Here is a 56920-nt window from a genome sequence, read left to right as displayed (position 1 = left end):
TCGCGCACCAGGACCGCCGCGGCGGCCGGCGTGGGATGGTCGAACACCAGCGTCGCCGGCAGATCGAGACCGGTCGCCGTGCCCAGCCGGTCGCGCAACAGCACACCGCCGAGGGAAGTGAGTCCCAGTGCCGTGAAGGGCAGTTCGGAATCGAGGGACTGCGCGGGGACGTCGAGCGTGCGGGCGGTCTCGTCGAGTACCAGGTCCAGTACGGCGTCGGACGCGGCCGTCAGCCGCTCGCGCAGCGCCGTGGACGCGGCCGCACGTTCGGCGGCGAGCCGCTGCGTCAACTGCTCGGCGAGCGCGGACCGGACGATCTTGCCGGAGGGGGTACGGGGGATCGCGGGGGTCGGGTAGATCTCGTCCGGCACCTTGAACCCGGACAGCCGCTCCCGGCAGTCGGCGAACGCCCGTGCCGCGTCGAACCCGTCAGGTCCCGGGACGACGAAGGCGACCGGCACCTCGCCCAGCACGTCGTGCCGTCGGCCGACGACAGCGGCGTCGGCGACGTCGGGACGGGCCAGCAGTACCTGCTCGACCTCGGACGGGTTGATGTTCTCCCCGCCTCGGATGATGAGTTCCTTGACCCGGCCGGTGACACGGAGGTGTCCGTTCGGGCCGAGCCGGCCCAGGTCCCCGGTGCGGTACCAACCGTCGGAGAACGCCTTTGCGGTGGCGTCCGGGCGGTTGTGATAGCCCGTCATCAGTCCGGGGCCGCGGACCCAGATCTCCCCGTCGGCCCCGTCCGTGACCTCGGCACCGGTGGACGGATCGGTGAGCCGCACCGCGAGCCCCGGCAGCACAGGCCCGCTGGAGGCGTCGTCACGGGGTCCGTCGAGCCGCTGGACCGCGATCTTCCCGCAGGTCTCCGTGGAGCCGTAGCCGTCGAGCAGGGGAGCGGCCAGGACACGGCCGACCTCCGCCTTCAGCTCAGGGGAGCAGGGCGCGCCCCCGGTGACGCACAAACGCAGTGACGAAGACACCGGGGACGCCGTCTCGCGCAGCGACTCCAGCAGGAGGCGATAGGTGGCGGGCACCCCGGCCAGAATGGTGAACGGCTCCGCGGCCAGCGCCCGGGCGACGCTCGCACCCGGGGCGAGGAGGCGTGCGCTCGCACCGACCGCGATCACTCCCATCAGACACAGCGAGTGCGCGAAGGCGTGGAACATGGGCAGGGGCCACAGCAGCCGGTCCTCCTCCCGCAGTCCGTGCGCCGGCACGTAGGCCGCCGCCACCGACCACAGGGCGGCACGCTGGGTGGAGACCACGCCCTTGCTCTCCCCGGTCGTGCCCGAGGTGTAGAGAATCCACGCCGGATCGTCGAGACCGAGGTCGTCCCGGGGCGCCGCGCCAGGATCCGTCCCGGCCAGGACCTCGAAGGCGAGCACATCGGCGGGCAGGTCCTCGGAGGCGAACGTGTCGGCGGGCAGATCGCCGGGACCGACGACGGCCACCCGTAACTCGGGTCGCCCAGCCGCCAGTCGGGCGACCTGGGAGGCCGGCGACTCCTCGGTGATCACCAGGACCGCGCCGCTGTCGTCGAGGAAATACCCCAGCTCTTCGTCCGACGCACCGGGGTTCAGCAGCACGCCGACCGCCCCGGCCCGCAGCACCCCGAGACAGCTCTCCACGAGCTCCACCCGATTGCCCAGATGGATCGCGACCCGCTCCCCGCGCCGCACCCCGAGCCGCGCCAGATGCCCCGCCAGCCGACCGGTGCGCTCCTCCAACTCCCGGTAGGTGACGGCGCGGCGGCTGTCCACGTAGGCGGTCCTGCCTCCCAGCCGAGCCGAGTGCTCCCTCAGAGTGCTGGGCAACGCACGCACCAACTCGCCCTGGAATTCGGCCATTCCCCACCCCTACGACCTCGACCGCAGACCACTCGCCGTAACCGTACGTCAGCCGAACTCCCGTTCAGCGGCGCCACAACCTCGCGGCGCGTCGGCCGCCGCTCCACACAACCCCGCCTCCGATGTTCCGGAGCCGGGACTCTCTTGCTCAGTCCGAGCCCGGACCGGCGATGCGTTCGACACGCGGCTCGGCGAGCCTGGCGTAGTCCGCCCCGGACATGGCGAGCGACCGATCAAGGCGAGCGGCGTTGAAGTAGAGGCACGGTCGCGCGACGACGTCCGGATCCGCGACGAGTTCGAGTGCGGGGTCGAAGCTGAAGGGCAGAACGGTGCCGGGGACGGCATGGGCCAGTCGCCCCGCGGTGGCCGCGTCGCAGAATCCGACGTAGCGAGCCGCGAACAGCGTGCGGATGGCGTTGAGGTCCACACGCCGGTCCCCCGGGACGACCGCGAGCACGTGGCGGGTGACCCGCCGGTCGATCTTGACCATCAGAACGAGGCACTTCGCGGCTTCGGAGACCGGGTGCCCGCGTAGTGCGCTGACCGTCTCGGTGGTGCCTTCCGGTTCGTGGTCGATGAGTTCGTACGCGGTCGCGGTGCTGTCGAGCAGGCTGATCAGACGCTCGTAGGTGCCGTTGTCCGGCATGGCGACTCCTTGATGTGGGTGGTGCGGTGGGTGCGTTCGATGTGCTGCCCCCAGTACGTTCCGGTGACCATGAGCGCGGCCCCGAGGCCGGTGAGGACGGTGAACCCTTCGCCGCCGAGGCAGACACCGACCACGACCGCCCAGACCGGTTCGGTGCCCAGCAGCAGACTGGCCCGGCTGGCAGAGCTGTTCTGCACCGCCCAGGTCTGGGCGAGGAAGGCGAACACGCTGCAGAACAGGGCGAGATACACGAGCTGGCCCCAGACCGCGGCATCGACCCGAGTCAGCGTCGGCAGGGCGCTGGCGGCGGGCACCACGAACAGCGCCGAGCCGACAGCCGTCTGGACGGCCGTGAGCTGCAACGGCTGCACGACGCGGCCCTGCGTGAGCCGCCCCACGAGCGCGACATGCGCCGCGCGCACCACCGCGGCGGCGAGCATCAGCAGGTCGCCGATCCCGGGAGTGTGGAAGCCGCTACCGGACATGAGCAGTGCGACGGCCACCAGACACACACCCGTGGCGGCGAAGAAGCGCGGAGGCAGCCGTCCGTTGTCCGTCGTGCGGTCCAGCAGTGGGGTGAGCACGATGGTGAGGCTGATGATCAGGCCGGCGTTGGCCGCGCTGGTGTGCGCGACACCGTACGTCTCCAGAACCAGGACGGCGGCCTGAGTGACCCCCAGCACAGCCCCGACACGTATTTCGTCCCGCGTACAGCGCTCCTTCCGGCGGCGGGCGGCGACGAGGGCGAGGCAGGCGATCGCGGAGATCGCGTACCGCGCGAACAGCACCACCAGGACCGGCAGGGCATGGGTGGCCGTCTTCGCGGCCAGGTAGCTGGAGCCCCAGACGATGGCGACAAGCAGAAGCACTGCGTCAGTGCGGCGAGTGTGGAACACGCCCCTACGCTGCACTGTTCCCACCTTGAAGCCAAGAACGAAGTTCTTCAGCAATCCTGAAGCATCACTACACTGAGCAGGTGAACGAACGGCAGTTGCAGATCTTGCGGGAGCTCGGCGAGTCGGGAAGCGTGACCGCCACCGCCGAGGCGTTGCTGATGACACCCTCGGCGATCTCCCAACAGCTGCGGCTGCTGCAACGCTCGATCCCCGTTCCTCTCACCGAACGCGACGGCCGGCGGCTGGTACTCACCGATGCCGGGCAAGCCCTGGCCCGTGCCGCGATCGAGGTGGAGACCGCGATGGCCACGGCACGCCATGCGATCGACGAGTTCGTCGACCAGCCGGACGCGGGCGTATCGGTGGCGGCCTTCCACAGCGCGGCCTCCGCGTTCTTCCCGCTCCTGCTGCTCGGCCAGGCAGGACCTGGACGCCCACGGCTCTCGCTCGCCGACGAGGACGTCGCGCAGGACCACTTCCCCGGACTGACCCGGGACTACGACCTCGTACTGGCCCACCGTCTCGACCAGGCGCCGCCGTGGCCGGCCACGGTCACCGCCGACACGCTGCTGCGTGAACCGCTGGACATCGCCCTGCCGGCCGGCCACCCCCTGACCGCCAAACGACGTCTGACCCCGCGCGACGTCGCGGACCAACCCTGGATCACCGTGCACGACGGGTTCCCGCTCATGGCCACCATCGACGCCATCGCGAGCGCCGCGAACCGCCGGCTCGACATCGTCCATCGCATCAACGAATTCTCGGTGGTCGCCGAAGCCGTCGCCGCCGGAGGGGGCCTGGCCCTCATGCCCCGCTGGACCACGCGCCCACACCCCGCACTCGTCCTCAGGCCTCTCAGCGGCGTGCACACCCGACGCCACATCGACGTGCTCCACCGCCCCGAACGGGCCGCACGAAGAGCCGTACGCACGGTGCTCACCGAACTCCACCGGGCAGCGGCGACGATCCAGCGGCGGGACGGCGGCGCGGTTCCGGCATGAACGCCGTCGTGCGCGTCGAAGCAGGTGACCAGACCGGTCAGGATTCGAGAAGCGCCCGTCAGTGAGCCGCGGCTACCGTGACGGCCATGGACATCGCGATCCACGCCCCGACACGGGAAGACCTGACGTTACCCTCGGGGCTGGTCGGATCCAGCCAGGCGACGCCGACGGAGTCCGCGAAGGCGGCCCACTCGACAGATGGAGACACGATGAGCATGGCCCCGAGGACGGACACGCAGTCGCCTGCGCCGCACGTTGCCGACAGCCACGACCTGATCCGCGTGCACGGCGCGCGCGAGAACAATCTCAAGGACGTCAGCATCGAGATCCCGAAGCGCCGCCTGACGGTGTTCACCGGCGTGTCCGGCTCGGGCAAGAGCTCGCTGGTGTTCAACACGATCGCGGCGGAGTCGCAGCGGCTGATCAACGAGACGTACAGCGCCTTCGTGCAGGGGTTCATGCCGACACTGGCGCGGCCCGAGGTCGACGTCCTCGACGGGCTGACCACCGTGATCACCGTCGACCAGCAGCGGCTGGGTGCCGACCCCCGCTCCACCGTCGGCACCGCCACCGACGCCAACGCGATGCTGCGCATCCTCTTCAGCCGGCTCGGCAAGCCGCACATCGGCTCGCCCAAGGCGTTCTCCTTCAACGTCGCCTCGATCAGCGGAGCCGGCGCGGTCACCATGGAGCGCGGCGGACAGACCGTGAAGGAGCGCCGCAGCTTCAGCATCACCGGCGGCATGTGCCCGCGCTGCGAGGGCCGTGGCTCGGTCTCCGACCTCGACCTCACCCAGCTCTACGACGACTCCAAGTCGCTCTCCGAGGGCGCGATCACCGTCCCCGGCTACACGGGGAGCGGCTGGAACTCACGGCTCTACAGCGAGTCGGGCTTCTTCGACCCGGACAAGCCGATCCGCAAGTTCACCAAGAAGGAACTGCAGGACTTCCTCCACCGCGAGCCGACCCGGATGAAGATCGCGGGCATCAACATGACCTACGAGGGGCTGGTCCCGCGGATCCAGAAGTCGATGCTCGCCAAGGACCGGGAGGGCATGCAGCCGCACATCCGGGAGTTCGTGGACCGGGCGGTCACCTTCACCACCTGCCCCGAGTGCGACGGCACCCGGCTCAACGAAGGGGCCCGGTCGTCGAAGATCAAGCGGATCAGCATCGCCGACGCCTGCACGATGCAGATCAGCGACCTGGCCGAGTGGGTCCGCGGTCTCGACGAGCCGTCGGTGGCGCCGCTGCTCACCGCGCTGCAGCAGACCCTCGACTCGTTCGTGGAGATCGGGCTCGGCTACCTCTCGCTCGACCGGCCGGCGGGCACGCTGTCCGGCGGCGAGGCACAGCGCGTCAAGATGATCCGCCACCTCGGCTCCTCGCTCACCGACGTCACCTACGTCTTCGACGAGCCCACCATCGGCCTGCACCCGCATGACATCCAGCGGATGAACGACCTGCTGCTGCGGCTGCGGGACAAGGGCAACACGGTGCTCGTCGTGGAGCACAAGCCGGAGACGATCGCGATCGCCGACCATGTCGTCGACCTCGGCCCCGGCGCCGGTACGGCGGGCGGCACCGTCTGCTTCGAGGGCACCGTCGAGGGGCTGCGGAGCGGTGGCACCATCACCGGCCGGCATTTCGACGACCGGGCCGTCGTCAAGGAGACGGTGCGCAAGCCCACCGGCACGCTGGAGATCCGCGGCGCGAGGACGCACAACCTGCAGGGCGTCGACGTCGACATCCCGCTCGGGGTACTTGCCGTCGTCACCGGCGTCGCCGGCTCCGGCAAGAGCTCGCTCGTGCACGGGTCGATCCCGGCCGGCGAGGGCGTGGTGTCGGTCGACCAGGGCGCGATCCGCGGCTCGCGACGCAGCAACCCGGCGACGTACACCGGACTGCTCGACCCGATCCGCAAGGCGTTCGCCAAGGCCAACGGCGTGAAACCGGCCCTGTTCAGCGCCAACTCCGAGGGCGCCTGCCCCACCTGCAACGGCGCAGGTGTCATCTACACCGACCTGGCGATGATGGCCGGTGTCGCCACCACCTGCGAGGAGTGCGAGGGGAAGCGGTTCCAGGCATCGGTGCTCGACTACCACCTCGGCGGCCGCGACATCAGCGAGGTGCTCGCGATGTCGGTGACCGAGGCCGAGGAGTTCTTCGGCGCCGGCGAGGCGCACACGCCGGCCGCTCACCGCGTCCTCACCCGACTCTCCGATGTCGGCCTCGGCTACCTCAGCCTCGGCCAGCCGCTCACCACGCTGTCCGGCGGCGAGCGACAGCGGCTCAAGCTGGCCACCCACATGGCGGACAAGGGCGGCGTCTACGTCCTCGACGAGCCGACCGCCGGTCTTCACCTCGCCGACGTCGAGCAGCTGCTCGGTCTGCTCGACCGGCTCGTCGACGCCGGCAAGTCGGTCATCGTCGTCGAGCACCACCAGGCGGTCATGGCGCACGCCGACTGGATCATCGACCTCGGCCCCGGCGCCGGCCACGACGGCGGCCGACTTGTCTTCGAGGGCACCCCCGCCGACCTCGTCGCAGCCCGCTCCACCCTCACCGGCGAGCACCTCGCGACCTACGTCGGCCCCTGACACAGGCCCTCGCTCGACGGTGCTCTTGACGTCAGCCCTTGATCAGGCAGAAGGGATGCCCGGCCGGATCAGCGAAAACCCGCCATCTGTCGCCACCCGGTTGGTACTCCGGTTTGGTCGCGCCCAGCCGCAACAGCAGGGCCTCCGCCTCGTCGAGGTCATCGACCGCGAAGTCGAGGTGGCTCTGCTGGGGCGCGGCCTGGCCCGGCCAACGCGGAGCCTGATAGTCGTCGACGCGTTGAAAACCGATCGCAAGCCCGTCCTCGCGGGTGACGCCGGCGAAGTCACCGTTGGATCTGGGGTGAAGCTCAAGCCCGGTGGCTTGCTGATAGAACGCGGCCAGTGTCTCTGGATCGGCGCAGTCGAGTGTGATCGCCGTGAGCTTCATCTGCGGGGGCATGGCAACTCCCTAACACGCGTCATGCTGTGAGTCCGAACTGGTCCGGCGTCACACCGTAGGGATCAACTCCACGCTCCGCGACCTGATTTACGTCAACGCGGCGCCGCGGTGAGAGTGGCGGCCTGCGATGGGCAGCGGTCCATGCCGCGACGCCACAGGCCGTCCATGACGGCCCGCCTCGATCACCTCTCCAGCCACCTCTCCAGCCACCTCTCCAGTCATCTCTTCAGCAGAACGGATTTCGGCGCCGCCGGTCCCGCTCGACCCCGCATGGGCGGGTGGCCTCTATGAGTCCGATCGGCGGCGGCACTACCGTGGTCGGCGTAAGGGTGTGATCACATGACGGCCGACCCCTTGGTGACGCGATGTGTTGGAGTGCGACGGCCGACCTGGCCGCCGGTGTCGGGATCGCCGCGGTCGGGGTGGCCTGTGTGGCGCGGGTGCGGCGGGCCCGTGACCTGCCGCTGGCCGCGCTGCCGTTGATCCTCGGGGCACATCAGATCGTGGAGTCCGTGGTCTGGGACTCCGGCGGGGGTACGGGCCCCGCCACCGTCGCCTGGGCCGTCATCGCGCTGCCTCTGCTCGCGGTGTGGGTCCCGGCCGGAGTGATGTGCGCGGCGCCCCCGCACGCCCGGGGCAGGCTGACGGTCCCCCTGGCGATCGGCCTCGCGACCGCCGCCGCACTCGCGTACGCCCTCGTGACCCGTCCCGTGCGAGCGGAGGTCCGTGGCCACACCCTCGGCTACTTCGTGCATCTGGACCATCCTGAACTGCTCGTCGCCGGCTACCTCCTGGCCACCGTCGGCTCGCTCCTGCTCTCCGGTGACCGTGGGCTTGTGCTGCTCGGGGTGCTGATGGGCGCGGGCGCGCTGATCTGCTGGGTGCTGTGGGAGCTGGAGTTCGTGTCGACCTGGTGCGCGTTCGCGGCGGTGGGTTCGGTGGCGCTGTTCGGCTGGGTGCGTCGGCGCCAGGCCGGGCCGGACACGGGGCGCTGACAGCCACGTCGTGCGCGGCCCGCACGGCCGTCGACGTCGTTCAACCGATCGGTTGAACGCGGGTTCCACCGCCCGCGCGTCCTGCGCTCCGTACGGACGACGCGCGGGGTCACGCCACGGCGCCAGAATCGCCACTGACCATAGGGCGCCGCGTTCCTTCCCGCCGAGGTCCTCACCCCCCGTCAGAGAGGCCCACAAAGTGTCCAGTTTCCTCAGCAGACGACACGTACTTGCCACCGGAGCAGGCGCCGGTGCCGCGGCCCTCGGCCTCGGAGCGTTCGGCGCCGCGGCAGGCCCCGCCGCCGCTGCCTCGCCCACCGGGTCCCGGCGGGCCGGCGGAGCCGAGGAGACCAGGACGCTCGACGAGCTGTACCGGGCCGCCCTGGCGGACGGCGGCAAGCTCGTCATCTACGCCGGCGGAGACACCCCGACACAACAGGACGGCACCAAGGCCGCCTTCCTCAAGCGCTTCCCGGACATCGACCTGAAGCTCATCGTGGACTACAGCAAGTACCACGACGTCCGCGTCGACAACCAGTTCGCCACCGACACCCTGGTCCCCGACGTCGTACAACTTCAGACGCTCCAGGACTTCACCCGCTGGAAGGAGCAGGGCCGCCTGCTGCCGTACAAGCCGGCCGGATTCTCCATGGTGTACGACGGCTTCAAGGACCCGCACGGCGCCTGGGTCGCCATCGGCGCGATCGGCTTCAGCTTCCTGTACGACGTCGCCGCGGTCGGCGCGGACGCCCCGAAGACCCCGCTCGACCTGATCGAACCGAAGTGGCAGGGGAAGATCGCCTCGTCGTACCCGCACGACGACGACGCGGTCCTCTACCTCTACAGCCTGTACGCGCAGAAGTACGGCTGGGACTGGGTGGCCGCGCTCGCCCGGCAGGACGTGCGGTTCGCCCGCGGCAGCAACTCCCCGGGGGACGCCGTCTTCGGCAAACAGAAGGCGATCGGCATCGGCACGGCGGGCACGCTGACCTCCCCGGCCACCTCTCCCGCGAAGTGGGTCGTCGCCGACGGACACCCCTTCATGGCCTGGGGCCAGCGCGCCGCCGTCCTCAAGCAGGCCAGGAACACGACGGCCGCGAAGCTGTACCTCAACTGGCAGCTGTCCACCACCCAGCAGCAGACGTCCTTCAACGGCTGGTCGGTACGGACCGACGTCACGCCCGCGGCCGGTCTGAAGCCGATCTGGGAGTATCCCGACGCCCACATCGACGGCTTCCCCCGATTCATGGCCGACCGCGCGGCCGTCGAGCGCTGGAAGCAGACCTTCGCCCTCTACTTCGGCGAGGTGAAGGGCGACCCCACGCCAGGCCGGCCCGGCCTGCACCCGGGAGCGTAACCGCTGGTGGGGTCGCTGGTCTCCGTACGCCGGTCGGTACGGAGACCGGCAGTCCCGCTCTTCACATCGGCCCTACAGGTGACGGATAGACTCGGACGCCCTGTCCGACTGGAACAGTCCGCCCAAGGGGATCTGCCGTGCCCGACCGCGCTCCACTGACCCCTCGCGGCAACCGGCCCACCCTGGAACACGCTTCGCACCTCGCCCTCCTCCTCGTCGTCGGCGCCGGACTCGTGCGCCTCGCCCAGCTCGAGACACCCCTGTGCTGGTACATCGTGACCGTCAGCGGGCTGCTGGCCGTGGCGTACGCGGGCGGGCTCGCCTACTGGGACCGGCTCGGCCCGGTCGGCCGGCACCTCTGGATCCCGCTGCTGATCCTGCTGTGGACCGCCCTCGTCTTCCTCGCGCCGTCACCACTGACGACGGCGTACGTCTGGTGTGCCGTCCCGCTGGCCTGCGCGGCCCTGCGCGTGCTCGGCCGCCGCTCCGCGATGGTCACGGTCGCCGTGATCACCTTCGTGCTCGTCGACGCGCTCGTCCAGTCCACGGGCCGGTTCGACCCGGAGGTCGTCCTCGTTCCGGTGGCGGCCGTCTGGGGAACCGTCGCCCTCTACCGGGGCCAGCAGCGGGACGCCGCGATCCGCGAGCGCCTCGTCGAGGAACTGCGGGACACCCGCGACACGCTCGCGCGGCAGCAACGCCAGGCGGGCGTACTGGCCGAACGCACCCGCATCGCCCGCGATCTGCACGACACCCTGGCCCAGGAACTCGCCGGCAGCCTGATGCTGCTCCAGGCTGCCGAGCGCGACTGGGACGCGCGGCCGGAGGTGACACGGACCCGTGTCCGTGCCGTGGCCGACGGCCTGGGCAGCAACCTCGCCGAGACCCGCCGGATGATTCGGGACCTGACCCCGACCACCGTCGCCGAGGCCGGCCTCGAAGGCGCGCTGCGGCTGCTGTGCGACCGTTCGCGTCAGGAAGGTGCCGCGGCCCGGGTACGGTTCCGCTCGCTCGGAACGCATCAGCCCGCCCTCGACGACCAGGCCACCACCACCCTGTTCCGCATGGCCCAGAACGCCCTGGCGAACGTACGCGAACACGCCCACGCGGTGAACGTACTGGTCACCTTCCACCGCCACCCCGATCGTGTCGAACTCGAAGTGAGCGACGACGGAGTCGGTTTCGACCCGGCCGACACGTTCGCGAGCGAGCGCTCGCCGGGCGCCCTCCGGACGGACCGCGGATTCGGCCTCCCGACCGCTCGGGCGCGTCTGCGTGAGTGCGGGGGCGACCTCGACGTCAGCAGCGCACCCGGCCGGGGCACCAGGATCCGCGCCTCGGTGTCCGCACGGCCCCGCCCGCGGCCGGTCGAGCCGTCGTTCACACCGGCGACCGCCCGATGACCGCCGCACCGCTGCGCGTGCTGATCGCCGACGACCACACCGTCGTACGCGCCGGACTGCGGGCCCTGCTGGAAGGCGAACCCGACCTCGACGTGATCGCGGAGGCGGGCAGCGGCGAGGAAGCGGTCCGTCTGGGTGCCCGGTTGGCCCCGGACGTCGCGCTGATGGATCTGCGGTTCGCCGGACCGGGTCAGGGGATCGACGGCGTCGAGGCGACCCGCCGGCTCGGCGCCCGGGCGCCCGGTGTGGCGGTGGTGATGCTGACCAGCTACGCCGGACGGGCCGATGTCGTCCGCGCGTTGGAAGCGGGTGCGCGCGGCTACGTACTCAAGGCGGGGCCGCCGGAGGAACTGTTCCAGGCGGTGCGCACCGCGGCGGCGGGCTCCATGGGACTCGCCGCGGAGATCGTCGCCGAACTCGTCGGCCAAGTGGTCAACCCGGACCAGGACTTGAGCCATCGCGAGATCGAGGTCGTCCGGCTGCTGGCCGAGGGGCGCAGCAACCGGGCCATCGCCGAGGCGCTGTACCTCAGCGAGGCCACGGTCAAGACCCACCTCGTGCGCGTCTATCGCAAACTCAAGGTCGACAACCGGGCGGCGGCCGTCTCGGAGGCCGTGCGCAGGGGACTGCTCGAACTCACCTGACACACAAGGAAGTGGCATGACAAGGCAGTTCACGCGGCCGGCGACGTATCCGTCTCCGTGCCCGCCCCGGAGCGTCACGGGCCGGGCACGGAGACGGACGTCGCCGCAGGGCTAGGAGCCGGTCACGTCGGACACCGTCCACCGTTGGTTGGAGCCGGAGTTGGGCGTCCAGATCGTGACGGCGGATCCGTCGGCGGTGGCCTGACCACCCACCTCCAGGAGCCTTCCGGTGGCGGCGTTGACGAGGGTCCAGGTGCCGTCACCGGTCGTCGACATGATCCACTGCGTGGCCGCGTCACGAGGACCGGTGTCCGCCTCCAGGACCGGGGCGCCGTCGCGCACGGCCAGCCGCTTGCCCTCCACCGGATTGGTGAACACGTACCGCTGCCGGTTGCCGGTCTGGCCGCTGATCTGTCGCAGCTGCCACCGCTGGCCGGTGACCGTTGCCGCGTCCGTGCCGGCCGTCCTGATGACGAGCTTGCTGCCGTCGTCCCCGACGGTGAGCGCCTTGCCGCTCTGGACGCCGGTCAGGGAGTAGGTGTGGCCCTTCTTCAGCAGAGCGGCGTCCTTGGCCACGCCCGACACGCCCTTGACGACGAAGGAGGTCACGGACTGGGCGGGCACGGTGAAGGTGGCCTGGCGGTCGGTGACCGCGACGGGAGTCTGGCGTGCCAGCTTGCCGTCGGCGCTGGTCACCACGGGAGTCACCGTCGCGCCCCGCGCGAAGCGGCCGAACCTGGACAGGTCGAGGGTGACCGTACGCGCGCTGGTGGTGCTGTTGACGTGGACGACGGTCGCCCCGTTGCCGCTCTTGGAGACCGCGGCGACGCTGGACTTGTCGTCGGTCTTGATCAGCCGGTCGCCCGGCTTGATGTAGTGGGTGAAGTTGCGGGCGGTGTCGAACTTCGTGTTCGTGTGGATGGGGCAGGTCGCGAGGGTGTCCGCGGAGGTGCAGCTGAACGGGAGCTGGATGCTGCCCCAGTTGCCGCCCTTGGCGGACTCACCGCCCGGCTTCATGTTGTCGTAGTCCTCGACCGGCTGCCAGAACACCCAGGCCTTGGGCTTGAGTTCGCGCAGGTCGTCGACCATCTGCTGGGCAAGACCGAGGCCCGGCCGCATGTCCGTGAAGCTCTGGCCGTCGCCCCAGTCGCCCTCGACCTCGCTCATCCACAGCGGCTTGTCAGCCGCCTTGGCCAGGTCGCGCACGCTGGTACGGCCGCCGGTGCCGTAGGTGTGGACGTTCATCTGGCCGACGAGGTCCCGCACGTCCTGGGGGTAGGAGTTCCAGTTCTGCGTGAAGATGTTGGGGTTGGTCTCGTCCATCGCGGACATCTTCGTGCCGGTCCTCGCCTTCTCAAGGGCGGGGGCCAGCGCGCGGATCACCTGCTGCTGGAGCTCGGGGCCGATGTGCGCCCCCTCCTGTCGGCCGCCGACCGGCTGCCCGTCGGCGCCCAGGTGCGTACCCCAGTAGTTCGTGTTCGGCTCGTTGAACGGGTCGAGGGTGTCGACCTTGATGCCGTGCGCCTTCTCGAGCCGCTTGGTCGCGCCCGCCAGATAGGCGGCGAAGTCGTCGACGGAGTCGGCCTTGAGCTGGTCGGCGGAGGAGTTGAAGCCCCCGGAGACATAGCCGCTGGTGGTCATGAACCAGGGCGGCGAGTTGCTGAACGTCTCCCAGTGGGTGATGTCCTTCTTGATCCGGTCCACCCACCAGCGCTGGGTGGCGTCGGCGTTCGGGTTCCAGTCCGCCGGGTCGTCGGCGCTCCACCAGTCGGTGTCCGTACGGGTGGTGCCGTCCGGGGCCTTCCACCAGCCCTCGACCGCTCCGCCGGCCCGCAGGTAGTTCTTGACGTCGGGGGCGTTGCCGCCGCCGATGTTGTAGCGGGCGATGTTGAGGTTGAGGCCGTCGTCGCCGAACAGGAGCTTGGCGAGCTTTTCGCGGATCGGCGCCGGGTAGTTGCCGGTGGCGTTGGCGAACCAGACCAGGCTGGTGCCCCAGCCCTCGAAGCTCTGCTCCTTGTACGAGGGATCCGGCCGGACGGTCACGGACGCGGCGGCCGCCGGCGCGGTCTCCGCGCTCGTCGGCGGGGCGGTGACCAGGGCTGCCCCGGTGGCCAGTGCGGTGCCTGCGATGGTTCCCAGAAGCCGTCTTGTGCGGGTACGGCGTGCCAACGTGTGCTCCCAACTCGTATGTGGTCGCTGCGATGGACCGGCGTGCCCCCGGGTGGGGACACGCCGGCGTCACCCTCGAACGGGGGGCCGTGCTCGCTGTTCGAGGGCTGTCAGAGGGCGGGCTGCCGCAGTACGGCGACGTCCCGGGGGGCGAGGACGACGGTGCCGTCGTCGTCCGTCCGGCCGACCAACAGGTCTCCGGAGACTCCGGTCAGCGGCACGGTCTCGTCGGTCCGGTTGACCAGGAACAGATAGCGGCTGTCCGCGCTTCGGCGCACGATCAGCTCGACGCTTCCCCGCGCGCCGTCCGGCAGTTCGCTGTGCACACCGGCCGGGGCGAGCAGCTTCGGCAGCAGCGCGGTGAGACTGTCCGTGCCGAGCCTGGTGGAGACGTACGCGGCCGAGCCCTCGCCCGTCGGGCGCCGGGTGACGGCGGGGCGGTCGGCGTACGTGCCACCGCGGTAGTGCGCAAGCACCTCCACCGCCGGGTCGGTGACGCTGATCCGGTCGGTCCACAGGGTGCCCGTGGCGGCGCCGTCCACGCCGTCCAGGGCGACGGCGGCCGTCTCGCCGTCGAGCAGCGGGCCGAACTCCTCGATGCGGATGCCGAGCAGCTCGCGCAGGGCTCCCGGGTAGCCGCCGAGCCAGATGTGGTCGTTCTCGTCGACGACACCGGAGAAGTACGTGGTGACCAGGTGGCCGCCGTTCTCGGCGTACCGGATGAGCTCCTTGGCGAGCGGGGCCGGCATGACGTGCAGCACCGGCGTGATCAGGACCTGGTAGCGGTCGAGTTCGGTCTGCGTGGTGACGACGTCGGCCCGGATGCCGAGGGCGAGAAGCGCGGAGTACCAGTCCAGCGCCTCCTGCCGGTAGCTGAGCTGGGCGGTGGGGTGGGAGTCCTGCTCGCTCGCCCACCACGAGTCCCAGTCGAAGACGATCCCGACCCGGGCCGGCTCACGCTCGGTCCCGGCGACCGGAGCGAGGGTCTTGAGGGTCTGTCCGAGGCCGGCCACCGCGCGGAAGACCTCGCTGTCGGCTCCGGCGTGCGGCACCATCGCCGAGTGGTACTTCTCGGCGCCTGCCGCCGACTGGCGCCACTGGAAGAAGCACACCGCGTCGGCGCCGTGGGCGACGTGCACCAGCGAGTCACGGGCGAGGTCGCCCGGCCGCTTGGCCACGTTGATCGGCTGCCAGTTGACGGCGCTGGTGGAGTGTTCCATGAGGAACCACGGACGGCCACCGGCGATGCCGCTGACGAGGTTGGCGGAGAAGGACAGCTCGTCGCGGTCCTGGGGGCCGGGCACCACGTAGTGGTCGTTGGAGACGAAGTCGATCTCGGCGGCCCAGTCCGCGTAGTTCATGCCCTTGGTGTTGCCCATCACCATGAAGTTGGTGGTGACCGGAACATCGGGCGTGAGCTCGCGCAGCACGTCCCGCTCCGCGCGCAGATGGTCCTTCAGCACGTCGGAGGAGAAACGCTTGAAGTCCAGCTGCTGGGTGGGGTTCGGGTGGGAGGCGGCCAGCCGGGGCGGCAGGATCTGCTCCCAGTCGCTGTAGCGCTGGGACCAGAACGCCGTTCCCCAGGCGTGGTTGAGAGCGTCGAGGGTGGTGTAGCGGGAGCGCAGCCAGTCGCGGAAGGCGCGGGCGGCGTCGTCGGAGTAGTCGTAGACGTTGTGGCAGCCCAGCTCGTTGGAGACGTGCCAGGCGACCAGCGCGGGATGGTTCGCGTACCGCTCGGCCATCTTCCGCACCAGGCGCAGCGCGTGCTCGCGGAAGACGGGCGAGGTGGGACGCCAGTGCTGGCGCGCCCCGGGCCACAGTGTCTCGCCGGAGGCGGTGACCGGAAGGATCTCCGGGTACGCCGTGCTGAGCCAGGGCGGCGGAGAGGCGGTGGCGGTGGCCAGGTCGACCCCGATGCCCCCCGCGTGCAGCAGGTCCATGACCTCGTCGAGCCAGCCGAAGTCCCACTCGTTCTCGGCGGGCTGGATACGGGCCCAGGAGAAGATCGCCACGGAGACGATGTTGACGCCCGCCTCCCGCATCAGCCGGATGTCCTCCTCCCACACCTCGCGTGGCCACTGCTCCGGGTTGTAGTCGGCGCCGTAGGCGAGGCGGGGGGTGGAATCACCGTCCGGCCCGTGCCGCAACTGGGACAGGAGGGTGGAGATCATGGTGGTCCTTCCGGTTACTGCACGGGGTGGCGCGAGGTGCGTGGTCGCTTCCGGGCGGCCGCCGCTGAGCGCCTGCTGCTCAGCGGCGGCTCCCGAGGGGAATGCCGGCTACTTCGAGACGGTGAAGCCCTGCTCGTTGCCGTACTTGATGGAGGCGTCCTGCCAGGACTTCAGACCGTCCGCCAGCTTGGTGCCGGAGACATAGGCCTTGCCGACGGTGTCGTTGAAGATCGAGTTGGCGTACTGCTGGAAGGGCAGGTACGACCAGTCGCTGGCGACGTTGGCGGCGGACTCGGCGAAGATCTTGTTGGCCTCCTGGCCGCCGAAGTAGTCGAACTTGGTGTTCTGGAACTCGGTGGACTGGAGCTCCGCCTTGGTCGCCGGGAAGGCGCCCTGCTTGATGCGGGTCTGCACACCGTCGCCGGAGTTGGCGTACTCGACGAAGGCGTAGGCGAGTTCCTTGTTCTTGCCCAGCGTGGGCAGGGCGAGGGAGCTGCCGCCGTTCTCCGCGCTCGCCTTGTCGCCCTTGGTCCACTGCGGCATCGGGGCCGCGCGCCAGTCACCGGAGGCGTTCGGCACGCCGGAGACGAAGTTGGCGGGCATCCAGGCGCCGGTGGTCAGGGTGGCGATGGTGCCGTCGCCCAGGCCCTTGTACCAGTCGTCGGTCCAGCCGAAGATGGGCGCGAGGAGCTTCTCGCTGATGAGCTTCTGGTAGGTGTCCGTGTACTTCTTGGCGCCCGCGTCCTCGAAGTTGACCGTCACCTTGGTGCCGTCGACCTTGTAAGGGCGCGAACCGGCCTGCCACAGCATGCTGGTGGTGAAGCCCGCGTCACCGGCGTCGGCGGCGATGTAGGCCTTGGGGTCGGCCTTGTGCAGCTTGCGGGCCGCGTCGACGTACTCGTCCCAGGTGGTCGGGACGGCGATCTTGTACTTGTCGAAGACCTTCTTGTTGTAGAACATCGCCATCGGGCCGGAGTCCATCGGCAGGCCGTAGACCTTGTCACCCTCGCTCACGGCGTTCCACGGACCCGGGGTGTACTTGGCGGCGAGCTTGTCGGCGCCGTAGGGGGCCAGGTCGCTGAGGCCCTTGGTGAGGGAGTACTGACTCAGCGCGAAGTACTCGACCTGCGCGACGTCGGGGACGCCCTTGCCGGCCGCGATGGCGTTCGACAGAGCGGTGTAGTGCTTGTCACCGGACCGGTCGCTGACGAGGTTGATCTTGACCTTGGGGTACTTCTTCTGGAAGTCGGCGGCGACCGTCTTCAGCGTGGGCTCCCAGGCCCAGACCGTGACCGAGCCGCCCTTCTTGAGGGCAGCCTGGATGTCCGCGGCGGAGACCGCCTTCTGGCCCGAACTGCTGTTGTCGGAGCCTCCGCAGGCGGTCGCCCCCAGGGCGAGGACGGAGAGGAGAGCGAAGCCGCGCAGCAGGCGGCCGGTGGTTCTGCGCATGGAGGTGCTTCCACTTCTTCGTGGGCGGGACTTCTTCATGGGTGGGACAGGGTGAGGGTGAAAGAGGTGAGGCTGCGGGGGGTGGGGGCCTGAGGGCGGGCTATTCCTTGACGCTTCCGGCGGCGAGTCCGGACTGCCAGTACTTCTGCAGCAGCAGGAACGCGGCGATCAGCGGCACGATGGTGAGCAGTGAACCGGTGATCACCAGGTTGAAGATCACGTCGCCACCGATCGTCTGGGCCTGGGAGTTCCAGGCGTCCAGGCCCAGGGTCAGGGGGTACCAGTTCGGGTCCTTGAGCATGATCAGCGGCAGGAAGTAGTTGTTCCAGGTGGCGACCGTGGTGAACAGCAGGACGGTCACGGTGCCGGGGGCGAGCAGTGGCATGGCGACCTGGAAGAAGGTGCGGATCTCGCCCGCTCCGTCGATGCGGGCGGCCTCCATCAGCTCGGTGGGGATGGCCTCGGTGGCGAAGACCCACATCAGGTACAGGCCGAAGGGCGAGACGAGTGAGGGGATGATCACCGCCCACGGTGTGTCCGTCAGTCCCATCTTGCTGAACATCAGGAAGGTGGGCACCGCCAGGGCGGTGCCCGGGACGGCGACGGCACCGATGACCACGGCGAAGACGGCGCGCTTTCCGGGGAAGTTGAACTTCGCCAGCGCATAGCCGCCCAGGATCGCCAGGAGGGTCGCGCCGCCGGCGCCGAGCACGACGTACAGCAGGGTGTTCAGCAGCCAGCGGACGAAGATGCCGTCGTGGTACGTGAACGTGTCGTGGATGTTTTCCCAGAGGGCGAACTTGTGGCTGAACCACAGGCCGGACGAGGTGGCGAGCCCGTCCTGGGTCTTGGTGGCGCTGATGACCAGCCACACCAGGGGCACCACGGTGTAGAGCATGATCAGGCCGGTGAGCACGGTCAGCAGAACGCTGCGCTTGGGGCGCCCGGGAGTGTGCTTGCGTCGCGTGCGCAGTCGGGGCGTGTTCTTGGAACCGTCGGACTCGGCGGACGGGGGCGGGGAGACGGTGGTGACGGGGCTGCTCGTGCTGCTCATCGGGTCACGCTCCCTTGCGCATGCCGCGGAGCTGCACGACATAGGCGATGACCATGGTGATCAGCCCCATGATGATGGCGACCGCCGCGGAGTAGTTGTGCTGCTGTCCGTTGAAGGACAGTGAGTACGTGTAGTAGTTCGGGGTGTAGTCCGTCGTGATGGCGTTGCGTGCCAGCGGCCGCAGGATGCTCGGCTCGTTGAAGAGCTGGAAGCTGCCGATGATCGAGAAGATCGTCGCGATGACCAGGGCGCCGCGGATGGCGGGGAGCTTGATGGCCGAGATCATGCGGATCTGCCCGGCGCCGTCGATCTCCGCGGCCTCGTACAGCGAGTTCGGGATGACCCGCAGCGCGGAGTAGAAGATCAGCATGTTGTAGCCCACGAACTCCCAGGTGACGATGTTGCCGATCGACGCCAGGACCAGGTTCGCGGAGAGTGGGTCGGGCAGGGTGACGTCGAAGGCGCTGTTGATGTCACCCACCAGGCCGAACCGGGTGCCGTACATGAAGCCCCACATCAGGGTGGCGACCACGGCGGGCACCGCGTACGGCAGGAAGATCGAGATCCGGAAGAAGTTCCTGCCGTACAGACGGCCGCTGTCCAGCGCGAGTGCGACGAGCAGGGCGATCCCCAGCATGATCGGCACCTGGATCAGCAGGAACAGTGAGACCCGCTCCAAGGAGGACCAGAACTGGTCGTCCTGGAGAGCCTGCTTGTAGTTGTCCAGGCCGACGAAGGACGTTCCCCCGATGAGCTTGTCGCGGAAGAGGCTGAGGTAGATCGAATAGGCGATCGGAGCCAGGAAGACGAAGGCGAAGACCACCGCGAAGGGGCCGATGAACCCCCATCCTGTCCAGGAGCGGCGGTCCCTTTTCGGAGGCCGGTCCGGGCGCCGTGCCACGGCCGCAGGGGGTTGAAGCGTCGTCATGTCGTTCCTCGCTCGTCCATCTCGGAACCGGCGTCTCACGCCGTCGCGATGTTTACGTAAACATGCCGTCCCCCTTCGCGTCGAGGGCTGTTATGTTTACGTAAACATCTGATGGCGGCATGTCTACACTGCGCCAATGTCGGTGGTCAAGGGTCGTCTGACGAAACGGCGACCCGGGCAACAAAGGAGACGGGTGGACACTGCGGACAGTGCCTCGACGGGGACGGAACGGTCCCGCGGGCGCAAGGGAAAACGGGCGGTGGGTCGCACGCAGACCGCGTCCATGGCGGATGTCGCACGCCTGGCCGGGGTCTCCTCGCAGACGGTCTCCCGCGTCTCCAACGGTTACGCGGGTGTGAACGAGGAGACCCGTGAACAGGTGCTGGCGGCGATGAAGGAACTGGGCTACCGGCCCAACAGCGCCGCCCGGGCCCTCAAGCGCGGTGAGTTCCGCACCATCGGCGTCATCACCTTCAACCTCTCCACCACGGGCAACATGCGCACCCTGGAGGCGATCGCCACCTCCGCGGCGCAGGAGGGCTACGCCGTCACGCTGCTGCCGGTCGCCGTGCCCACCCAGGACGAGGTGCGCGGCGCCTTCTCCCGGCTCGGGGAACTCGCCGTCGACGCCGTCATCGCCATCATGGAGGTGCATCTGCTCGACGCGGCGACCATCTCCCTGCCCCCGCATGTGCAGGTCGTCGTCGCCGACTCGGACGCGGGCGACCGCTACGCGGTGGTCGACACCGACCAGGCCGGGGGAGCCCGGGCCGCCGTACGCCACCTTCTGGACCTCGGCCACAGCACGGTCTGGCATCTGGCCGGGCCCGAGGAGTCCTTCGCGGCACAGCGCCGCACCGATGCCTGGCACGCCGCCCTGACCGAGGCGGGCCGCGTCCCGCCGCCTCTCGTGCGCGGCGACTGGTCGGCGGAATCCGGCTACCGCGCGGGCCTGCGGCTCGCCGACGAGCGCGACTGCACGGCGGTGTTCGCCGCCAACGACCAGATGGCACTGGGCCTCCTGCGGGCCCTGCACGAACGCGGCCGGAAGATCCCCGACGACGTCAGCGTCATCGGCTTCGACGACATCCCCGAGGCCGGCTCCTTCCTGCCGCCGCTGACCACGGTCCACCAGGACTTCGCCGAAGTGGGACGCCTGTGCGTCGAGGGTGTCCTGCGGCGGATGCGCCACGGCGGCCCGGAACACGGCACCACGCTCGTCCCCACGAAGCTGGTGGTGCGCGGGAGCACGGCTCCGCCGTCCGGAGATGCGTGAGGTTCCCTACCGGGTCGTGGGGGCGGTTGACGGCGTCGATCGGCGCTCGAACCGTCTGACGGTGGGCAATGGCCGCATGGAATGATCGCGATCGCCTTCATGACACCCGTGCCCAGAGCCGAGCGAGACCGAGCGACACCGAGCGGCAGGGATTCCGTGACCGCCGACGGCCGTGGCGGCCAGGCCGTCTGGACCCGCACGCGAGGGTCCGGACGGTCTCCCGCTACCGCGGTGCGATGGCCTTGAGCCAGTCCTCGACGGCGACGACATCCGCCCACTGCGGGAACAGCTTTTCGGTGAGGACCCGGTGCACCTCGGGGTCGGTGTCGAGGCAGGCATCCGCCAGGACGGTGAGGTCGAAGTCCAGATCGATCGCGTGGCACAGGGGGGACAGCACCACACCGCTGGTGGCGATGCCGGTGAGAACAAGGCTGTCGACGTCACGAGCCCTGAGTACCAGGTCGAAGTCGCTGCCCGAGAACGCGCTCCCTCGCCTCTTGGTGACCACGACGTCGCCCTGCTGGGGCGCGATGTCGTGGTGGATCTCGGTGCCGGGGTCGCCCTCGGTGAACAGGCCGGCCCGCACCGCGGCGGTGAGCACCCTGTTGCGAGTGCTGACTTCCGGATCGCCCGGCCGTAACTCGATGACCACGTAGACCACGGGGATACCCGCCGCGCGAGCACCGTCGATCGCACTGCGCAGACGCGGCAGATATCCGGAGCCGTCGTTCGCGATGCCCACGATGTCGCGCTGGACGTCCATCACGAGGAGCGCGCTGTTCGCCATACTTGCATGGTCAGGCGGGGTTGACGCCGTCGATCTCGACCAGAAGGTGGCGGGGGCCGCGCAGACTGGGGCTCGCGCGGTAGGGCGGTGGGTCGGCGACGAGTCGGGGGTTCTTCAGCCGGTGTGCCAGCTGGGTGAGAGCGATCTGTGTCTCGGGACGGGTCAACGGGGCACCGAAGCAGTAGTGGATGCCGCCGCCGAAACCGAGGTGCTCGTTGTGCTCGCGATCGGGATCGAAGCGGTCGGGGTCCGGGACGAAGCCGGGGTCGCGGCTGCCGGAGGCGAGCACGAGGGCGACCGGTGAGCCCTTGGGAATGGTGGTGCCGGCGATCTCGATGTCGTCGAGGGTGTTCCGGCCGCTGGACAGAAACTGCACCGGTGGTTCGTAGCGCAGGAGTTCCTCGACCACTCGGGCGGCCAGATCTGGTTCGTCGCCGAGGCGTAGCCGGTCGAGTATCTCGGGGTGGCGCAGGAGGGTGAGCATGCCGTTGGCGACGAGGTTGACGGTCGTCTCATGGCCGGCGACGAGCAGCAGGGCCGCGTTGCTCAGTATCTCCTCGTGTGACATCGGCGCCTCGTCGCCGTCATCGCCGAGGAGTCCGGAGAGCAGGTCGTCGCATCGTCGGCCGTGGCGGGCGTCGAGGAGCTGGGCGAAGTACTGGCCGAGGTCGGCGACGGCCTTCGCGCGTCGGCGCTGCCGCTCCGCGATCCCGCCGGTGGTCGGGTCGGCGGTTTCGATGACCGCGCCGGACATGACCTGGAATCGCGGTTCGTCCTCGCGGGGTACTCCCAGCAGCTCGCAGATCACCGTGACCGGGAACGGATAGGCGAAGTCGTCGACGATGTCGACCCGGACCTTGCCGGACCCGTCCTTGCCCGGGAAGTCGTCGATGAGGCTCGTCACGATCCTGAGCAGGTCGGGCATCATGCCGTCGATACGTCCCGGGCGGTGGGGTGGGCCGAAGTTCCGCGTCAGCAGGCGCCGGATGCGGTCGTGCTCGGGTGGGTCGATCCGGATGAAGTTGGGCGGCAGCCCGGGGAGGCCCTCTTCGTACGCGTGCGCCGCGGCATCGGCGGCGACCTCGGGGAGGTTGCGCGCATCCGAGCTGAGCCGTGGGTCGTGGAGCAGGGAGACGATCTCCCGGTAGGTGCTCACGACGTAGGTCCCGTCCTCCTCCCGTACCACGGGCGTCCTGCGCAGCTCGGTGTAGAGCGGGTAGGGGTCGGCGCGGTGGGAGGGATCGAGGATCTGCTGCCAGGTGCTGGTCCGGGTCATGGAGGGCATCTCCCGCAACTCGGGGATCAGGGACGTGCGGTGGCCTGGGCAGGGTCACAGGTACGTTCTGCGGACCAACGTGGCCCGCCGTTCACTGGGTCCGTGACCGGTCACCACGACGGTGGCCTGAGGGGTGGGCCGTTCCGGGACCTCGGCCGCGACCGGGCGCCCGTCGGTGGCCTGGTCGACGGTGCGGAAGGACGGCGGGAACGGCGCCGCCCGGTCGATCAATCCCGCATAGAACTCCAGCCACTTGGCCTGGTTGAAGGCGACCGCCGCGGTGATCCGCCCGCGGTATCCGTAGACGGCGACGAAGCGGCGCTCGGCCACCGATCCCTGGGCGATGACGACGTGATCGGCGTAGGTCGGGACGCCGACGGACTTGATCTCGGTGCCGAACTGGGTGGACCAGAACTCCGGCAGCGCAAGGTGCGGCCAGCGCTCACCTTGGGTGCTGATCATGTTGTGCGCGGCGATCCCCGCCTGGGCGACGGCGTTGCCCCAGTGCTCCAGGGCGAGGTACTGGTAGTCGTAGACGGGGTGTGGGCAGCGGGCCACGTCGCCCGCGACGAACACATCGTCGGTCACGAGGCCGTTGACGTCGACAGCGCGGCACCCCGCATCGCACGCCACGCCCCAGTCCCCTGCCGCCAGCCCCGAGCCTTCCAGCCATTCGACGTTGCGGATACTGCCGAGAGCGGCCACCGCCACTTCGACGTCCAGAGTGCTGCCGTCGGACAGACGGGCGCGCCGCAGCCTCCCGCTGTCATCGCCTTCCAGCGACTCGACTCTGACGCCGCACCGCAGGTCGACGCCGTTGTCGCGCTGCATCTGCGCCGCAACCCCGCCGATCACCGCGCCCAGTGCCCCGGCCAGCGGAGCCGGGCCGCGATCGAGGACGGTCACCGGCAGATCCAACTCGCGGCAGGCGGAGGCGACTTCACAGCCGGTGAACCCGGCACCGATGACCAGCACCCGGCCGGGCCCGGCCGCCAGCCGCTGTCGCAACCCTTCCGCGTCTTCCGGCGTATGCAGCGCGAACAGCCCGTCGAGCGCGGCCTCCGCCTCGTTCGGCCACGGGCGCGCCCGTACTCCGGTGGCGATGAGCAACCGGTCGAACCCCACCTTCGCGCCATCGGCCAGCAGCACCTGCTTGCCGTCCAGGTCGAGCCCCGTGGCCGCGACCCCGAACCGCCAGTGCGCGTCGAGCTCCTCTCGGCGGGGCAGTGCGGTCCGCCGCGCCGGAACCTGGCCCATGAGGACCTGCTTGGACAACGGCGGCCGGTCATAGGGAGCATGAGGCTCGTCCCCGATCACGGTCAGCGAGCCGGTGAAGCCCTCCTGGCGCAGCATCCGACCAGCCCGCAGGCCGGCCAGCGACGCCCCGACGATGACGATGCGCCCCGTACGCTTGAACGCTTCCCCAGGGCCGGAGGCAGCCACGCGCGTCCCGGGCGCGGGCTCCCGGATCCGCGTGCCGTCACGGTCGAGGAAGATGGCCTGGACCGGGCAGGCCGCCGCGGCCCGCACGATCTTCTCCCGCTGCGCGTCGTCCGGATCGGTGTCGTACAGCAGCGCCTCGTCCCCCTGGATGACAAACACATCCGGCGCGGCGAAAGCGCACTGCGCGTATCCCTGGCACCGGGTGAGATCCACGACAACCTTCATGGGAACGCCCCTTCCGAGCCCTGCGGATCGGCCGTTTCGTCCCCGTCCGCGCACGGACGTCGTCATGTCTGCTCTTTCAGTGGATCACGCTACGACCGGGACCGCATCCCGCTGCGGTGGATCACCTTCTGCGAGCACTACGGCATCGATGCTTCTTCGTGCCGGCGGCTGCCTGATCACGGCTCGGCGGGGTTCTTTCCCCAGACGAAGACCTCGGTGCTCGGAAGGCGCTCGGAGAATCGGCCCGATGGGGACACCTCCCGCAGCAGGCGGCGCAGGTCAGACTCGAAGGCGTCACGGCGCGCGCCGAACAGGTGCGGAGCCGAGAACGACATCGAGAACACCCCCGCGACGACGTCATCGCACGTGCGCTCAAGCGCACGCCCGCCGGGAACGACATGACGCCGAGGACCGGAGAATCCCGCGCGCGTGAGCACCGCCGCCTCGCCGCCGGGCGTGCCCTGCGGCAGTACCCCGCGCCCGGCTCGTCGTACCGGTCCGAGGTAGCGCCTGACCAACTCGTCCATCGCGGCATAGGGCACCGCCGGATACGGAAGACCCTCGACGGATCGGCGCTCCGTCTTCAGATCCGAGATGTGCGCGAACGCCCCGCCGGGCAGGAGCATGTCCCTGATGGTCGCCGCCACGAGATCCCGATCCATCCAGTGGAAGGACTGGCCGAAGGTCGCCACCGTGAACGTCCCAAGACCTGCGGGCAGTTCCTCGGCCCGGACTCGTACCCACCGCGACTTTCCGCTCACCCCCGCCTCGGCGGCCCCGCGCCCCGCTTCGGAGAGCATCCCGCTGTCCGGGTCCACACCGACGATCTCACCGAACAGGTGCGCCAGACTCAGTGCCAGGGTGCCCGGTCCGCATCCCACGTCGATCAGGCGCCCCCGACCGTCGAGTCGCAGAACCTCGGCGAGCACATCCGCGAGACCGGGTGCGTACGGGAGCCTTCCCCGTTGGTAGTAGGGGGCCGTCCCCGAGAACAACGTGTCGTCCCACTCCCAGCCGACGACCACCGCCACCCGCCACCCTTCGGGGCGCCGGGCCTATCTTTTCACCTTTGGCTGGGCGAACTGGGTCTGGCGTTCCATGGAAAACCACTGTGGTGGCTGTCATCGTCCGGCTCTGCTCATGACCAGCGGACGGCTCGGGCACTACTTCTTCCGGCCCTCAGGTCGGCGTCAGCCTCGCGCCGAGCCTGCCCGTCCTCGGCATCCCCAAAATCCCGACTGGCCCGCAGAACGCGCACACTCGAGAAAGCTCCGGACTCAGCGGTGGTCATCAGCGCAGGCTAGGGGACTGCACCGACCATCAACCCTGGACGTGCGCACCGTGAACCGTGATCGGCCAGGCACCTCCTAGGGGCGTTGGCCAATGCGGTCGACCACGGCGATCTGTTGGAGGCCCTTCGTTTCGAAATACGGGTTGGTCTCCTGCCACTGACCGTGCACCAGCTTGACTGTGCTGCCTTTCAGCCGCATGCCCAGATATACGTAGGTGTCGCGGTCGAAGAGGAAAGTGAAGTCGATGCCCGGGTAGGACACCCCAATTCCGCGGCGGCCGAGGATGTCCACCTCATCTCGGTCGACACGCACCCGCGGGATGCCGGCGAGTGCCCCGAACGCGGCAGCCTGAAGCCCTGGCGGCATCACCCGCGGTCCCTGCATGAGCAGACATGCGTCGAAGAACGCGTCTCGGTCCGTCTGCGGAGTGCTCTTCTGTCCGTGGCGGAGCGTTTCGAGGAGCTTGTCAGGGTCTGTGGGCAACTTCTTGAGTTTGGCGTAGACGGTGGGCGGCCACCGCACTTCATGCTTACTGAGCGGCGGGTCGTGGTGGACTTTCCCGTACTCCTGCCGGAGAGAGGGCTTGGAGCCGTCGACCGACATCCAACTCTCGTCCGTCCAGGTGCGTGTCCTGCCGCCCTTCCAGGGTGTCCGTGCGATGTAGGTCCTGGTGTAGAAGTACTGGTCGTCGCGCGGGATGGGCAGCCGGCTGCGGTCGGCTCTTGAGGCGTCTGCGGCCTTCTGGAGGATCTGGGCTGCGCTGAGCATGGTGAGGTTCGGCGTGCCCTCATTGTCGCCGTCTCTCGTGACCGCGACGGCGATACCTGCCACGGCTGCGGCGGCAGCGCCGACGAACGCGCCGCGCAGAGCGAGGCGTCGGGAGAGTCGGCTTCTCGTGCTCTGACGCGTTTCATGGTCGATGGCGCCGAGCAGGCGGGCCCGAGCCGCAGCGCGTGCCTGTGAAGTGAGCTGGAGGTTGTCGGCTTCCCATGCCCGCAGCTCAGTGAGGTCATCCATGATCGTGCTCCTTTTGGAGTGCAGCCGCGGAGGGGGCATCCTGGGTGCCCGCTGTCTTGCGTAGTTGCGCACGTGCCCGGTGCAGGCGTGAGCGCACGGTGCCGATGGGAATGCCCAAGGACTCTGCGGTCTCCGCGTAGTCGAGGTCACCCCAGGCGACGAGGAGCAGCACGTCACGGTGGCGGGCGGGCAACCTGGCGAGCGCGCCCGCCAGCGCTGCCGAGGAGCGTTCGGCGCTGACTCTCTCGGCGACTCGGTCCTCCATGGGCTCGCCTTCGTCGCTCTCCTCGCTGGATGCCAGGGAGGCCGCACGTGACATCGCACGCAAGCGCCGGGCCTCGGCTCGCCGGTGGCGTCCGACGAGGTTGGTCGCGATGCCGTACAGCCATGGACGTGCTTGGGCCTGAGAGAGGTCGTAGCGACGACGCTGCCGGAACGCGATCACAAACGTCTCGGCCATCAGATCATCGGCCGCATCGACACCCAGCCGTCTGGCCACATAGCGGTGGATGTCGCCGGCGTGGCGGTCGAAGAGTACGGCGAAGACGTCCGGCGTCTCCCAGGACTCCTTGACGACCAAGGCGTCGGAGGCAGGCTCGTTGTCGTCCCGGGTGCCATGCCAGGCGCCGATGTCCGGCGAGAGCGTCACCAGTTGCCTCTTCGGTTCATGTACTTCCCTTGAAGTCGTTCGCGTGGACACCAGTGGTTCGCCGATGGCCTCGCACGAGTTCCACGTCTGCGGTGTGACGTGAGCCACATGCGAGAGGGATCGGTGTGGTCGGCTCGCCGCGGGGACCGGCCGATCGCGTCGAGCACCTCGCGGTGCGACTACGTCACTCCCTGAAGGGGCTGAACGACAGGCCTACGTAAGGTCCGAGTACGCGAGGTGAGTTGCGCAGACGCGGCATCGGAAGAGGTAGGCGGTGGGCTGGCCGTCCCTGTCCAAAGTGCTGAGGTGATGCTCCACTTCGTCCGGAGGTCATCCCCAACCGCCGGCCTCCTTTCGGAGAACGCCGCGCCGTCACCGCAGTCGGCGATGCACCACGGGCAGAGCCGATCGGCGAGGTCGTCGATGGAGTAGACGGGGCCTGGGTAGATGCATCCGCGTGCTTGCCCGCAACAGAGGCACATTGTGTCTCCTACCGCCAAATCCGCTGGGTAAGTCGAGTGCCCATCCGCGCGCTCGCGTCGGCTTCCACACCGAACTGCAGGACACCTCGGCCCCCGGCTGGCAGCATCTGCTCGCGCTCATCGACGAGGCGGCCGCCGACGGCCGGGAGGAGTTCCGTCCGCTCGTCGAGCTCAGCCCCCAGGAACGGCGGCAGATCGTCACCCTGCCGCCGACCATCGCCAAGCTGACGGCGGTCAAGCACCTCATGCTCTACGGCAGCAACCTCGTCCGCGTCCCACCCGAGATCGGGGCGATGACCAGCCTGGAGGAGTTCACCCCGTACACCTCCTACCGACTGCACTGGTTCCCGTACGAGATCACCAGATGCACGAGGCTCACCAGGAGCACGGTGAGTACGCGCACTCTGTTCGGCAACTACAAGCTGCGGCCCCCCTTTCCGCGGCTGCAGTCTGCCGGGAGTTCGGTCGTCGGACTCGATACCGACGACCTGGATCCACGCCGCTGGGGCACGACAGCCATCTCCTCATGCAGCGTCTGTGACCGAGCGGTCGAGCTCGGCGGGCTCCACCCGGTGTGGATCTCGCTGCGGGTGGCCACGGACGTTCTGCCCCTGCTGGTCAACGCGTGTTCGGCGCAGTGCGTGGCCGCACTTCCCCTGCCACCCGAGGGTTACGTCCAGTCAGCGCACACAGGCGGCCGGGTCGGCCAACCCTCGGCCGACTGGGACTGACCGGCAGACGACCCGGTCCCGGTCGAACCGCTCCGGCGCTCTTGACCAGGCCCGCCCGCCGCACCGAGGGCGTCGGCGGGGAGGGGTTCGGGTTCGGGTTCGGTGACGTCGAGTACGGCGCCGATGCGGCCGCTCACCAGCTCGGACAACTCCGCGTCCTCAGCTTCACCGGCATCGAGGACGGCCCCGGGTGACAGGACCGCGGTGTGGTCAGTCGATCCGTGCCTCGCCGTACGGCACCAGCCGCACCGGCCCGAGCAGCCCGTACGCCTGACGCGCGGTACCGCCGTAGACCGCGGGGTCGCTGACCCGCAGCCGATTGGAGAGCGGGGTGGCGACCTCGACCTCGATGACATTGACCCCGCGCCTGAGCAGGTCGCCCAGGTCCACCACCGGATGGATCTGGTCTACGGGGTCAAGGCGGTGGCCGTTCACGGTCACACGGCAGGTGTCGGTCACGGTGCCCAGTTCCAGGCGGGCTCCGTGGTCGCCGGTCCAGCCGTCGTCGAGGGTGACCGTGGTGCGGTAGCGGCCGATTCCGGAGACGTCCGCGAGTTCGGTGATCTGCGACCAGGGCAGCAGCGTGCCGAGGGTGAGTTCGTGCTCGACGACGGTGGTGCGGTAAGCCGTGTCGCCGGGTCGCCAGTCCTGCACGTACAGGTGCCAGGAGGAGAGATCCAGCGGCGCGGGGACGCTCTTGACCGTCGTCCGCACGGTGCGGCCGGAGGAGAGGGCGGTGCTGTACGTGCCTGCCGCGGCCGCCCGGACGACGAGTCCGGCGTCGGTGAAGCGCACCTCGTCCGCCTCGCTGTCGACCGCGTGCGGACGGCTGCCGGCGCGGTCGCCGAAGAGCCCGGGGCGGCCGAGGGCCAGGATCATGGTCTCGGCGGGCTGGAGGGTGACGCGAGCGGTGACGGTGTCGCCGTCCTCGGTGTAGCGGGCGAGGCGCTCGGCCTTTCCGGTCCACGGGTCGAGGAGGTAGGGCACGGCGCCCGCGGTGGTGCGGCGCAGGGTGACCTCGTGGTCGATCGCGGCCACCGGCGGCTTGACGGTCTCGGCGTGCTTGCCGTTGCACAGGTAGTAGTAGTCGACGCCGTCGGCCACACGATGGGCGTTGAGCAGGGTCGACGAGGCCGCGTACCGGACGTCGGGCGCCACCCCGAGGTCGACGAGAGCGGCGGGGACGGCCGACTTGTCGACGACCTGGCGGACCAGCGGCTGGGCCAGCAACTCGGCCACCACGGAACGCAGTTCGTCGCTCTCGCCGCTGTCCGGGACACCGGGCGGCACGACGGTGTCCCAGGCGCCGAGCAGCACGACGGGCAGTCCGGCGCGGGCGAGGCGCAGCAGGGCGCGGGCGTCGGACAGCGCCAGGGTGACCGTGGAGCCGTAGAAGAAGTCGCCCTCGACGAACAGGGCCTTGTACGCCGGGCCTTCGGGTGCGAGGCGCCCGTGGCGCACGGTGGCGGCGGGCAGGTCGAGCAGCGGCCCGCTGAGGAACTGGTGGGTCCAGCCCAGGGGGATGCCCGTCGCGGTGAACCAGGAGGCGCCGATGCCGGTGGCGGTGTACCCGGTCTGTCGGAACACGGCGACGTCGACGCGCGGACGGCCGGTCTGCAACACGTGGTGAACCCGGCCCAGATACCCCGACACGTCCGCGACGTGCCGCCAGGTCGGATGCCGCGGGCCCCAGGACTCTCCATAGCCGACCGTCCCCTTGTACGGGGTGAAGGCGGCGTATCCGGGCCAGTTCACGCCCGGCAGCTCGGCGTAGGAGAAGCCGTGGACGACCGTCTGGTTGACTCCCGCTGCGTAGGCGCCGCCCATGGTGCGCAGGAACTTCTGCCAGGTCGTGTTGTACGCGCCGCCGGCGTAGGCGCCCGCCTCGCAGGACAACACGGTGTGCCCCGCCATGTCCCGGCCGCCCGCCAGACAGCGGTAGTCGTCGAGGTTCTTGAAGCCGAGGGATTCGCCCTCGGGGATGTCCAGGAGCGCGGCCGAGGCGATCGCGTCGGTCTGGAGACCGTAGGGCTGGGAACGCAGTTCGAGGCCGAGGGAGTGGGCCCAGGTGCGCAGGGCCGTCACATGGTGCCGGTTGAAGAGGACGGACACCGTCTCCCAGAAGTCGTGCCGGATCTGCCGGGTGACGGCGGCGTCGAACGCGAACACCTGGCTGCCGTGATTGAGGATCACGGCAGCCAGCAGCGGCAGCAGGGAGCGGCCGGTGTGGGCGAGGAACGCGTCCGGGAGGCCGGGCGTCCACTGGAGCCCGTCGGTCTCCAGCTCGATGGAGTCCTCGAACAGCGCCCCGCCGGAGACCCTGAGCAGGCGCCGGACGGTGGGGGAGAGGATGTGGGACTCCCAGAAGTCGGTCACCGCGCGTGTGCCGGCCGGGCTGAAGTGGTCGACCACGTACGCGGCCGGGGCGGTGTGCGGGCCGCCCTCCGGAGTCTGTCCGGAACCGCGTACCCAGTAGGAGACGATCACCCAGCTGCCGTCGCCGGGCGCGGTCCAGGTGAGCGTGCCGTCGGTGACGGCGCCGGTGAGGTCCCGGACCGAGTCCAGGTCGAGCCCCGTCTCCTTGCGGGTGGAGTTCGCGGTGTTCACCCGGGCGGCCTGGACCAGGAGCAACCGCTGCCGGGTCACGCCCGCGGCGGCGGCGGCGTGGACCGGGGGCGGCACCGGACCGGAGTAGACGCTTCCCGCGGTCAACGTGGCCGTTCCGTAGGCGAGTTCCTTGACCGCCGCCTCGCCGTCCGGCGTGATGCCGGGGACCGCCGCCGGCCAGCTGGGGCCGATGGTCAGATCGACGGTGAGGCCGCGCCGGGCCGCCTGGCCCAGTGCCGCCTCCACTCCCGCCACCCACGCGGCGCTGCCCCAGCCGTGCCGCGCGGTGTCCAGGACCGAGGGGTCCGTGACGCTGTGATGGACCGCGGCTATCTCGGCCCCGCCGAAACCGGCGTCGGCGATCTGGTCGATCTCCCGTCTGATCTCGTCGGGCTGCACGAGGCCGTCGGGCCACCACCAGCGGAACTTCGGCCGCACGGCGCGCCCGGGCGTCGCGAAGGGCGGCCCGACGGCGGTCGAAGCCCTCGCCACCGCGGGCAGGCTCCAGTCGAACGCACCGGCCGCGGCCGTGGCGACGGCGGCTCCGAGGAGAGCGCGGCGGGGGAGCCCCGAGCTGCGGGCCGGGGTGACGTTGCTCATGGATCTCGTCCACTCTCTCGGAGGGCAGCACAAACAGGACCCCTTCGGGGCCCACGCTTTTGAATCGTTTAAATCCTTCGGGAAGCTACGGCCCCGGATCGGAGAGCGTCAAGATCCGTGCACACCTTCGACCACAGTCGCGTCAGGTGGCGTGCGTGAGCTTCGCAGGCGGACATCAGGAAGTTGTCAGGGTGTGGGAAGACCCTCTCGCCTCCCTTTTTCCCGGGCGCAGGCGCTTACTATCGGCCGCGTGTGCGCACATGTGCTGGTCGCTGAGGACGACGAGAAACAGGCGGAGCTGATACGCCGCTCACTGCTTCAGGAGGGACACACCGCGACCGTGGTCCACGACGGCGGGGCCGCGCTCGACGAGGTACGGAGGCACAAGCCCGACCTCGTCGTCCTCGACCTGATGCTGCCGGTGATCGACGGCTTCGGGGTGTGCCGGGTGCTGCGCCGGGACGACGACATCCCCGTCCTCATGCTCACCGCCCGCTCCGCCGAGGAAGACGTCCTGCTCGGCCTGGAACTCGGCGCCGACGACTACATGACCAAGCCGTACAGCCCGCGCGAGCTGATGGCCCGTATCCGCACGGTCCTGCGGCGCAGCGGGCGCCCGGCCGACGAGCAGGACCGGTCCGTACGGGCCGCCGGAATCACCGTCGACCCGGTCCGGCACGAGGTGCACTGCGACGGCGCGCGCGTGGAGTGCACCCCCGGCGAGTACGAGATCCTGCGCGCCATGACCGCGGAGCCCGAGCGGGTCTTCTCCCGGCGACAGTTGCTCCAGTGCACCCGCGGTATCGACCGGGCCTCCACCGAACGGGCCATCGACGTGCACATCATGAACCTGCGCAAGAAGATCGAGCCCGATCCCCGCAGACCGGTGCGGCTGCTCACCGTGTTCGGCGTCGGGTACAAGCTCAGCGGTGGGCGCGGGTGAGCTCCGGCATACCGCTGCGCAAGAGGCTGCTCGTACGGCTGATGATCACCTCGGTGCTCATCGCCCTCTGCTCGGTGGCAGCGACGGCGTGGCTCGCGGTGCAGACGACGACCCGCGCCATCCAGGAGGAGCAGGGACAGGCCCTCGCCGACGACACGGACATCCTCCGGCAACTCAGCGGATACGCCGCCACCCACCCGAGCTGGTCGGGCGTCCAGGCCACCGTGCGCCGGCTGTCGGCCGCCACCGGGCGACGGATCGCGCTGACGACGGCGGACCGTACGCCGATCGCCGACTCCGCCAAGTCCCGCACCGCCCTGCCGCCCGGGGCCGCCGCCACCGTCGACCCCCTGCACACCGACACCTACTCGGAGCCCGGCGCCCAGCTCAACGGCGTCGACCCGCGCGCGGTGGGGCCCTACCGGCTCACGCCCCTGGAGCGGGCACGGCTGGGCAAGCTGGCGACTCTGCGGCAGAAGTGCGCCGCGCGCAACGGCGTCGACACCACGATCACCTGGACGCCGAGCGGTCGGCCCGTCCTGTCGGACGCGAACGGGATTCTCCCGAACTCGATCGTGCCCGAAGTGTGCGCGGACGGACAGCTCAACACCCTGACCCACACCGAGGAGACAGCGGTGGCCAGGCTGACGAGCCTTACCGAGGCATGTCTGCGGCGCAAGGACCTTGCTCTGCGCGAGAAGGGGTTCATCTCGCTGGAGTTCTCCAGCGAGGCCCCGCAGCCGCAGTTCACCCTGGGGAGGGAGAGCCCGGGCGGCCATCCCACGGCGATCGAGGCGAAGGGGAACGAGTGTCTCGCCGAAGCGCGTCGCGAGCAGCTCGACCCCGATGTCGCGCCCGTTGCCGAGCTGTTCCTGGGCACGGGGGACAGCGCCGTCCCGCACTTCGACATGTCGAACGCCAACAAGGCCAAGGTCGTCGGAGTCACCGGTCTCGTGCTGGCCCTCACCGTGGCCGTGACCGCGCTGGTCGCCACCCGTCTCGTACGCCCGTTGCGCGCGCTCACGCAGGCCGCCCAGCAGCCGTTGGAACAGCATGTACGGGTGCCCGTCACCACCCGGGACGAGACGGGCATCCTGGCGGTCGCGTTCAACGAGCTGACCGAGCGCCGGGAACGGATGGAGGCCCAGCGCAAGGCGATGGTCAGCGACATCGCGCATGAACTGCGCACCCCACTCACCAACATTCGCGGCTGGCTGGAGGTGACCCGCGACGGCATCGTCGACCCCGATCCGGAACTGCTCGCCTCCCTGCACGAGGAGGCGGTGCTCCTCCAGCGGGTCATCGACGATCTCCAGGACCTCGCGGCGGCCGACGCGGGCACCCTCACGCTGCACCGCGAGGCCGTCCGCGCCGACGAGCTGCTCGAACAGGTCGCGGCGGCGCACCGGGTGGGCGCGGAGTCGGCGGGCATCGGGCTGCGCACGGGGACGGACGGGACGTCCGCGCCGGCGGGGAACGGGACTCCTTGGCTCGACGCGGATCCGGTGCGGATGCGGCAGGCGCTCGGCAATCTGGTGTCCAACGCGATCCGGCACACACCGGACGGCGGCACGATCATCCTCTCCGCCCGGGAGGAGGAAGGCCAGGTCGTCCTCGAGGTGGCCGACACCGGCAGCGGTATCGCTGCGGAGGATCTGCCCAGCGTCTTCGACCGGTTCTGGCGGGCCGAGAAGTCCCGCAGTCGCCGCACCGGCGGCAGTGGGCTCGGCCTGTCCATCGTCCGCCAGCTCGTGGCGGCCCACGGCGGTACCGTCGCGGTGGCGAGTGAACTCGGCGCCGGTTCGGTGTTCACCCTGAGGCTGCCCGGCACCGACGCTCCGGTTGACGCGGAGGAGGACCCCTGACCTGCGCAGGGTGGTGGTGGCGGTACCAGGATCCGCGTTCCTCCTCACAGGAGGGATCTGGTTGCCCCGACGTCCTGGGAGCACTGTGGTCACATGAACACCACCAGGATGCCGGGGGCCAGAATCCGTGTCACGCCCCTGCGGTCGCTCGCGGGACGCACCTATGTCCCGCGCCGCGGAAGAAGTGGAAGAGGCGCAGAGAGGTCACGAGGGTCGGAAAGTCAGGCTCCGGCTGTCCGGGTAGCCGGGGGCGACGGTGACGATGCCGGGGGTGTCGTCCGTGACGCGGAGCCTTTGAGTGTCGTCGGTGGGGAGTGCGGAGGCGTCGACGGTGCAGGTCGCGTGCAGCTCCGTGCCGGCGTCCCGGACGAAGTCCTTCACTAGCAGCGCGATGCCGTCCTCGCTGACCCGGCTGATGACCTGTCCGCCGATACGGTCGTGGACGAGGTCGACGGCCGCGGAGTTCTCGATGGAGACGGCCGGTGTGAAGGCACCGGCCGTCGTCGGCGTGCCGGGGATCAGCCCGGTGACCGGGGCGATCGACAGACCGGTGGGCAGGCCGACGGCGGAGTAGGCGGGGCTGCTCGGCATCGCCGACGGCCTCGTACGCGTCACCGCTCACCCCGAACAGGCCGGCCGCGGCCTGCAAGACACCGGTGCGGGCGCCCGCGTGGTCGGTGTTGCCGGTCATGCAGCGGGTCAGGGCCCGGCACCGGACGTTGGTGGCCCCTCGGGGCGGCGTCGTCCGTCTTCCTCGTCTTCGCGTCCGCCAGGGCCGGGCCGGCTTCCTCGCCGTCGCAGCCGCTATTCGGCGGCCTTGGTGGTCGGTACGGAGAAGGTTGCCGTCGAGGCGACCAGCGCCGTCGGCGTGACCGTCGGGCCGGCGGGCCACGTGTCGCCGGACGGAGGTGGCACGGCCACCTCCCGACCGTGGGAAGTGGCCGATGCGGAGTTCGTCACCGGAATACGTTGTCGGAATCGTCCCAGATCGAGGGCTCGCTCGGCGTGTACTCCCGCGGGACCCTCGACGAGGTCTGGTACATCGCGTCGATCTCGGCGGCGAAACGCCGTGAGATGGCGTCCCGGCGCAGCTTCATCGACGGGGTCAGCAGGCCGTTGGTCTGGTCGAAGGGCTCGGAGAGAACACGGAACACGCGGATGGACTCGGAGCGGGAGACAGCGCTGTTGGCCGCGGCGACGGCGCGTCTGACCTCCTCCCGCAGCTCGTTCTCCTCCCGTGCGTCCCGTGCCGACGCGCCCCCCTTGGACCAGGCTCCGCGCCAGTGCGCGAGGAAGTCGGGATCAAGGGTGATGAGGGCGCCCACACACGGCCGGTTGTCTCCCACGACGACCGCCTGATGGATCAACGGGTGGACGCGCAGCCGCTCTTCGAGGGCCGCGGGAGCCACGCTCTTGCCGCCGCTCGTGATGATGACGTCCTTCTTGCGGCCGGTGATGGCCAGATACCCCTCGGCGTCGAGGCGCCCGAGGTCGCCCGTCGCCAGCCAGCCGTCCTGGAACGCGGCGTACGTCGACGGGGGATCGTTGACGTAGCCCTGGAACACCGAGGGCCCCCACACCATGATCTCCCCGTCCTCGGCCACCCGGATGTCCGTACCGGGCAGGGCGCGGCCGACCGTTCCGAACTTCTCGCGCCCCACGGGCTGGGCCGTGATGCCGCCGCTCGTTTCGGTGAGCCCGTAGCCGTCGTGGACGACGATCCCGATGCCCGCGTAGAAGAGGGCGAGTTCACGGTTGAGCGGGGAGCCGCCCGACACCGCGCCGCACACACGTCCCCCCAGGGTGGCCCGCAGCTTCCGGTAGACGGTCTTCTCGTAGAGGGTGTGCTGCAGGCGCAGGTCGAAACCGGGGCCGGGGCCGGTGCCCAGTCGCTGGCGTTCGGCGGCCGCGGCGAAGTCCTTCGCCGTCTGGACGGCACGCTCGAACAGGGCGCCACGGCCCGTCCGTTGCGCGGTACGCAGGAAGTTCTTGTAGATCTTCTCGAAGACGAACGGAACGGCGTAGAGATAGGTCGGGCGGAAGGAGAGGAGCGCCGCGGAGAGCGTCTCCTCGCTGAGATCGGGCTCGTGCCCCAGCAGGATGCCGCCCCGCAGACAGAGCCCCTGGACCATGATGCCGTACACGTGCGAGAAGGGCAGGAAGGCGAGGATGGCGGGCTGCTCACCGGGGGGAGCAGCCGTGTGTCTCCAGCCCTCGAGGAGGGTGTCGCAGGGGCTGGCGAGGTTACGGTGGGTGAGGGCACAGCCCTTGGGGTGCCCCGTCGTACCGGAGGTGTAGGCGATGACCGCGGTCGAGTCGGGCAGCACGATGCGGCGAAGTGAGTCCACCGTCGTCGTCGGGATCGCCCGGCCCCGCTTGACCAGCTGCGCCAGGGCCCCGGTGTCCAACTGCCAGACGTGGCGCAGTGACGGGAGCGACGCGCACGCCGAGCCGACCGTCATGACGCCCTGCTCGTCCTCGACGACCACGGCGACACAGCCCGCGTCCTGAAGGATCCAGGCGACCTGCTCGTGCGACGAGGTCGGGTAGATCGGCACGACCTCGGCGCCCACCGTCCACAGCGCGTAGCTGAGCACGGTCCACTCGTAGCGCGTACGTGCCATGACGGCCACCCGGTTCCCCGGGCGCAGGCCGGACACGACCAGCCCCCGGGCCAGGTCGACCACTTCGTCCCACAGCTCGGCCGCGGTCACCGTCGTCCAGATGCCAGGATCGTCGTCGAGACGACGCGCGATCTGTGGCAGATCCGGCTCACGGCGAGCCGTTTCGAAGAGGCTGTCGGCGAGTCCACCCTGCATCACAGTCGCAGCCGGTGAAGGATTTTCGAACGCGTGCATCGCCGCTCCAGAATTCTCCCCGACATGACCCCACCGAGGGGCTCCGGTGCCGAGGATTCACGAATCTAGCCCAGTCCGACCACGACTGTGCCGGATTCAGGCAGCAGTTCGTCTACCGATGAGGTTACGGTCGGATCAGGGACCTCCCGCGCTCGGGAGTCGGTCATGGAAGAGCTCCGTGCGCGGGCGGGCAGGGGTGGTCGCGCGGCGCGCGCTCACCCCCGGTCAGGACGGAGCGGACGGTCTGCGGGGCGGCGGCAACGCCCGCAGCAGCTCCCACAGCGGCTGCGATCCGGCCGCCCAGGAGGCGAGTAACCGGCGGTCCACGAGGTGCAGGCGCTGCTGCTCGGCGAAGTCCCGGGCGGGCGTGGTGATCCGCCCGTTGGTCACCATGACCGCCACGTCGGCCAGGTGCACGGGACGGGCGGTGCCGTTGAGGACCTGTAGGTCCGGCGTGCCCACTCCGCGCTCCCCGTCGCGACGGTGCTTGCACTGGATCACCCAGCGCCGCCCGAACGGATCCGTCGCCTTCACATCCGCGCCGAGATCACCGCGCCCACCGACCCGGGCGGCGTCCGGGCAGCCGTCCCGGCGCATCAGCTCCCGTATCGCCTGCTCGAACTCCTGGTGGTGCAATGTGTCCAGCTGCGCGATCGCGTACCGCAGCCCGCGCGCTCGTACCTCCTGCCAGTGCGCACGATCCCGGCGCAGGCGCAGCCAACCGGCGCACCCGAGCCCGGCGAGCACCGCGGCGGCGACGGCCACCCACCAGTGGTCCGCGAGCCATTGGACCAACGCCACCACCAGCGCGACAGCGGCGACCGAAGCCGCTACCAACCCCAACAGCCTTGCTTCTGCCTGCTGTTGACGCCTGCTCGGCCGCCGGGTGCGCCGCTTGACGGGCGACCGCCGCCGTGTCACCGGACACCGCGCTTCACCGGACGCCGTGCTTCACATAAAGATTGGTTCCCCCGCACCTCAGCCCCCCTGATCAAGCACTCCCCGTTGCACCACCCATCATGGCAACCGCCACTGACATCGAGTAGGGACGGCTTCCGGTCATGCGCGGCTCAGGAGCGCCTCCCGGGAGATGAGGGCGGTCGAGCCCGGTGCCGTACAGGCGTGGGCACCCGCGATCGCCCCGAGCCGGACGCACTCCCTGACGTCCCGGCCGGCGAGCCAGCCGTACAGGAATCCGCAGACGTACGCGTCACCCGCGCCGTTGGAGTCCACCACCGGAGCGGGCGGGACGGCCGCCGGAATGCGGCGCGGATCGGGGCCGCCGACTTGGGTGAGGACGTAGGAGCCTTCCGCGCCCGCCGTGGCGACCACCGTGCGGGCCCGCCCGGCGCGGAGGATCTCCCGCATCAGCGCGGGGGTTTTGTCGCCCACGGCCGCCGCGCTGAAGAAGACGAGATCGGAGCGGAGGGCGAACTCCCGATGATGGTCCGCGAGACCGTCCCAGTCGTGCAGATCGGTGGAGACGGGGACGCCGAGGTCCTCGATGTCGTCGTAGAGGAAGCGCCCGAAGTTCATGATGGAGAGGTGGACGTGGCGGGCGCGCCGCAGCCGCGGGAGGTAGAAGTCCTGGGGCATCCGCAGATCCGCCGGGTCGCGGCTGTCGTAGAAGGACATCCGACGGCCGGACGCGTCCACCAGGTTGACCGCGCGCCGCGTTCCCGCGGGGGAGATCAGCGGGAGGAACTCGACACCGCCCTTGGCCATCCGCTCGCGTACCTGTGCGCCGATCCAGTCGTCGCCGATGCAGTCGAGCAACCCGACCTTGAGGCCCAGCGCCCGGGCGCCCAGGGCGACGTTCCCTCCGGTGTGGCCGGGCCACTCCTCGATCGGGCCGACGTGCACGGAGTCGGCGAGTGGGACCGGCAGGGAGTCGACGCGGACGATGGTGTCCACGCCGCTGCCGCCGATCACCAGGACGTCGTATTTCCCGTACTCGTCGTACGCGCCGTGCTGGTCGTGGTCGCCGTTCTGATTGTTTTCCGCGTGCTGTGGGATCACAGATCCATCTGCCCTCTCCTTCCCCGCCGTTCCCAGTATGACGGGCGATCCCACAACGCGGTGGACAGTCGTCGAGGCCGGGCGGACTGGGCAGTGCTGCTGCTCTCCTGGGGCGCGTACGCCCAACTGTCGGTCGGCCCCGCGCGGACCGTCGGCCGCCGTGGGCGTCCAACGCACCCGCAGTTACTTAAAGTTGGAATAATCTCATCCGTCATTTGGGCTGGTTTTCCGAAGTCTGCGGAACGCCGAGCAGCAGGAAACTCCGGAGGAGCTTCAGAAGCCCCATTGAGCGCGCGCATCGATTACACCTTCCGTGATACGCCTATTTTCGTATTCCCGTCCTTATTCGCTTCGGACAGACTGGCGTCCTACTTCCAGAAAAAAAGGGGGGTGAACAAGGTGACTGCGGCAGCGGATCTACTGGTCGACATCGGACCTTGCGACGATGACGCGTACCTTTTTCTGAACGGTCGGCTGATTGTTCAGACCAGGCTGGGTGAGGTTCGGCGCTTCCAGCGGGAAATGCCTGACGGTTCATACAACTTCCGCCTGCAGGTGATTAACTCGGGCGGCTGGGCATGGCGGGCCAAGCTGATTCTCACCATCAACGGGACCACGTTGACGGATGTCGATGAGGTGGGCGGAAGCGGGTTCTACACGGGCGAGGTGTACGAGCAGGAATGGCAGTGCCGGATCGAAGGCGGGAAGCTAGTCGATTTCTGACGAGAGCCCGTAATCGGACCGCTGTGCCATCCGTTGTGCCATCCGTGGAAAACCTGCTTGTGTGGGGGCGGCATCAAGGTGCCGCCCCCACACGCATGGCCGGACGGCGGACAGGGGGTTGGCCCGACCGACGGAACGGCTGCCGACCGCCCGGCGTAGCCCTTGACTTCACAAGACCACCGCGCGACATTCCTGACTCCGCATCAGAACCGGGACGCCGAAGACCCGTTGCTTCCCGGGGCACAGCACGCTCGCCCATTCCTTCGCCCGGCTGGAGCGCCCTGCCATGTCCACGAACGCGGACCCTGCGAGACATACCGAAGCCTCCTCTGCGTATTCCACCGCTTCCACCTCCGGACCCGGCCCATCGCGTCGCCGGGTGCTCGGCGCGGCGACGGGAACCGGGCTCGCGCTCGCGACCGGTCTGCCAGGTGCCGCGTCCGCGTCCGCGGCCGACCTGCCTCTCCTCGGCACGTACGACGTGGTGGTGATCGGTTCCGGAGCGGCGGGGATGACCGCCGCGCTGACGGCTACGAAACAGGGGATGAGCTGCGTCGTCGTCGAGAAAGCACCCACGTTCGGGGGATCGGCGGCGCGTTCCGGCGCGGGCGTCTGGATCCCGAACAACCCGGTGATCCTCGCCGCGGGGGTGCCGGACACCCCGGCGAAGGCCGCCACCTACCTCGCGGCGGTGGTCGGCCCCGATGTCTCCGCCGCACGCCAGCAGGCCTTCCTCGGCAGCGGCCCCGCCATGATCTCTTTCGTCATGGCCAACAGCCCGCTCCGATTCCGCTGGATGGAGGGGTACAGCGACTACTACCCCGAACTCCCCGGCGGACTGCCCGGCGGCCGGTCCATCGAACCCGACCAGCTCGACGGCAACATCCTCGGTGCCGAACTCGCCCATCTGAACCCGTCGTACATGACCGTACCGACCGGCATGGTCGTCTTCAGCTCCGACTACAAGTGGCTCACGCTCGCCGCGGTCAGCGCGAAGGGTGCCGCCGTCGCCACCACCTGCCTGGCCCGCGGGACCCAGGCGGCCCTCCTCGGCCAGAAGCCCCTCACCATGGGCCAGTCGCTGGCGGCCGGTCTGCGTGCCGGACTGCTCGCGGCCCAGGTTCCGGTGTGGCTGAACACCCCGCTCTCCGACCTGTACCTGGAGAACGGAACCGCCACGGGAGCCTTGGTCACCAGGAACGGCACCCCCGGCCTGATCAGAGCCCGGCACGGGGTGATCGTCGGATCCGGCGGCTTCGAGCACAACGCGGCCATGCGCGACCAGTACCAGCGACAGCCCATCGGCACCGAGTGGACGGTCGGCGCCAAGGAGAACACCGGCGACGGTATCCAGGCGGGGCAGCGGGCCGGCGCGGCGCTCGACCTGATGGACGACGCGTGGTGGGGCCCGGCGATCCCGCTGCCCGACCAGCCGTACTTCTGCCTCGCCGAACGCACCCTGCCCGGCGGGCTCCTCGTCAACGCCGCCGGCGCGCGCTTCGTCAACGAAGCGGCTCCCTACAGCGACGTCGTACACATCATGTACGACCGTGACAGCAGCGCCCCCGACATCCCGGCGTGGCTGATCGTCGACCAGAACTACCGCAACCGCTACCTCTTCAAGGACGTGCTGCCGACCTTCACGTTCCCCGACGCGTGGTACACGTCCGGCGCCGCACACAAGGCGTGGACCCTCGACGCCCTGGCAGCGCAGATCGGCATGCCCGCCGCCGCCCTCCGCACCACCGTCAACCGCTTCAACACCCTCGCCCTGAACGGCAACGACCCCGACTTCCACCGCGGCGACAGCGCCTACGACCACTACTACACCGATCCCGCGATCCTCCCCAACTCGTGCCTGGCGCCCCTGTGGCTGGCCCCCTTCTACGCCTTCAAGATCGTCCCGGGTGACCTGGGCACGAAGGGCGGTCTGCGCACAGACGCCCGGGCGCGCGTCCTGCGTCCGGACGGATCCGTCATTCCGGGCCTGTACGCCGCCGGAAACGCCAGCGCGGCCGTCATGGGCCACAGCTACGCGGGCGCGGGTTCGACGATCGGCCCGGCGATGACCTTCGGCTACATCGCGGCGTTGGACATCGCGGCCGGCGCGGGCGCCTGAAGGATGCGCAGGGCTCCAACGGACCGTGGAGCGGCCGACCGTGGGCGTGTGATGCTGGCGTCATGACTGATCAACGCGAGATTGTCGTCGTCCGCCGGCCACGTCAGGGCGGTTCCGTCGACGAGGGCTTGGCCGCATTGTTGGCGGCCTACCATCTGCAGACCCAGGCCGAGAAGGGCGAGGCCGTTACCGATGTCAGCGGGCTGCCGGACCGCTATCGCGCGGAAATCCTGGGCCCGGGGGCCGCGTTCGTCGACGATGTCGTGCTGGTGGCGCTGAGCGGGGACACCGCGGTGGGCTGCCTGGTGGTGACCGCCCCTGTCGGCGGGCGGTCGGAGGTCAAGAGGCTCTGGACGGACCCGGCCTCGCGGGGCCGGGGCATCGCGTCCGAACTGGTCGGAGCCGCTCTGGCGCACGCCAGGGAATGCGGTGTCAGCACGGTGCAGCTGTCGGTGTGGAAGTGGCGATCGGGCGCCATCGCCCTCTACGAAAGGCTCGGTTTCGCCGTGACCGAGTCATGGGACGAGCGGGAGCAGTTGGTGTGTATGGAGCGCGCCCTGGGAGCCGATACCGCCGCCTGAGCGGAGCTCGCCGGAACTCATGAGAACTCGGGTGCCAGGCAGGCTTTGCCTGCGCAGTTGCGTTTCTTGGGCATTACGGGACACGCGAGTCCGCTTCCGTACATGTTGCGCGTCTCCTATGTCGGTGCATGGTTCGCAGGTTTCACATGCTCCGCACAGCCAGAGGAGAACGACCCGTGTTCCGACGCCCCACCCGTCCCGTCACCGCGGCTGCCGCCGCGCTCGCAGCCGTCGGCGGCCTCACCGCCACCGCCACCGCGGCCACACCCATCGCCGCGCACTCGCCCGCGCACGTCGCGCGCCACGTCCTGCTGTTGTCGATCGACGGCCTGCACCAGTCCGACCTGGCCTGGTACGTCGCGCGTCACCCGGAGTCAGCGCTCGCGCGGCTCGCCACCGGCGGGGTCGAGTACACCCACGCGAGGACCACCGACCCCTCCGACTCGTTCCCCGGCCTGGTCGGCCAGCTCACCGGTGGGAACCCGGGCACCACGGGCATCTACTACGACGACGGCTACAGCTCCGCCCTCCTCCCGGCCGGAACGACCCACTGCGCGGGCGCCAAGCCCGGCGCCGAGGTCGACTTCACCGAGGACCTCGACCGCGACAAGGACTCCATCGACGCCGGTCAGGGGCTCGCCGGCCTGCCCGGCAGCATCCTCAAGATGACCGGTGCCGCCCGTGGCCTCATCGACCCGTCGAAGCTGCCGGTCGACCCCAAGACCTGCAAGCCGGTGTATCCGCACTCGTATCTGAAGGTGAACACGGTCTTCAACGTGGTCAGAAAGGCCGGACTGCGGACCGCGTGGTCCGACAAGCACGTCGCGTACGAGATCCTCAACGGCCCCTCCGGCAACGGCGTCCAGGACCTGTTCGCCCCCGAGATCAACAGCCAGGCGATCGGCTACCCGGCCGGCACGGACTGGACGAAGGACAACGCGGCGACGGAGCAGTACGACGGATACAAGGTGAAGGCCGTCCTCAACGAGATCGACGGTTACGACCACGGCCGCACCCACAAGACCGGCACCCCGGCGGTCTTCGGCATGAACTTCCAGTCCGTCTCGACCGCCCAGAAGCTGCCTGCCTCCGAGGGCCTGACGGGCGGCTACGCGGCGAAGGGTGTCCCCGGTCCGCTGCTGGCCAAGAACCTGGCCTTCGTGGACCAGGAGGTCGGAGCGTTCCTCACCGAACTGCGCAAGCAGCACCTGGACGGCAACACGACCGTCATCCTCTCCTCCAAGCACGGCCAGTCACCGACCGACCCCAAGGCCCTGACCCGTATCGACGACGGCCCCCTGCTCGACGGCCTCAACGCCGCATGGAAGAAGGCCCACCCGGGCGCCGGTGACCTGGTCGCCCACTCCGTGGACGACGACGCCATGCTCCTCTGGCTCAACGACCGCTCGCAGGCCGCCACCGCCTTCGCCAAGGCGTACCTGCTCGCCCAGTCCGGCACCGGCAACGACATCGCCGGCAAGGCCAAGCCCTTCACCGCGAGCGGCCTGAAGACCCTGTACGCCGGTGCGGCGGCCGCCCGGTACTTCCACGTCAAGGCGGGCGACTCGCGCGTGCCGGACCTGTTCGGCATCGCCCGGTACGGCGTCGTCTACACCGGCGGCAAGAGCAAGATCGCCGAGCACGGCGGCGCCCACGCCGACGACCTCGACGTCCCGCTCGTCGTCTCGGGCGCCGCCACCCCGCACGGCGTGCGCGTCAGCGGCCCGGTGGAGACCACGCAGATCGCCCCGACGATCCTGCGACTGCTCGGCCTCAACCCCCGGGCTCTGGACGCCGTACGCGTCGAGCACACCGCGACCCTGCCGGTGCGCTGACGCCACCCCGACGCTCCACCGACGGGACCGCCGCCACGGCGACGGTCCCGTCACCGGGCTCAGGGCCCAGGGGACTGTCAGTGGTGGCTGCGAGACTGTTGGACATGATCGAATCGAATGCGAAGGCGGATCTTCTCCGCTCTCTGCAAGCCGCCCGCGACGCCCTGCTGTGGAAGCTCGACGGGCTGTCGGAGTACGACGTCCGACGTCCGCTGACGCCGACCGGAACGAATCTGTTGGGGCTGGTCAAGCACGTCACCGGAGTGGAGCTGGGATACTTCGGCGACACCTTCGAGCGCCCGTTCTTCGAAGAGCCGCCGCTCTGGTTCACGGCCGACGCCGAGCCCAACGCGGACATGTGGGCCGACGCGGACGAGTCGCGCGAACAGATCGTCGGACTCTACCGCCAGGCCTGGAAGCACTCGGACACCACGATCGAGACCTTCGCGCTTGACGCGATCGGTCGTGTGGCGTGGTGGCCCGAGGACCGAAGAGAGGTGACGCTGCACCAGGTCCTGGTGCGCGTGATCGCCGACACTCACCGGCACGCGGGCCACGCCGACATTCTCCGGGAGTCCATCGACGGGGCTGCCGGGATGGGGGAAGGGAACGACGCCATGCCGTCGGGCGACCGGTCGTGGTGGGACAGCCATCGAAGCCGACTGGAGCGCGTGGCGCGGGAAGCCGGCCGCCACTGACGCCGCCCCGCCGAGCCGGAACGCCTCGATCTCGGAAGTCAGTTCCACAGGGGAAGGTCGACCCATTGCCCGAATCCGTCCGGCTTCCCATTGGTGTAGACGAGGCTCAGCTGGGTGTAGTGCGACAGATCAGGGCGCTTCTTCCAAGGCTGTGGGGCGTTGAGCCGCACGATCACCCGGTACGAGTGGAATTTGCCCGCGGCGCAGTACGGCTTGCAGTCGTTCACCACGTTGAAGCCCTCGGCCACCGCGGAGTCCGGGTGCCACTGGGACCAGCGCAGCGAGGTGAGGCGGCTGTTGCCGTCACCGCACGCGAGAATGAAATCGGTGGGGCGCACCTGCGGGTGCCAGAAGCAGTCGACCATCACGGGCTGTCCCGCCTGGCGCTGCACGGTGGGCGTGGACGACGGTGACGGAGCTGGGGCGGAGGAAGCTGTTCCCGTGATTGCTGCGAGCGACACAGCGGCACAGAACGTCACCGCTGTCCTCACTGTGCGTCTTGGCATGTTCGCTCCCAGTCGCAATTTCTTTCGACCAGCAGGCCCGGTGCCTGGTCCGCCCTTTCTTGCGGCGGTCGGCTCCTGTATCGACGCTACGACGCTGTCGGAGGATGCACCACTCGCACGGAGTAACGCGTGCTCCCTCCCAGCGACGAACCCCGTAGGAGAGACAGCATGAGTACGACCAATCCACGGAGGCGGGCCGCCATGTTCGTCGCAGACGACGACGATCCCCGGCTCGATGCTCCCTCGACCGGCGAAGAGCGAGCCATGCTCATCGGATTTCTCGGGGCCCAGCGGACGACGCTGGAGTTGAAGTGCGCGGGCCTGGAAGGGGAGTTGGCCCGACGCTCCGTCGAGCCCTCCACACTCTCGCTGCTCGGACTCGTGCGTCATCTCGCCGACGTGGAGCGCCGATGGTTCCGTCAGGTCCTCGCCGGTCAGGACGCGCCGCCACGCTTCTCGTCGCCGGTGGAACCCGACGGTGACTTCGACGGCGCGGCTTCCGATCCCGACCTTGTGACCGAAGCGTGGCAGGCATGGCGCGCCGAGGTCGCGTTCGCCGACGCCTTCACCAAGGACGCGCCCCACCTCGACATCGCGGGCAAGGACGCGTGGCGTGGGACGGTGTCGCTGCGCTGGGTGCTCATCCACATGATCGAGGAATACGCCCGTCACAACGGACACGCTGATCTCCTCCGTGAACGTATCGATGGGGCGATCGGCGTCTGAGGAGTTGATCTCGGAGCTTGTGCCACCACACCAAGTCGGCCGTTGAGCTGGGTGTGTCGTCAGCCCAGCGGTTCTGTGACAGCGTGTCCGCCGTGGGAGAGATGGTGGAGCGAGTGGACGAGCAGGACCACACACTGGGGGTGGTGGATCGAGGCGAGGCCATCCGCCGAAGGTGGCTGCACCGGGTCGCCACCACCGTCTGCCGCGACCCGGACGGTCGGATCCTCGTCCATCGACGTCCCGATCACGTTTCCCGCTTCCCCGGCCAGTACAACTGGCTGGTCGGTGGTGCCGTGGGCGTGGGCGAGACCTACCCGGCAGCCGCCTCTCGCGAACTCGCCGAAGAACTAGGGGTCCACGCCCCGACGCGGTTCCTCTTCAAGTACCTGTGCCGGGGTGTCATCAGTCCGTACTGGCTCGGCCTGCACGAGGCGGTCCTCAACGAACCGGTTGTACCGGATCCCTCGGAAGTCGCCTGGCACGCCTGGCTCACCCCGGTTGAGCTGCGCGTTGCGATGCACGACACGACGTTCGTCCCCGACGCCCGCGACGCGTTCGACCGGTACCAGGCGGAGAAAGCGGGTTCACGCGGCTCCTTGCCACGGCACTCGGCGCTCCCACCGCGTCCCGAACGCTCACCTTGACCGCTCCCAACTCGGCCTGTGTCGTCGGCGGCTCGGCCGATCCGCCGTCAGTCCGTGGCGGGACCGCAGGTCCGAGCGGCGTGCGGTTGTGGTGCCACGGTCGCCACGACGGTTACGGCGACTGTCGCGAGGGGGTGGACGAAGCGGAGGCCCGGGGCGTGTTCGCGACGGTTCACGTCCCGACCGAAGGCCCCGTGCACCGGACGGTCGACTGGGAGACGGTGGTCGAGGGTCGGCAGGGCACGCCAACCGTCGAGCCGTCCGGAGTCTGGAGCCCACGGTGGGCGGCGGCGTTCGGGGCTGTGCCGGCCCACCTGTTGGCGACCTCGGCGGGCACGACCGGTTGCCCGTCCCAGTGACAGGCGGAATGCCCGATGGTGTCTTCCGCGGCGATCCGCTGCCGATGCATCCATGGGGATCGTTCCGGCCTGACGCGAGCGCGTTCCTCCAGACGCCGGCACGACTGCCCGCCGTCCGCCTGCCGTGGCTGCGCGGGATCTAGGACCGCGTGAGCAACCACCCCTACGCTCGCCCGTTCTAGCCAAAACCTGCTTCTCACACCACCGTGCGAAAGACGCTGGCTGTGGGCGGTCAGGTGCTCAGCGCGTCGATGCAGCAGCGCGTTCAGGCCCGACGGGGCTGGTCGGCCAGTTGAGCCAGGAGACTGCGGGCGGCATTGACGCACCGACCGATCCGCTCATGCGGGCCGACGCCTGCCATCGCCTCCGCGCGGAGCGGTATCTCAAGGCCGATGACAAGGTCGCGCGGCAGTACGTCGAGCACGTCGAGCAACGGCAGTTCGCCCGTCCCCGGCACCATCCGCTCGAACATCGCCTCTTCCATGTAGCTGGGGATGGCGGGCACCAACGGGGCGTCGCTCAGCTGGATATAGCCGATGACACCAGGATCAAGCCGCGCGAGGTCGTCCGGCCCGGAACCGGACCGCACGATGTGCATCGTGTCGACGAGGAGGCGGAAGTCCGGCCGCCCGACCTGACGAATGACGTCGAGCGCACTGGGCAGATCCGGGACCGTCAGGCCCGGACTGGCTTCCACCGTCGTCTCCATCCCGAGTGAAGCGGCGTTCTGGGCGAGGATGCCGAACTGGTCGATGCTGCGGTCGAGGTCCGGATCGAGAGAGACCGTGTTGATCCGTCGGACACCGAGCTCCGCCATGATCTCGAGATCGCCGACTCTGTCCTGGATGTCAGCTCCCTTGCGGACCACCATGCCTTCCCCGAGCGAGATCGACACGTCGCGATCACGCATTGCGGCAATCATCTCGCGCCGCAGCGCTGGATCATCCCGAAGGGAGAACGGCGGATAAATCGACGGGTTGTACGGATTCGATGTCAGGGCGGTCGAGATGCACCGGCAACCCAGGTCGGCGGCCAGGGACACGAATGCGACCGGAGGCATTCCGAAGACGCTGAGAAGCTCGATCCCCAGCCTTTCCATTCATTTCGCCCGCTTTCGGTGGTCCAACACCGCCAAGACAAGGCCTGGGCGGTCTTCAGTGACGAGGCGACGCCACCGCGTTCGCGCCGGTAATGACATTCTCGTATAGTAGAGTATCATTCTCATATCTGTTGGGCCAGATGTCGAGCGACCGATGTGGGCAGCTATCCGGGGGTGCCGTGACCTTGCAGCGGGTTGAAATCGGGCTGGTCAGCGCCGACGAAGCCTTGGTGGAGTTCTTCGCCGCCGTGTTCGAACTGGAGCGGCTTCCGGTGGTCAGATCGGGCTCTGGAGTCGTGCACCGGCTCGCGGCACCCGGCACGCAGATCAAGGTGATGGTTCCTTCGCGGCGGCCTGCCTCCGCCGAACAGGCCGGGCCTTTCTTTCACTTGACCGGCGTGCGCTATCTGACCATGTACGTCAATGATCTCGACGGGATCGTCGAACGTGCGGTGGCCCGCGGCGGACGTGTGCAGCACGGGCCCATGGAGGTGGGCCCCGGCGTGCGCATCGCCGTCCTCCAGGATCCCGACGGCAACGCCATAGAAGTGGTCGACGGCGTTCCGTGAGCTGAACCGGGTCAGTGCCTGGGTTGCGCGTCGGGCGGCCACGGGAGTGCCGAGCACCGCCTCGGTGCCGTCACCCCCCTGGCGTGAAAGCCCGCCGTCCCGACTGGTCATCGCATGACGGCGGTGATGCCACTACATTTGGTGTCATGACTGCCATCACTCTGCGGATTCCCGACGCCATGGACAAGGCGCTGCGCGACGCCGCAGCCGGCGCCCCCTCCCTGAACGACTACATCCTCCGAGCCGTGCGTCGGCAGATGACGCTGGACGCCGCCCGTCGGCTCGCCCGCATCGAGCCCCTCGATCTGGGCGGCGAGGGCGACGCCCTGTGACGATCCAGAAGGGCGATGTCTGGGACGTCGACACCGGCAAGGGAAGCCGCACGGTCCTCGTCGTCAGCCTTGACGGACTCGCCGATGCGTACGGCGCCGTGGTCGCCCTGGTGCTGCACGCCCCGGCCGTGCACCCCGACACGGCGATGAGCGTGCGCCTGACCACCCCGGTCGATGCCTCGGTCGTCGCCGTCAACCTGCTCCAGCTTTCCGCGGCGCGTTTCGAGACAGCCACCCTGCTCGGCAACATCGGGCCCGAGCAGCAAGTGCTCATCGACAACGCACTCCGCGCGGTCCTCGACCTGTGACCGACGCGGTCTCGGGCGTAGCGCGCGGCGTGCTCGCCGTCGGCCTCGGCCGGGTCCAGCTGCCATGGCCCGCTGGACCTCATGGACGGCCCTGCTCGGGTATACGATCAGATGGTGCGCGGTGAGCAGGGCGGATTGCCTGTGCGGCGTCTTCCTGAAGGGCTGCGCGCCTGGGAAGTGGTGAGCACCGCCCCCTGGCGCAGGCCCTGGCGTCCGCCGGGAACCCCGGCCCTGACGAGCGCCGCGCAAGGAGTGCTCATGACCAGTCCACACGAGATCGATCCGCGCGCTCTCAATGATCCGCGCAACGTCTATCCGACCGACGAAGAGTTCTACAGGAGCGGGCGCCCGGCCGACGCCGCACTGCCGGAGGACCGGCCCCGTGGAGGAGAGCCCTCGACGCCGCTGAAGCGGCGGGGGACATGGGCGACCGTTGCGCTCGTCGCCGGCATCATCCTGCTGATCCTCGTCGGGATCGCACTGTTCCCGTAAGTGATCGGGAAGCAAAGGAGCGGGAGCCGGACACTCGGACCGGCTCCCGCCCCGGAAAGGACCGCTCAGGTGCGGTAGGCGTAGTACGCCGCGTTCGGGTACGACGCGATGATGCTCGCCACCGACCTGTTGTAGGTGTTGTTGGAGTGGTACGACACGTACGGCACGCCCTGCGGGCTGCGGTAGGTGACGATCATGCTGTGGTCCTTGGACCCGTCCTTGTTGAAGTCCATCTGCAGGACGTCACCCACGTCCAACTGGTAGACGTTGGCGAGGCTGGTGACCCGCTTGGAGGACAGGGCGAACCACGAGAACTCGTTGACGCCGACGAACGAGTCCGACTGGATGTCGGAGTTGCCGAACCACTTGTGGAAGTCGTCCGTGTAGCCGGGGACATGCTTCCAGCCGCCTGCTTTCAGGGACTGGCTGACGAAGTTGGTGCAGTCGCCGCCGGCACCCTGCCCGTTGAAGTTCGGGTAGGCCGGGTTGTAGTTGTTCCAGTACTTGGCCGCGTACGCCGCCATGGCCTTGTAGTCGTAGCCGGAGGCCGAGAAGTTCTTCGGCTTGGCCGGCGCGGGCAACGTGATGGCCGAGCGGGTCGCCGCGGGCGGGGCGTCGTCGGCGGCCGTCTTAGGCGCGGCGACGAACGTGGTGGCGGCGACCTGGTTGACCGCGACGCCGTCGTCGGTGTCACGGATGCCGGTCAGCTGCCAGTCGCCCTTGCGGTCGGCCTTGAACGTCAGCTCGTGGTGCGCCTGGAAGCCGGTGGTCTTCGGCTCGTTGCCCTTGACCTTCTCGTAGGTCAGCGTCGTCGTCTCGGTGACGTTGACCGTGGCGTGACGGCCCTTCAGTCGCGTACGGTCCAGCGAAACGCTCGTGTTGGCCGAGCTGTACTTCTCGCCGAGCGACTCCAGACGGGACTTGCGGCCCCGCAGTTGCGAGAGCGCGGACTTCTCCTCGCGCGACAGCGTGGAGGACACCCGCACGTCGCCGGAGAACCGCGACGAGAGTGTCGTGTTCCGACTGGTCTTGCCGCTGTCCACCAGGGCGTCCGTACGGTCGGTGAAGACCGCGTCCGCCAGCCGTTGGAAGGTGGCTTTGGTCGACGGATCCACGGCGGGGTCGGCGACAGTCGACGCGCCCGCGCTCCAGTTGGGCAGCAGCGCGGCGCCGGCGACGACCGAGGCGGCCGCTGCCGTGACTATGGTCGCCCGTCGCCGCTTACGGCTCAGTTTCCTTGATCTCAATGATGTTCCCCTCTACGCCGGTACTCGATACCGGGAGCCGCATCCTCGCACGGCATGTGTGGCTCCTGTGAAGGGGGTTGCCGAAGTGGCCCAACCGCAACACGCGACTCGTCGACAGGACCGTCGTCGCCCTGCCCGGCCCCGGCGCCGCTCCGCGCGTCTGCACCCCGATGCCGCTTACCCACACCGGGGCGAAGCTGGTCAAATCGATGCTCCGTGAGGGCGTCGCCCTGCCGCCACTTCGCTCTGGTGGCTTCCAGCCGTGCGTCCCGTACGCCGACCTCCGCAACGTGCCGTACGGCGAAGGGCTGTTGCCGCCGCCGGGGACACGCGGGCTGTGCGTCTCAGGCGGTGACGCGGGCGAGGAAGTCGCGGATGTACTCGGTGATTTCCTCCAGGTGGCTCTCCAGGGCGAAGTGCCCCGACTCGAGGAGATGGATCTCGGCGTCGGGCAGGTCGCGTTGGAAGGCGCGGGCTCCGTCCGGGCCGAAGATTTCGTCGTTGGCCCCCCGTACGGCCAGCAGTGGCACCTGGCTGTCGCGGAAGTACTGCTGCAGCTGGGGGTAGAGGGCGACGTTGGTCGGATAGTTCCGGAACAACGTGAGTTGGATGGCATCGTTGCCGGGGCGGTCGAGCAGTGCCTGGTCGATGGTCCAGCTGTCCGGGCTGACGAGGCTCGGATCCGCGACCCCGTTCAGGTATTGCCAGCGGGTCAGTTCGAGGGTCAGGGCCGCACGGAGGGGGGCTTCGTTCTCGAGTGTCGGGTTCTCGGCGTAGGCGAACAGCCCGTCCCAGAACGCCTTGACGAATCCGTCGGTGTAGCCGTTGCCGTTCTGCGTGATGATCGCGGTGATGCGCTGCGGAGACCGAGTGGCGAGCCGCCAGGCGATGGGCGCTCCGTAGTCCTGCGCGTAGACCGCGAACCGGTCGACGCCGAGCTGTTCCAGAAGGCCGGCGGTCACGTCGGTCAGAGCGTCGAAGGTGTAGTCGAACTCGTCGACCGTCGGCATGGCCGACTGCCCGAATCCGATCATGTCGGGCGCGATGACGCGGTAGGTGTCGGCGAGTGCCGGGATGAGGTTCCGGAACATGTGCGAGCTCGTCGGGAAGCCGTGCAGCAGCACGAGCGCCGGTGACCCCGGGTCTCCGGCCTCTCGGTAGAAGACGTCCATGCCGTTGACGGTGGCGGTGCGGTGATGCACGACGCTGCTCATGCCAACCTCCAAGGTTGCTTTGAACGGTTAGCCGCGGTCCAGCATGCAAGGTCTAACCTGTCAAGGCATCTTTGGTAGTTAGATTCGGGATTCGAGATTCGCTATGCCGAAAGCCCCGAAAGCCCAGAAAGCCTTGAGCCCCTTGAGCCTTCCGCCGCGGGCTCACAGATCCAGCAGGACGTCGGCGGTGGGGATGCTGCAACACGGCAGCACTTCACCCGAGGCGGGATCCTCCAGGGGCTGCGTCGTGTATTCGACCTGACCGGTGAGCAGGGGAGTGGTGCAGGTGTGGCACACCCCTGTACGGCAGGACCAGCGCGTGGGCACCTCGCATGCCTCCGCCGGCTCCAGCAGCGTCGCGTACCGTTCCGACCAGCGGGTGGACAGGCCGCTGCGGGCGAAGGTGGCACAGGGCCCTGCGCCCCGGGGGCCGGGCGGCTGGTGCGGAGGTCCGGAACCCTTGTGGGCGATGCCGGGGTTGATGGGTGCGAGTGCCCCGAAGGATCGGCGACGGTGAGGGACCCTCGGCCGGTGCGGGTCCGGGTGATCCGGTCTCCGGCCCGGACCCCGGCCCTCGGCGATGACGCGGAGGTAGAAGCCGGGGCGGTGGTGGGCGACGAGCAGGGAGGCCATGCGCGGTTCGTTCAGTCGCATGCCGACGCGGTAACAGGTAACACGTGGCTGGGTGACCTCGAACTCGGCTTCGCCGATGCGGTAGCGGTCGCCGATGCACACCTCGTCGTCGGTCGCTTCAGCATGCTGCTCAGTGATCCGGCCGGTCGGAGCCCGGCTTCGTGGGCCATACGCACGTTTTCCTCCGGCGCGGGAGGCGAAGAAGCCTACAAAAAGGTACAAAAGTAGTGTGAGTAAGAATCCTGAAACCCCACAAGACATTGATAAATGGGCTGACCGGATCCGGACGGTCTCCTCGACTTCCGATCCTCAGGCCGCCCGCAAGCTGGCCGGTGACATCTACCGTGCCGCACAGGAAGATCTCGACGCCGAACGTGCCCGGGCGGAGTACGAACGCGAGGAATGAGCCGGTCCGCCCCGTCGGCACAGCACGCCTCACGGTGAGGGGGCGCCCTTCGCCGTGAGGCGACGCTCGGGTCCCGTACCGCGAAAGGGCCGGACCGCTCTCACGCGCGCGGCTGCCCTCTGTCGGGAGTCTCAGGGGGAGTCGGGAGTCTCAGTGGGAGAGGACCTCGTCGGTCCCGAGACTGCGGTCGACGCCATGAGGCACCACCTGCTGGCCCGGTTCGAGGTGCAGCCGCTCACCGTCGAGGTAGACCTCGACCTTGTCGGGCTCGAAGGAGACCAGGTCGTCGACGCGCCCGACCTCGGGGTACGCCTCGCGGTACGACCACGCCGCCTTCTTGGCCTCGCCGATGTCGTAGTAGCTGGCCAGGCCCTTGTACGGGCAGAACGTCCGACCCTCCACCGGCGTCAGTTCCTTCTCTTGGACGTCCTCGCGCGATACGTACCACCGCGGCGCGAACCCGGACTCGCAGAGCACCACCGAACGGGTGGTCCGCGCGATCACCGTGTCCCCCGAGCGCACCTCCAGGGTGCGGGACGTGTCGCGGATGTCGATGCGGTGATAGGCGTCCGCCGCGTGCCCGAGGAGCGACGTCCTGGACAGTCACCTCGAGGGCCGCGCCGCGCGGAGCACCTCGGTGGACGACATCAACGCCGCCGCGGCAGCGGCTCCCGTGAGTCCTCGTCTGGTCGTGACGGCCGACGGCATCAGAGGCGAGGAACGCTGGCACACCGAACACGGCGGGAACGCTGCGTTGGCCGCCATCGCCGCGGAGGCCATCGGGCTTCTCGCCGACAGCGAGCGGCTCGGGTTCCTGTGTCGCTGCGCCAACCCGGCCTGCTCGATGCTCTTCCTCGCTGAGAACAAGCGGCGCAAGTGGTGCACCAGCAACATCTGCGGCAACCGCGCACGGGTCGCCCGTCACTACGAACGAACCCACACCGACGGAGTCGGCGGCACCTGACACGCGGAGCGGCCGCCGGAAGGCGCTCGGCCGACATGGCGGGAGCGAGTGGCGAGGCGGCGGCCGTCCCCGACACGGTGGCCGCCACACCAGCCGCAGGGCGCGTCTGGTGTGGGGCTACAAGCAGGTCATCGTGAGCGGGGCCGCAACCGGGGCCGCGTGGCCCGCCGACGGTCTCCCCGGCGTCCAGTCATGCGCTGGTCGGCGCCGCCTGCTGCACGACCTCGAAGGACCACAGCGTGGACCCGCTCGCCGCCGGCTTGGGGCGCTCACCGCTCCCCGCGTCACCGCCCTGGTGGGCCGCCTTCATGGGGCCCTCCATCCAGGCCTGGAAGGACTCCTCGTCACGCCACCGCGTGTACACGAGGTAGCTGTCGGTGCCTTCGACGGGGCGGAGGAGTTCGAACCATTCGAATCCGTCGGAGTTCTCCACGGCATGGGCACGCGAGGCGAAGCGCTTCTCCAGCGTCTCCCGCTGCTCGGCCGGGACGGTCAGTACGTTGATCTTGACTACGCTCATGGCCCCATCCTGCCGCACGGTGCTCGTGGGACAAGACCGACTTGCGTGTGTCAACGTCCCGGCCGCTGGTGCCGGATGCGCTGGGCGACTTCGCTGTTCTCGGTCTCCCACCACGGACGTACGAGTTCGGATGTCTGTGCCGCTCCCGGCGCGGGCGTTGCCGGGACCAGCTCCGCCTCCAGGCGGCGGTCCAGTACGACGGTCTCGGCGCGTTCGGTACGGGCCCACTGCACCAGGATCGCGAGGAGGAAGGGCAGCGCCACCAACTCGGCGATGCTGATCATCGCGCCACCGCCGAGCTGCTGGTCATGGAGCACGTCCGGCGCCCAGGACGGCGCGTGACGCAGGTACCAGGCCCCGGCGATGAGCGTGCCGTGAGTCATCACCACGATGCCCGGTACGGCATCGATGATCCCGTCGAGGAACACCAGCGCCGCCCGGACCGGATGCGTACACCACTTTGGCAGCGCCTCCTCGCGGGTGAGCATCGGCATGACGAACAGGCTTCCGGCGAGCAGCAGATGCAGATACATCACCTCGTGCAGCCAGTCGTCGCCCAGAGCGGTCTCGAAGTACGGCGTGAAGTACACCGTCAGCTCCGTCGCGAGCACCAGAGCCGTGCTGACCAGCGGGAAGGTGAGCAGGCGTACCAGCCGTCCGGTCAGCGCCCGCTGCACACGCCCGGCGGCCCGCTCGGGCAGGGAACGGAGGGCCAGCCGCAGCGGATCGCCCAAGGCCAGCCCGAGCGGTGCGATCAGGTCGAGGAGGACGTTCTGGACGGCGGCCGGCCAGAACAGCACATGGTCGTACACGGCCAGCGCGGACATCGTGGCCACGACGAGGGTGCCCAGGCCGAGCAGCGCGAAGGCACCGACACGCGGCAGGGGCCAGTGCTCGCCCCGGCGCCTCAGACGCAGCACGCCCCAGCCGTACAGCGCGCCCAGGACGACGACCACCAGCAGCGCGGGCACGTCAAGTTCCCATGAGGAGAGGAGCCGTCCCACGGTGAGTTGTGGCGGATTCCCCATCGCGTTCTACCTCCACGGCAAGCCAGATCTGCCGTGGCACTCTATGCCGTGCGCGACCGGCCGCCGGTCGCGCACGCACCGGACTCGCCCCGGTCACACCGAGCTCACACTCAGTTCATACCAAGCACGACGGTCCCCGGTCCGCGTCTTCGCGCTGTGCGGTCGTGGGTGTTTGGGGGGGGGGGGGGCCCCCCCCCCCCCCCCCCCCCCCCCCCCGGGGCCCCCCCGGGGGGGGGGGGGGGGGGGGGGGGGGGGGGGGGGGGGGGGGGGGGGGGGGGGGGACG

The 56920-nt window shown here is 69.4% G+C and carries 53 protein-coding genes and 1 pseudogene (1 of these 54 cut by a window edge); 24 read left to right on the top strand and 30 right to left on the bottom strand.

Translation table 11 applies throughout. The features are described 5' to 3' along the window. The 3 genes from ACFZDJ_RS26835 to ACFZDJ_RS26825 form a co-directional block, all read right to left on the bottom strand. Nucleotides 1–1850, bottom strand: partial view of an SDR family NAD(P)-dependent oxidoreductase gene (locus ACFZDJ_RS26835; protein WP_391062257.1) — the 5' portion only. The gene continues 6130 nt to the left of window position 1, outside the view; 1850 of the gene's 7980 nt are visible here — the first part of the coding sequence; its start codon is at nucleotides 1848–1850; its stop codon lies beyond the left edge, outside the window. A gap of 148 nt (nucleotides 1851–1998) precedes the next feature. After that, entirely contained in the window at nucleotides 1999–2496 is a 498-nt protein-coding gene (locus ACFZDJ_RS26830; protein ID WP_390935664.1) for a YbaK/EbsC family protein, read from the bottom strand. Continuing rightward, nucleotides 2466–3392: an EamA family transporter gene (locus ACFZDJ_RS26825; protein ID WP_391062255.1), complete on the bottom strand. Its 927-nt coding sequence runs from the start codon at nucleotides 3390–3392 to the stop codon at nucleotides 2466–2468. The genes ACFZDJ_RS26830 and ACFZDJ_RS26825 overlap by 31 nt, the downstream gene beginning before the upstream one ends. Nucleotides 3393–3472: 80 nt before the next feature. Between ACFZDJ_RS26825 and ACFZDJ_RS26820 the strand changes: the two genes are divergently transcribed. Next, a complete protein-coding gene (locus tag ACFZDJ_RS26820; RefSeq protein ID WP_391062252.1) occupies nucleotides 3473–4393 on the top strand; it encodes a LysR substrate-binding domain-containing protein in 921 nt (306 codons plus the stop codon). A gap of 209 nt (nucleotides 4394–4602) precedes the next feature. Next, nucleotides 4603–6993, top strand: a complete 2391-nt coding sequence (locus tag ACFZDJ_RS26815; protein WP_391062249.1) for an ATP-binding cassette domain-containing protein — start codon at nucleotides 4603–4605, stop codon at nucleotides 6991–6993. Between the two features lie 31 nt (nucleotides 6994–7024). On the opposite strand, the gene ACFZDJ_RS26810 is transcribed toward ACFZDJ_RS26815, so the two are convergent. Further along, on the bottom strand, nucleotides 7025–7393 hold the full coding sequence (locus ACFZDJ_RS26810) for a VOC family protein (RefSeq protein ID WP_390935672.1): 369 nt from the start codon (nucleotides 7391–7393) through the stop codon (nucleotides 7025–7027). Nucleotides 7394–7758: 365 nt separating this feature from the next. Here ACFZDJ_RS26810 and ACFZDJ_RS26805 point away from each other — a divergent pair, with 365 nt between their 5' ends. The 4 genes from ACFZDJ_RS26805 (at nucleotide 7759) to ACFZDJ_RS26790 (ending at nucleotide 11792) form a co-directional block, all read left to right on the top strand. Continuing rightward, on the top strand, nucleotides 7759–8388 hold the full coding sequence (locus ACFZDJ_RS26805) for a DUF6629 family protein (protein ID WP_390935674.1): 630 nt from the start codon (nucleotides 7759–7761) through the stop codon (nucleotides 8386–8388). Nucleotides 8389–8587: 199 nt separating this feature from the next. After that, nucleotides 8588–9745: an ABC transporter substrate-binding protein gene (locus ACFZDJ_RS26800; RefSeq protein ID WP_390935676.1), complete on the top strand. Its 1158-nt coding sequence runs from the start codon at nucleotides 8588–8590 to the stop codon at nucleotides 9743–9745. 137 nt (nucleotides 9746–9882) lie between these two features. After that, on the top strand, nucleotides 9883–11148 hold the full coding sequence (locus tag ACFZDJ_RS26795) for a histidine kinase (RefSeq protein ID WP_390935678.1): 1266 nt from the start codon (nucleotides 9883–9885) through the stop codon (nucleotides 11146–11148). Beyond that, entirely contained in the window at nucleotides 11145–11792 is a 648-nt protein-coding gene (locus ACFZDJ_RS26790; protein WP_384926612.1) for a response regulator, read from the top strand. The genes ACFZDJ_RS26795 and ACFZDJ_RS26790 overlap by 4 nt, the downstream gene beginning before the upstream one ends. Nucleotides 11793–11903: 111 nt before the next feature. On the opposite strand, the gene ACFZDJ_RS26785 is transcribed toward ACFZDJ_RS26790, so the two are convergent. From ACFZDJ_RS26785 to ACFZDJ_RS26765, 5 genes are all read right to left on the bottom strand, one after another. Next, complete coding sequence (locus ACFZDJ_RS26785; protein ID WP_391062246.1) at nucleotides 11904–13961, bottom strand: RICIN domain-containing protein; 2058 nt, start codon at nucleotides 13959–13961, stop codon at nucleotides 11904–11906. 110 nt (nucleotides 13962–14071) lie between these two features. Continuing rightward, entirely contained in the window at nucleotides 14072–16132 is a 2061-nt protein-coding gene (locus ACFZDJ_RS26780) for a beta-galactosidase (protein ID WP_391062243.1), read from the bottom strand. Between the two features lie 108 nt (nucleotides 16133–16240). Beyond that, a complete protein-coding gene (locus ACFZDJ_RS26775) occupies nucleotides 16241–17581 on the bottom strand; it encodes an extracellular solute-binding protein (RefSeq protein ID WP_390935685.1) in 1341 nt (446 codons plus the stop codon). A 100-nt stretch (nucleotides 17582–17681) separates the two neighbouring features. Beyond that, on the bottom strand, nucleotides 17682–18635 hold the full coding sequence (locus tag ACFZDJ_RS26770) for an ABC transporter permease subunit (protein ID WP_390935687.1): 954 nt from the start codon (nucleotides 18633–18635) through the stop codon (nucleotides 17682–17684). Nucleotides 18636–18639: 4 nt separating this feature from the next. Beyond that, nucleotides 18640–19563, bottom strand: a complete 924-nt coding sequence (locus tag ACFZDJ_RS26765; RefSeq protein ID WP_168514789.1) for a carbohydrate ABC transporter permease — start codon at nucleotides 19561–19563, stop codon at nucleotides 18640–18642. A gap of 283 nt (nucleotides 19564–19846) precedes the next feature. Between ACFZDJ_RS26765 and ACFZDJ_RS26760 the strand changes: the two genes are divergently transcribed. Continuing rightward, nucleotides 19847–20839, top strand: coding sequence for a LacI family DNA-binding transcriptional regulator (locus ACFZDJ_RS26760; protein ID WP_168501554.1), 993 nt, complete (start codon nucleotides 19847–19849; stop codon nucleotides 20837–20839). Between the two features lie 223 nt (nucleotides 20840–21062). Here the strand turns inward: ACFZDJ_RS26760 and ACFZDJ_RS26755 are convergent, their stop codons facing one another. The 8 genes and pseudogenes from ACFZDJ_RS26755 to ACFZDJ_RS26720 all read right to left on the bottom strand — a co-directional run. Further along, on the bottom strand, nucleotides 21063–21626 hold the full coding sequence (locus ACFZDJ_RS26755) for an isochorismatase family protein (RefSeq protein WP_391062241.1): 564 nt from the start codon (nucleotides 21624–21626) through the stop codon (nucleotides 21063–21065). A 10-nt stretch (nucleotides 21627–21636) separates the two neighbouring features. Beyond that, the gene (locus tag ACFZDJ_RS26750) at nucleotides 21637–22902 is read right to left on the bottom strand and encodes a cytochrome P450 (protein WP_391062239.1); all 1266 of its coding nucleotides are present in this window, start codon (nucleotides 22900–22902) and stop codon (nucleotides 21637–21639) included. A 54-nt stretch (nucleotides 22903–22956) separates the two neighbouring features. Continuing rightward, complete coding sequence (locus ACFZDJ_RS26745) at nucleotides 22957–24570, bottom strand: FAD-dependent oxidoreductase (RefSeq protein ID WP_390935694.1); 1614 nt, start codon at nucleotides 24568–24570, stop codon at nucleotides 22957–22959. Between the two features lie 176 nt (nucleotides 24571–24746). After that, a complete protein-coding gene (locus ACFZDJ_RS26740; protein ID WP_391062526.1) occupies nucleotides 24747–25595 on the bottom strand; it encodes a methyltransferase domain-containing protein in 849 nt (282 codons plus the stop codon). 342 nt (nucleotides 25596–25937) lie between these two features. Further along, entirely contained in the window at nucleotides 25938–26879 is a 942-nt protein-coding gene (locus tag ACFZDJ_RS26735; RefSeq protein ID WP_391062237.1) for a CU044_5270 family protein, read from the bottom strand. Beyond that, entirely contained in the window at nucleotides 26872–27528 is a 657-nt protein-coding gene (locus ACFZDJ_RS26730) for a sigma-70 family RNA polymerase sigma factor (protein ID WP_391062234.1), read from the bottom strand. The genes ACFZDJ_RS26735 and ACFZDJ_RS26730 overlap by 8 nt, the downstream gene beginning before the upstream one ends. 213 nt (nucleotides 27529–27741) lie before the next feature. Then, nucleotides 27742–27846: a CbrC family protein gene (locus ACFZDJ_RS26725; RefSeq protein WP_390935700.1), complete on the bottom strand. Its 105-nt coding sequence runs from the start codon at nucleotides 27844–27846 to the stop codon at nucleotides 27742–27744. A gap of 110 nt (nucleotides 27847–27956) precedes the next feature. Continuing rightward, nucleotides 27957–28010, bottom strand: a pseudogene (locus tag ACFZDJ_RS26720) (hypothetical protein); the annotation flags it as partial. On the opposite strand from ACFZDJ_RS26720, the gene ACFZDJ_RS26715 reads away from it, so the two are divergent. Continuing rightward, nucleotides 28010–28741, top strand: coding sequence for a leucine-rich repeat domain-containing protein (locus ACFZDJ_RS26715; RefSeq protein ID WP_391062231.1), 732 nt, complete (start codon nucleotides 28010–28012; stop codon nucleotides 28739–28741). The pseudogene ACFZDJ_RS26720 and the gene ACFZDJ_RS26715 overlap by 1 nt on opposite strands. A 41-nt stretch (nucleotides 28742–28782) precedes the next feature. After that, nucleotides 28783–28935, top strand: a complete 153-nt coding sequence (locus ACFZDJ_RS26710; protein WP_391062229.1) for a hypothetical protein — start codon at nucleotides 28783–28785, stop codon at nucleotides 28933–28935. A 16-nt stretch (nucleotides 28936–28951) separates the two neighbouring features. Here the strand turns inward: ACFZDJ_RS26710 and ACFZDJ_RS26705 are convergent, their stop codons facing one another. After that, on the bottom strand, nucleotides 28952–31948 hold the full coding sequence (locus tag ACFZDJ_RS26705) for a glycosyl hydrolase (protein ID WP_391062226.1): 2997 nt from the start codon (nucleotides 31946–31948) through the stop codon (nucleotides 28952–28954). Nucleotides 31949–32198: 250 nt separating this feature from the next. Between ACFZDJ_RS26705 and ACFZDJ_RS26700 the strand changes: the two genes are divergently transcribed. Together ACFZDJ_RS26700 and ACFZDJ_RS26695 are read left to right on the top strand one after the other, a co-directional pair. Next, nucleotides 32199–32891, top strand: a complete 693-nt coding sequence (locus tag ACFZDJ_RS26700) for a response regulator transcription factor (RefSeq protein ID WP_385383941.1) — start codon at nucleotides 32199–32201, stop codon at nucleotides 32889–32891. A 41-nt stretch (nucleotides 32892–32932) separates the two neighbouring features. Then, nucleotides 32933–34756: an ATP-binding protein gene (locus ACFZDJ_RS26695; RefSeq protein ID WP_391062524.1), complete on the top strand. Its 1824-nt coding sequence runs from the start codon at nucleotides 32933–32935 to the stop codon at nucleotides 34754–34756. Nucleotides 34757–34960: 204 nt separating this feature from the next. On the opposite strand, the gene ACFZDJ_RS26690 is transcribed toward ACFZDJ_RS26695, so the two are convergent. The 4 genes from ACFZDJ_RS26690 to ACFZDJ_RS26675 form a co-directional block, all read right to left on the bottom strand. Further along, nucleotides 34961–35347, bottom strand: coding sequence for a putative Ig domain-containing protein (locus tag ACFZDJ_RS26690; RefSeq protein WP_391062223.1), 387 nt, complete (start codon nucleotides 35345–35347; stop codon nucleotides 34961–34963). 365 nt (nucleotides 35348–35712) lie between these two features. Beyond that, entirely contained in the window at nucleotides 35713–37614 is a 1902-nt protein-coding gene (locus ACFZDJ_RS26685) for an AMP-dependent synthetase/ligase (RefSeq protein ID WP_384923695.1), read from the bottom strand. A 225-nt stretch (nucleotides 37615–37839) separates the two neighbouring features. Continuing rightward, complete coding sequence (locus ACFZDJ_RS26680; protein WP_391062221.1) at nucleotides 37840–38457, bottom strand: restriction endonuclease; 618 nt, start codon at nucleotides 38455–38457, stop codon at nucleotides 37840–37842. A 216-nt stretch (nucleotides 38458–38673) separates the two neighbouring features. Next, a complete protein-coding gene (locus ACFZDJ_RS26675; protein WP_391062521.1) occupies nucleotides 38674–39549 on the bottom strand; it encodes a PfkB family carbohydrate kinase in 876 nt (291 codons plus the stop codon). Nucleotides 39550–39918: 369 nt separating this feature from the next. Between ACFZDJ_RS26675 and ACFZDJ_RS26670 the strand changes: the two genes are divergently transcribed. The 5 genes from ACFZDJ_RS26670 to ACFZDJ_RS26650 all read left to right on the top strand — a co-directional run bounded on the left by ACFZDJ_RS26670 (nucleotide 39919) and on the right by ACFZDJ_RS26650 (nucleotide 45589). Further along, nucleotides 39919–40356 (top strand): hypothetical protein, encoded by a 438-nt coding sequence (locus ACFZDJ_RS26670; protein WP_391062218.1) that lies wholly within the window; start codon nucleotides 39919–39921, stop codon nucleotides 40354–40356. Nucleotides 40357–40642: 286 nt separating this feature from the next. Further along, the gene (kstD, locus tag ACFZDJ_RS26665; RefSeq protein ID WP_391062215.1) at nucleotides 40643–42475 is read left to right on the top strand and encodes a 3-oxosteroid 1-dehydrogenase; all 1833 of its coding nucleotides are present in this window, start codon (nucleotides 40643–40645) and stop codon (nucleotides 42473–42475) included. 62 nt (nucleotides 42476–42537) lie between these two features. Continuing rightward, nucleotides 42538–43056 carry a GNAT family N-acetyltransferase gene (locus tag ACFZDJ_RS26660; RefSeq protein ID WP_390935716.1) on the top strand — a complete coding sequence of 173 codons (519 nt, stop codon included), beginning with the start codon at nucleotides 42538–42540 and terminating at the stop codon, nucleotides 43054–43056. A 176-nt stretch (nucleotides 43057–43232) separates the two neighbouring features. Beyond that, nucleotides 43233–44891 carry an alkaline phosphatase family protein gene (locus ACFZDJ_RS26655; protein ID WP_391062212.1) on the top strand — a complete coding sequence of 553 codons (1659 nt, stop codon included), beginning with the start codon at nucleotides 43233–43235 and terminating at the stop codon, nucleotides 44889–44891. A gap of 104 nt (nucleotides 44892–44995) precedes the next feature. Then, complete coding sequence (locus ACFZDJ_RS26650) at nucleotides 44996–45589, top strand: DUF664 domain-containing protein (protein ID WP_391062209.1); 594 nt, start codon at nucleotides 44996–44998, stop codon at nucleotides 45587–45589. A gap of 38 nt (nucleotides 45590–45627) precedes the next feature. On the opposite strand, the gene ACFZDJ_RS26645 is transcribed toward ACFZDJ_RS26650, so the two are convergent. Continuing rightward, the gene (locus ACFZDJ_RS26645; RefSeq protein ID WP_306459617.1) at nucleotides 45628–45981 is read right to left on the bottom strand and encodes a hypothetical protein; all 354 of its coding nucleotides are present in this window, start codon (nucleotides 45979–45981) and stop codon (nucleotides 45628–45630) included. A gap of 282 nt (nucleotides 45982–46263) precedes the next feature. Here ACFZDJ_RS26645 and ACFZDJ_RS26640 point away from each other — a divergent pair, with 282 nt between their 5' ends. Both ACFZDJ_RS26640 and ACFZDJ_RS26635 read left to right on the top strand, forming a co-directional pair. Further along, nucleotides 46264–46821 carry a DUF664 domain-containing protein gene (locus ACFZDJ_RS26640; RefSeq protein ID WP_391062207.1) on the top strand — a complete coding sequence of 186 codons (558 nt, stop codon included), beginning with the start codon at nucleotides 46264–46266 and terminating at the stop codon, nucleotides 46819–46821. A gap of 92 nt (nucleotides 46822–46913) precedes the next feature. After that, on the top strand, nucleotides 46914–47465 hold the full coding sequence (locus ACFZDJ_RS26635; RefSeq protein WP_391062518.1) for an NUDIX domain-containing protein: 552 nt from the start codon (nucleotides 46914–46916) through the stop codon (nucleotides 47463–47465). A gap of 624 nt (nucleotides 47466–48089) precedes the next feature. Here the strand turns inward: ACFZDJ_RS26635 and ACFZDJ_RS26630 are convergent. Then, a complete protein-coding gene (locus ACFZDJ_RS26630) occupies nucleotides 48090–48866 on the bottom strand; it encodes a TIM barrel protein (RefSeq protein WP_391062204.1) in 777 nt (258 codons plus the stop codon). Nucleotides 48867–49102: 236 nt separating this feature from the next. Between ACFZDJ_RS26630 and ACFZDJ_RS26625 the strand changes: the two genes are divergently transcribed. The 4 genes from ACFZDJ_RS26625 to ACFZDJ_RS26610 all read left to right on the top strand — a co-directional run bounded on the left by ACFZDJ_RS26625 (nucleotide 49103) and on the right by ACFZDJ_RS26610 (nucleotide 50624). Then, a complete protein-coding gene (locus ACFZDJ_RS26625) occupies nucleotides 49103–49492 on the top strand; it encodes a VOC family protein (RefSeq protein WP_390935729.1) in 390 nt (129 codons plus the stop codon). Between the two features lie 146 nt (nucleotides 49493–49638). Next, nucleotides 49639–49824 carry a hypothetical protein gene (locus ACFZDJ_RS26620; RefSeq protein WP_060896809.1) on the top strand — a complete coding sequence of 62 codons (186 nt, stop codon included), beginning with the start codon at nucleotides 49639–49641 and terminating at the stop codon, nucleotides 49822–49824. After that, on the top strand, nucleotides 49821–50132 hold the full coding sequence (locus ACFZDJ_RS26615; RefSeq protein ID WP_390935732.1) for a hypothetical protein: 312 nt from the start codon (nucleotides 49821–49823) through the stop codon (nucleotides 50130–50132). The genes ACFZDJ_RS26620 and ACFZDJ_RS26615 overlap by 4 nt, the downstream gene beginning before the upstream one ends. 258 nt (nucleotides 50133–50390) lie before the next feature. Then, complete coding sequence (locus ACFZDJ_RS26610) at nucleotides 50391–50624, top strand: hypothetical protein (RefSeq protein ID WP_168504001.1); 234 nt, start codon at nucleotides 50391–50393, stop codon at nucleotides 50622–50624. 65 nt (nucleotides 50625–50689) lie between these two features. Here ACFZDJ_RS26610 and ACFZDJ_RS26605 read toward each other — a convergent pair whose 3' ends face one another. From ACFZDJ_RS26605 to ACFZDJ_RS26595, 3 genes are all read right to left on the bottom strand, one after another. Continuing rightward, entirely contained in the window at nucleotides 50690–51871 is a 1182-nt protein-coding gene (locus ACFZDJ_RS26605) for an amidase domain-containing protein (RefSeq protein WP_168514833.1), read from the bottom strand. A gap of 344 nt (nucleotides 51872–52215) precedes the next feature. Continuing rightward, complete coding sequence (locus ACFZDJ_RS26600) at nucleotides 52216–53085, bottom strand: alpha/beta fold hydrolase (protein ID WP_391062203.1); 870 nt, start codon at nucleotides 53083–53085, stop codon at nucleotides 52216–52218. Between the two features lie 162 nt (nucleotides 53086–53247). Continuing rightward, nucleotides 53248–53979: an MOSC domain-containing protein gene (locus ACFZDJ_RS26595; protein ID WP_391062200.1), complete on the bottom strand. Its 732-nt coding sequence runs from the start codon at nucleotides 53977–53979 to the stop codon at nucleotides 53248–53250. Here ACFZDJ_RS26595 and ACFZDJ_RS26590 point away from each other — a divergent pair. After that, nucleotides 53948–54124, top strand: coding sequence for a hypothetical protein (locus tag ACFZDJ_RS26590; protein ID WP_358547981.1), 177 nt, complete (start codon nucleotides 53948–53950; stop codon nucleotides 54122–54124). The genes ACFZDJ_RS26595 and ACFZDJ_RS26590 overlap by 32 nt on opposite strands. A 150-nt stretch (nucleotides 54125–54274) precedes the next feature. On the opposite strand, the gene ACFZDJ_RS26585 is transcribed toward ACFZDJ_RS26590, so the two are convergent. Beyond that, nucleotides 54275–54646 (bottom strand): DUF427 domain-containing protein, encoded by a 372-nt coding sequence (locus ACFZDJ_RS26585; protein WP_391062197.1) that lies wholly within the window; start codon nucleotides 54644–54646, stop codon nucleotides 54275–54277. A gap of 73 nt (nucleotides 54647–54719) precedes the next feature. Between ACFZDJ_RS26585 and ACFZDJ_RS26580 the strand changes: the two genes are divergently transcribed. Continuing rightward, nucleotides 54720–55088, top strand: a complete 369-nt coding sequence (locus tag ACFZDJ_RS26580) for a CGNR zinc finger domain-containing protein (RefSeq protein WP_391062515.1) — start codon at nucleotides 54720–54722, stop codon at nucleotides 55086–55088. A gap of 190 nt (nucleotides 55089–55278) precedes the next feature. On the opposite strand, the gene ACFZDJ_RS26575 is transcribed toward ACFZDJ_RS26580, so the two are convergent. Next, nucleotides 55279–55608: an antibiotic biosynthesis monooxygenase gene (locus ACFZDJ_RS26575; RefSeq protein WP_168499545.1), complete on the bottom strand. Its 330-nt coding sequence runs from the start codon at nucleotides 55606–55608 to the stop codon at nucleotides 55279–55281. 50 nt (nucleotides 55609–55658) lie between these two features. Beyond that, on the bottom strand, nucleotides 55659–56636 hold the full coding sequence (locus ACFZDJ_RS26570; protein WP_390935742.1) for a cytochrome c oxidase assembly protein: 978 nt from the start codon (nucleotides 56634–56636) through the stop codon (nucleotides 55659–55661). Between the last annotated feature and the right edge of the window lie 284 nt (nucleotides 56637–56920).

It is taken from the genome of Streptomyces sp. NPDC007896 (assembly GCF_042959425.1).
GTDB lineage: Bacteria > Actinomycetota > Actinomycetes > Streptomycetales > Streptomycetaceae > Streptomyces.
Note: the sequence above shows the minus strand (reverse complement) of the source record. Positions and strands in the feature narration are given on the sequence as shown.

Excerpts from the sequence above, each read along its gene's own strand:
- ACFZDJ_RS26830 (WP_390935664.1), bottom strand. The coding sequence starts at position 2,496 with ATGCCGGACAACGGCACCTACGAGCGTCTGATCAGCCTGCTCGACAGC.
- ACFZDJ_RS26815 (WP_391062249.1), top strand. The coding sequence starts at position 4,603 with ATGAGCATGGCCCCGAGGACGGACACGCAGTCGCCTGCGCCGCACGTT.
- ACFZDJ_RS26810 (WP_390935672.1), bottom strand. The coding sequence starts at position 7,393 with ATGCCCCCGCAGATGAAGCTCACGGCGATCACACTCGACTGCGCCGAT.
- ACFZDJ_RS26805 (WP_390935674.1), top strand. The coding sequence starts at position 7,759 with ATGTGTTGGAGTGCGACGGCCGACCTGGCCGCCGGTGTCGGGATCGCC.
- ACFZDJ_RS26790 (WP_384926612.1), top strand. The coding sequence starts at position 11,145 with ATGACCGCCGCACCGCTGCGCGTGCTGATCGCCGACGACCACACCGTC.
- ACFZDJ_RS26780 (WP_391062243.1), bottom strand. The coding sequence starts at position 16,132 with ATGATCTCCACCCTCCTGTCCCAGTTGCGGCACGGGCCGGACGGTGAT.
- ACFZDJ_RS26775 (WP_390935685.1), bottom strand. The coding sequence starts at position 17,581 with ATGCGCAGAACCACCGGCCGCCTGCTGCGCGGCTTCGCTCTCCTCTCC.
- ACFZDJ_RS26770 (WP_390935687.1), bottom strand. The coding sequence starts at position 18,635 with ATGAGCAGCACGAGCAGCCCCGTCACCACCGTCTCCCCGCCCCCGTCC.
- ACFZDJ_RS26765 (WP_168514789.1), bottom strand. The coding sequence starts at position 19,563 with ATGACGACGCTTCAACCCCCTGCGGCCGTGGCACGGCGCCCGGACCGG.
- ACFZDJ_RS26760 (WP_168501554.1), top strand. The coding sequence starts at position 19,847 with ATGGCGGATGTCGCACGCCTGGCCGGGGTCTCCTCGCAGACGGTCTCC.
- ACFZDJ_RS26755 (WP_391062241.1), bottom strand. The coding sequence starts at position 21,626 with ATGGCGAACAGCGCGCTCCTCGTGATGGACGTCCAGCGCGACATCGTG.
- ACFZDJ_RS26750 (WP_391062239.1), bottom strand. The coding sequence starts at position 22,902 with ATGACCCGGACCAGCACCTGGCAGCAGATCCTCGATCCCTCCCACCGC.
- ACFZDJ_RS26745 (WP_390935694.1), bottom strand. The coding sequence starts at position 24,570 with ATGAAGGTTGTCGTGGATCTCACCCGGTGCCAGGGATACGCGCAGTGC.
- ACFZDJ_RS26735 (WP_391062237.1), bottom strand. The coding sequence starts at position 26,879 with ATGGATGACCTCACTGAGCTGCGGGCATGGGAAGCCGACAACCTCCAG.
- ACFZDJ_RS26705 (WP_391062226.1), bottom strand. The coding sequence starts at position 31,948 with ATGAGCAACGTCACCCCGGCCCGCAGCTCGGGGCTCCCCCGCCGCGCT.
- ACFZDJ_RS26695 (WP_391062524.1), top strand. The coding sequence starts at position 32,933 with ATGATCACCTCGGTGCTCATCGCCCTCTGCTCGGTGGCAGCGACGGCG.
- ACFZDJ_RS26690 (WP_391062223.1), bottom strand. The coding sequence starts at position 35,347 with ATGCCGAGCAGCCCCGCCTACTCCGCCGTCGGCCTGCCCACCGGTCTG.
- ACFZDJ_RS26685 (WP_384923695.1), bottom strand. The coding sequence starts at position 37,614 with ATGCACGCGTTCGAAAATCCTTCACCGGCTGCGACTGTGATGCAGGGT.
- kstD (WP_391062215.1), top strand. The coding sequence starts at position 40,643 with ATGTCCACGAACGCGGACCCTGCGAGACATACCGAAGCCTCCTCTGCG.
- ACFZDJ_RS26660 (WP_390935716.1), top strand. The coding sequence starts at position 42,538 with ATGACTGATCAACGCGAGATTGTCGTCGTCCGCCGGCCACGTCAGGGC.
- ACFZDJ_RS26650 (WP_391062209.1), top strand. The coding sequence starts at position 44,996 with ATGATCGAATCGAATGCGAAGGCGGATCTTCTCCGCTCTCTGCAAGCC.
- ACFZDJ_RS26640 (WP_391062207.1), top strand. The coding sequence starts at position 46,264 with ATGAGTACGACCAATCCACGGAGGCGGGCCGCCATGTTCGTCGCAGAC.
- ACFZDJ_RS26620 (WP_060896809.1), top strand. The coding sequence starts at position 49,639 with ATGACTGCCATCACTCTGCGGATTCCCGACGCCATGGACAAGGCGCTG.
- ACFZDJ_RS26610 (WP_168504001.1), top strand. The coding sequence starts at position 50,391 with ATGACCAGTCCACACGAGATCGATCCGCGCGCTCTCAATGATCCGCGC.
- ACFZDJ_RS26600 (WP_391062203.1), bottom strand. The coding sequence starts at position 53,085 with ATGAGCAGCGTCGTGCATCACCGCACCGCCACCGTCAACGGCATGGAC.
- ACFZDJ_RS26595 (WP_391062200.1), bottom strand. The coding sequence starts at position 53,979 with ATGTCTTGTGGGGTTTCAGGATTCTTACTCACACTACTTTTGTACCTT.
- ACFZDJ_RS26575 (WP_168499545.1), bottom strand. The coding sequence starts at position 55,608 with ATGAGCGTAGTCAAGATCAACGTACTGACCGTCCCGGCCGAGCAGCGG.
- ACFZDJ_RS26570 (WP_390935742.1), bottom strand. The coding sequence starts at position 56,636 with ATGGGGAATCCGCCACAACTCACCGTGGGACGGCTCCTCTCCTCATGG.